Origin of the sequence: Pseudomonas sp. LRF_L74, from assembly GCF_965644255.1 — a bacterium.
Taxonomy (GTDB): Bacteria; Pseudomonadota; Gammaproteobacteria; order Pseudomonadales; family Pseudomonadaceae; genus Aquipseudomonas.
In genome coordinates, this window is sequence record NZ_CBFFRH010000004.1 from 403,148 (window position 1) to 460,173 (window position 57,026).

Sequence of the window (57,026 nt, forward strand, 5' to 3'; positions counted from 1 at the left end):
ACGCCTTGCCCAGGGTGCCGACCAGCACCTGCACCTCGTCGAGCCCCAGGCCGAAGTGCTCGACGATGCCGCTGCCGGTCGCGCCCAACGGGCCGAAACCATGCGCGTCATCGACCATCACCCAGGCGCCGCGTGCCCTGGCCTGCGTGCATAGCGCCGGCAGATCGGCCAGGTCGCCGTCCATGCTGAACACGCCGTCGGTCACCACCAGCGCATTGCCCTCGGCCTTCTCCAGGCGCTTGCCCAGGCTCTGTGCGTCGTTGTGCAGGTAGCGGGAAAAACGCGCCCCGCTGAGCAGCCCGGCATCCAGCAGCGAGGCATGGTTGAGACGATCCTCGAACACGCTGTCGCCCTGCCCGAGCAACGCCGTGACCACGGCCAGGTTGGCCATGTAGCCGGTGGAAAACAGCAAGGCACGCGGTCGTCCGGTGAAGGCGGCCAGCGCTTCCTCCAGCTCGTGGTGCGGTGCGCTGTGGCCGATCACCAGGTGCGAGGCTGCGCCGCCGACGCCCCAGCGCTCGGCCCCCGACTGCATGGCGGCAATCACTTGCGGGTGATTGGCCAGGCCCAGGTAATCGTTGGAACAGAACGCCAGCAGCTCGCGACCGTCGACCCGCACCAGCGGCCCTTGCGGGCCCTGCAGCAACGGGCGCTGACGGAACAGGTTGGCGGCGCGCCGATCAACGAGGCGCGCAGAAAGGTCGAATGTCATAAGCGCATCGATAAATACGCCGGAAAGCGGGGAGAACTGCTTCCACCCTATCTCCAGCGATCGGTTGTCAGGCCGAGGCGGCGTCGTAGAACAGTTGCGAGTCACGCTGCTCGATCAGCGCCTGCTCGATGGCGGCCTGATGCACTTCGTCGGCGTGCTCTTCGCGCTCTTCCGGCTTGATGCCGAGGCGCTTGAACAACTGCATGTCCTTGTCGGCCTGCGGGTTGGTGGTGGTCAGCAGCTTCTCGCCGTAGAAGATCGAGTTGGCGCCGGCCATGAAGGCCAAGGCCTGCATCTGCTCGTTCATCTGCTCGCGTCCGGCCGACAGGCGTACGTGGGACTTGGGCATGAGGATGCGCGCCACCGCCAGGGTGCGGATGAAGTCGAACGGATCGACGTCCTTTGCCTCGGCCAGCGGCGTGCCCTTGACCTTGACCAGCATGTTGATCGGCACCGACTCCGGGTGCTCGGGCAGGTTGGCCAGCTGGATCAGCAGGCCGGCGCGGTCGTCCACCGACTCGCCCATGCCGAGGATGCCGCCGGAGCAGATCTTCATCCCCGCCTCGCGGACATAAGCCAGCGTTTGCAGGCGCTCGCTGTAGGTGCGGGTGGTGATGATGTTGCCGTAGAACTCCGGCGAGGTATCCAGGTTGTGGTTGTAGTAGTCCAGGCCTGCGTCGGCCAGGGCCTGGGTCTGCTCCTGATCGAGGCGGCCGAGGGTCATGCAGGTTTCCAGGCCGAGCGCCTTCACGCCTTTGACCATCTGCAGCACGTAGGGCATGTCCTTGGCGGACGGGTGTTTCCAGGCGGCGCCCATGCAGAATCGGGTCGAACCGATGGCCTTGGCGTCGGCGGCGGCCCGCAGGACCTTCTGCACCTCCATCAGTTTTTCTTTCTCCAGGCCGGTGTTGTAGTGGCCGGATTGCGGGCAGTATTTGCAGTCTTCGGGGCAGGCGCCGGTCTTGATCGAGAGCAGGGTCGAGACCTGGACGCGGTTGGGGTCGAAATGCGCGCGGTGCATGCTTTGCGCCTGGAACAGCAAGTCACTGAAAGGCTGCTCGAACAGGGCCCGGACCTCGGCAAGGGTCCAGTCATGGCGTGTGGATGCGGTGGTGGTCGCGCTCATCGGTCCATCCTCTGGGTGCTCGGGCACCTTCGTTCTTGGAAAGCCCGCACGAAACAGCGGGTCAGGCAATAGCGCGCATCATATGTTTTGGCCACCTCATGTCAACCACAAAAAACACAATAGGTTTACATATGATCAAATTACGAACAGTTCAGTTACCGCTTCGTCAAGTCGAACCGTTATCGTCATTGGCGACTCAAATTACCATCGCATTCATGCCAGGACCGATTCATGAGCTCTGAAGGTATTTTCGATTGGCTGGGCAACGCCGTTGGCTCAGCGATCCGTTTCGTCGTCGACCTGCTCGGCGGGGCGCTGCATGCCGTCTGGCGCGCCATGGACCAGTTCCTCCACGCCATGGCCCGCGCCATCGGCATGGACACCTCGATCTTCAGCTTCATCCTGCTGATCATCGGCCTGCTTCTGCTGTACAGCGGTATCCGTGCCTTCTTCCGTCGCTCGATCATCAGCGGCATCATCTGGACCTTGCTCGGCCTGATCGTCATGAGCTGGCTGATCCAGTAACTGGCCACGGAGATGGACCTCCATGCTGACCCTTCTCGGCCGCCTGCGCGGTCATCCCAACTGCCTGCTCTGCGGCGCTCGCGGCGAAAACGCGGCGAGACTTCCTTTGTGCCCAGGCTGCGAGCGCGACCTGCCCTGGCTCGGCAACCAGTGCCAGACCTGCGCCCTGCCGCTGCCAGTCGCGGGCATGACCTGCGGTGAATGCCTCAAGCGATCACCAGGTTTCGCCCGCGTGGAAGCGCCCTGGCGCTATGCATTCCCAGTGGACAGCCTGATCAATCGCTTCAAGCACCAGGGCAAATGGCCGCTTGGCAGGCTGCTGGGCGATCTGCTGATAGGCCATCTCGAACAGGCCTTCAGCGCAGGCCAGCCACGCCCGGACCTGCTGCTGGCGGTGCCCTTGAGCAGCCGTCGGAGGCGGCAGCGCGGCTTCAACCAGGCCGAAATGCTCGCCGACTGGCTGGCCAACGGACTGCAACTGCGCCACGAAAAGCGCTGGCTGCTGCGCCCGCGAGACACCGCCCACCAGCAACAGCTGGACGCCGTGGCCAGGCAGCGCAACCTGCGCCAGGCCTTCGCCTTGCACCCCGCTGCGACACCGACCGGACTGCATATCGCATTGGTCGACGACGTGCTCACCACCGGCGCCACGGCGCGGACCATCAGCCGCTTGCTCATGCGGGCCGGCGCGCGGCGCGTGGATGTCTACTGCCTGGCCCGGACCGGCAAACCGGGCGACGACTGAAAGGATTGACCAGGCGCAGCGGATAAAGCATCGTGCATCGCTATATAAAAAAATATATCGCGCAAAACGCGAACCGAACGCAGGACGAAAGACCCGGCATGAGCACGCTGACCAACCTCGCCCACTACATCACGCGTCGTCCGCAACGCATCGCCCTGCTGCAACAGATTGCCGAACAAGGCGCGATCACCCGTGCCGCCAAGGCCGCCGGGCTGAGCTACAAGACCGCCTGGGACGCCATCGACGAGATGAACAACCTGGCTGGCCAGCCATTGGTTCAGCGCAGCATCGGTGGCAAGGGCGGCGGCGGTGCGCGCCTGACCGCCACGGGGGAGCGCCTGCTGCAGCTCTACAAGCGCCTGGAACAGTTGCAGAGCCAGTTGTTCGAAGCCGCCGAGCAGGATGGCGACATGCAACTGCTGGGGCGCCTGATGTTGCGCACCAGTGCGCGCAACCAGTTGAGCGGCACGGTGCACGCCATTCACGAGCAGGGCCGCAACGATCTGATCGAGGTGGACCTCGGCAACGGCAAGCGGCTGCGCGCGCAGATTACCCACGAAAGCACCGAATTACTGGAGCTGCGGGGTGGTGCGCCGGTCATCGCCCTGTTCAAGGCTGGAACCATCGAGTTGCTCGCGGTCGACGAGCAGGCCGACGGCACGTTCAACGAACTCACGGGCCAGGTCGGGCAGATACTCGAAGACCGCGACGGCCCCTGCGAAATCCGTATCGACCTGGGCCATGGACAAACGCTCTGCGCCCTGTTGCCACGTGATCGCCTGCACCGACTCGGCCTCGCAGAAGGCCAGCCTGTGCGTGCGTGTTTTGCTCCCACCCAGGTACTCCTGGGCATCCCAACCTGAACGACAAGGAAAACCCCATGCGCCTTTCGCTGCGTCCATTCGCCCTGCTCGCCCTCTGCCTCGGCGGCGCTCATTCCCAGGCTGCCGAGCCGGTGCGCATCGCCGTTGCCGCCAACCTGTTGCCAACCATGGAAGCCATCGCCAAGACCTATGAAAGCCAGAGCGGCAACAAGGTCGAAATCGTCGGGGGTTCCAGTGGCGCTTTCTTCGAGCAAATCCAGCGCGGCGCACCGTTCGACCTGTTCTATTCCGCCGACGCCGAGCGCCCGGAAAAACTGGAAAAGGCCGGCAGCGGCAGCGCAGCCAGGACCTACGCCTGCGGACGCCTGGCCCTGTGGGTGCCGGATGCCAAGGCCGATCTGAAGAACCTGCCAGCCGGCAAGATTTCGGTTGCCCAGCCGGACACCGCGCCCTACGGCAAAGCGGCGATCCAGGCCCTGACCAAGAGCGGCCAACTGGATGCCGTGAAAGACCGCATCGTCTACGGCCAGGATATCGGCCAGGCCTTCCAGTTCATCAAGAGCCACAACACGCCGAGCGGCTTCGTCGCCCTCAGCCAGTTGAAGGCGGCCAATGTCGCCGAGACCCAGTACAGCCAGGTCGATGCCGACCTGTACGAGCCGCTGGTGCAAAAACGCGTGGTGCTGGCCAAGGGCGAGCGCAAGGCAGCGGCCGACGCCTTCGTGAGCTACTTCGACGCGCAGCAAGACACCCTCAAAGCTGCTGGCTACGCGCTACCGGGCGAGGCCGGTTGTGCTGCTGAGTGACGGCGACTGGCTGGCCCTGGCGGTCACTCTCAAGCTGGCCGCCATCACCACCCTGATTCTGCTGATCATCGGCCTGCCGCTGGCGGCCTGGCGTGTGCGCAAGCAGACCCGCTTGCGCAAGGTTCTCGACGCGGTGCTGGCCTTGCCTCTGGTCCTGCCGCCGACAGTGCTGGGCTTCTACCTGCTGGTGCTGTTCGCGCCGAACACGGCGCTGGGTGCAAGCTGGCTGTGGGCGACCGGGCACGGCCTGGCCTTCAGCTTTCCCGGGCTGGTAGTGGGGTCGGTGATCTACTCGCTGCCGTTCGTGGTCCAGCCGCTGACAGTGGCCATGCGTGAGATCCCGCCCAGCCTGCTGGAAGCCGCGGCCTGCCTCGGCGCCAATCGCTGGGAGCGGCTGTGGCGCGTGACCTTGCCGCTGCTCAGGCGCGGCCTGCTGGTCGCCTGCACCCTGTGTTTCGCCCATACCCTGGGCGAGTTCGGTGTGGTGATGATGCTCGGCGGCAGCATTCCGGGGCAGACCCAGGTGGTATCCATCGCCCTGTTCCAGCACGTCGAAGCCCTGCGCTACGAGCAGGCCCATCACCTGGCCGCCTGCCTGCTGGCGCTGTCGTTCTTCCTGCTGCTGATGGTCTATGGCTTCGGCGATGCCCGTCGCACGACCCGTACAGCAGTCATCAACTGAAGGCTCCACGCAACAAGGCGCTACACTCGCGACCTGCCTTCAGGAGTCACGTCACATGTCACACCCCTTCGCCACCCTTACTCCCGACCTGGTGCTGGATGCCGTGGAAAGCATCGGCTATCTCAGCGATGCACGGGTTCTGGCGCTGAACAGCTATGAGAACCGCGTGTACCAGGTCGGCATCGAAGGCGAGCAACCGCTGATCGCCAAGTTCTATCGCCCCGAGCGCTGGAGCGATGCGGCAATCCGCGAGGAGCACAGTTTCAGCGCTGAGCTGGCGGAGTGCGACGTACCGGTGGTGGCGCCGCTGCAACGCGACGGCGAGACCCTGTTCGAACACGCCGGCTTTCGCTTCGCCCTGTTCCCGCGTCGCGGCGGCCGCGCACCGGAACCGGGCAATCTCGATGAACTGTACCGGCTGGGGCAACTGCTCGGGCGCCTGCATGCGGTCGGTGCCAGCCGCGCGTTCGAACACCGCGAAACGCTGACGGTGGACAACTTCGGCCACCAGGCACTGACCACGCTGCTGGATGGCGGTTTCATCCCCAAAAGCCTGCTGCCGGCCTACGAGTCCGTCGCCCGCGACCTGCTGGGGCGCCTCGACGAACTGTTCGCCAGGCGCCCCTACACGGCGATCCGCCTGCACGGTGACTGCCACCCCGGCAACCTGCTGTGCCGGGACGACAGCTATCACATCGTCGACCTCGATGACTGTCGCATGGGCCCGGCCGTGCAGGACCTGTGGATGATGCTCGCCGGCGACCGCCAGGAGCGCCTGGGGCAATTGTCGGAGTTGATCGACGGTTATCAGGAGTTCCATGACTTCAACGCCGCCCAATTGCCGTTGATCGAAGGGCTGCGCGCCCTGCGCCTGCTCAACTACAGCGCCTGGCTGGCCCGCCGCTGGGACGACCCGGCGTTCCCCATGAGCTTTTCCTGGTTCGGCAGCGAACGTTACTGGGGCGATCAGGTTCTGACCTTGCGCGAACAGATCGCCGCACTCGATGAAGAGCCGCTGCGATTGTTTTGAACGCGAGTTGCAAGCCTCAGGCGGCTTTAACGCTTGAGTCCCTTAAATTGAAACTGCCCAAGGACCCCAATGGCCACCGCCAATCCCCGCCTCGGCTACATACTGGGTATCTGCGCCTATGCGGCCTGGGGCTTGTTCCCGCTCTACTTCAAGGCCGTTTCGGCCGTGCCCTCGCTGGAAATCGTGGTTCACCGCGTACTCTGGTCCGCCCTGTTCGGCGGCCTGCTGCTGACGCTGTGGAAGCATCCCGGCTGGTGGCGTGAATTGCGGCAGCATCCGCAGCGGCTTGCCGTACTCACCGGCAGCGGCCTGCTGATCGCCAGCAACTGGTTGATCTACGTCTGGGCGGTCAACAACGGACGCATGCTCGAAACCAGCCTGGGCTACTACATCAATCCATTGGTCAACGTGCTGCTCGGCATGCTGTTGCTTGGCGAGCGCCTGCGCCGTCTGCAATGGCTCGCCGTGGCCCTGGCCAGCGCGGGGGTGCTGCAGCAGGTCTGGCAGGCCGGCAGCCTGCCCTGGGTCTCGCTGGCGCTCGCCCTGACTTTCGGCTTCTACGGCCTGATCCGCAAGCAGGCGCCGGTCGCCGCGCTTCCAGGGCTGGTGGTGGAAACCTGGCTACTGGTTCCAGTCGCACTGGGATGGCTGTTGTTGCATCCAGACATGCAGACCAGCCAGGTCGCGTTCTGGAGTAGCCCACAGGCCCTGTGGCTGATCGCAGCGGGCCCGGTGACCATCGTGCCGCTATTGTGCTTCAACGCGGCTGCACGCCACCTGCCCTATACCTCACTGGGTTTTCTGCAATACATCGCGCCGACGCTGGTTCTGCTGCTGGCGGTGCTGGTCTACGACGAGCACCTGGAGCCCAGCCGGCTGATCGCCTTTGCCTTCATCTGGCTCGGCTTGCTGGTCTATAGCGTCGACATCTGGCGCTTTCTGAGCCGCCGGGGACAAACGCCCCCCCCGCGGATAACTGAACGAAAAGTGCTCGACAGGCCACAGCCCCCGGCCGGCGTGGATTGCAGCCATTCATCCCGAGGTCGTCCACAGAACGATCCCCACGACATGTGCATAAACCATTGAATCTGCTGATTTTTCGAGCAAATAGCGGCGACCGCCATCGCACTAGCTAGCGAAGGATGGCTCCCCAGCTTATTCACAGCTTCATGCAACGTCTGCGGGGATAAGCCTGCCGCCTTTCGTCGACAATGCTTTCAGACAGGCGATCCAGCCCTTCAAAATGCCGTTTGTAGCAAACTGCCCACAGGCTACAAACAGACTTATCAACAGCTGGTTTTCGCTTCAGCGAATCAGAGAGGCAAAGCTCGATCCATGCCCATAGGCCGGGCACAGAAAATACCCAACCGGCCACAACCCACAGCCTGCCAGGCTCATAGCCAATCATCCCCGTACTGCTCACACACTTGCCCACAGGCTTTGTGAACAACTTCATGCACAGCGCCAGCTTTCCGACGGCGGCATGCAGCCCTTTACTCATGGGCATTTCGCCTGTTGCCCCCAGCTAGCCAACAGTTTTATCCACAAACTCGGTGGACAGCTCCCCGACGGCTGGACGGCATAGGGTTTTCGCTCAGAAAACCAACAACGGAGCCAATCCCTCGTCAGGCCTGGGCTGGCGCTAGCGCCTCACAGCTTTTCCACAGACTGATCCCCGATCCATGGAGACAACTTTCACACACTGGTCCTTTTTTCGTCATCGTACTCCAGCCCTTGCGCTGCATGGGATACAGCGACTACCTCCCAGGCTGTCCACAGAGTCATCCACGACTTTCGTGGATATCTGCCCGCGAATCACCTGCTATTGGTCGTCTGCGCGCAGGTTCAGCTCGACCATCAGGTCATCGGCCAGCGACTCCAGCCTTTCCTGCAGGGTATCCAGCGCCAGCGTCAGGGGCACGGCCAGGCGGGCCTCGGCGTGGAACAGCCATTCAGCGCTCATCGGCGCCGGCGTCACCTCGGTGTTGAAGCGTTCCAGGTTCACGCCTTGCGCGGACAACAGGCGGGTGATGTCGCGCACGATGCCGGGCCGGTCGTTACCCAGCAGATCGAGATAAACGGTGCGCCAGTTGATTGCCGGATCGTTTCCAGCCTCGGCCAATTGCACCCGCACGCCTTGGGCATCGAGCCCCTGCAGATCCTCGATCAAGGCCTGGCGCGACTCCGCAGGCACCGTCACCCGCAGGATGCCGGCGAACTGCCCGGCCATGCGCGACATACGGCTTTCCAACCAGTTGCCAGAGTGACTGGCGATGCAATGGGCTATGCGCTCGACGAGGCCAGGCCGGTCGGCGGCGATTACGGTCAGGACCAGATGCTCCACGGTGCACTCCTCGATTCACAGGCTCAGGCTGTAGGTATAGAACACCTCGTCGCGCACATAGCCGAGTTTCTCGTACAGCGCCTGCCCGGCCAGATTGGTTTTCGCGGTCTCCAGCATAATCGTGCGGGCCCCGCTCGCCCTTGCATGGTCGCTGGCCGCGTTCATCAATGCCTGCGCCACGCCCGAGCGCCTCGCCCGCTCAGCGACGAACAGGTCGCCAAGCAGCCAGGCGGGAGCCAGGTCAAGGGACGACTGCAGCGGATACAGGTGCACGAAACCGACGGCCTCTTCTGCCGAGAATGCTAACAGCGCGGTCGAGTCCCCCAGGCGCAACCGCTCGCCGAGGAAGCGCTCGACGTCCTCGCGTGAACGTGTCACTTCGTAGAAACGCAGATAACCGCAGAACAGCTCGGTCAGGGCAGGCAAGTGCTGTGAACGAGCTTCGACTATGGTCATGGATGCCTCCAGGTGAATGGTGGATGAGCCAACATTCTCCGACCAAGGTACGAGGGGAGGCCACTGGCTTTTTTTGCCTATTTATGTAGTATCCGCAAACTTGCACTACATGGCCGACAGGCCGCGGATTCAAAGCGTCTGGACACAAGTGAGGAAAGCAATGACTGAGCGCGTTCAAGTCGGTGGCCTGCAGGTCGCCAGGGTCCTTTACGACTTCATCAATAAAGAAGCCATTGCCGAAACCGATCTATCGGTCGACGCCTTCTGGGTGGGCGCCGAGAGCCTGATCAACGACCTGGCGCCCAAGAACCGTGGACTGCTGGCCAAGCGCGACGACCTCCAGGCCAGGATCGACACCTGGCACCAGGCGCGCGCGGGCCAGCCGCACGATGCCGTGGCCTACAAGGCGTTCCTTCAGGAAATCGGCTACCTGCTGCCGGAACCGGCGGACTTCCAGGCCACGACCGGCAACGTCGACATCGAGATCGCCGAGCTGGCCGGACCGCAGCTGGTGGTGCCGGTGATGAACGCACGCTTCGCCCTCAACGCCGCCAACGCCCGCTGGGGTTCGCTGTACGACGCGCTCTACGGCACCGACGCGATCAGTGAAGCCGGCGGCGCGGAAAAAGGCAGCGGCTATAACAAGGTGCGCGGCGACAAGGTCATCGCCTTCGCCCGCGCCTTCCTCGACCAGGCCGCGCCACTGGCGGCCGGCAGCCACGCCGACGCCACCGCCTACAAGGTCGTTGCCGGCAAGCTGGTGGTCAGCCTCAAGGGCGGCAGCAACAGCGGCCTGCGTGACGACAACCAACTGGTCGGCCTGCAAGGCAACGTCGATGCGCCCATCGCCCTGCTGCTCAAGCACAATGGCCTGCACTTCGAAATCCAGATCGATGCCAGGAGCCCGATCGGCCAGACCGATGCCGCCGGGGTCAAGGACGTGCTGCTGGAATCGGCACTGACCACCATCATGGACTGCGAGGACTCGGTCGCCGCCGTCGATGCCGACGACAAAGTGGTGGTCTATCGCAACTGGCTGGGCCTGATGAAGGGCAATCTCGCCGAACAGGTCAGCAAGGGCGGCACCACCTTCACCCGCACCATGAACCCGGACCGGGTCTACACCCGCCTGGACGGCAGCGAGCTGACCCTGCACGGGCGCAGCCTGCTGTTCATTCGCAACGTCGGCCACCTGATGACCAATCCGGCAATCCTCGACGCCCATGGCAACGAAGTGCCGGAAGGCATCCTGGACGCCCTGTTCACCAGCCTGATCGCCCTGCACGACCTGAATGGCGACACCACGCGCAAGAACAGCCGCACGGGATCGGTGTACATCGTCAAGCCGAAAATGCACGGTCCGGAGGAAGTCGCTTTCACCGGCGAAATCTTCTCGCGCGTCGAAGACCTGCTCGGGCTGGCGCGCAACACATTGAAAGTCGGCATCATGGACGAGGAACGACGCACCACCGTCAACCTCAAGGCCTGCATCCAGGCCGCCAAGGAGCGCGTGGTGTTCATCAACACCGGCTTCCTCGACCGTACCGGCGACGAAATCCACACCTCCATGGAAGCCGGCCCGGTAGTGCGCAAGGCCGCCATGAAGGCCGAGAAGTGGATCACCGCCTACGAGAACTGGAACGTCGACATCGGCCTTGCCACAGGCCTGCAAGGACGCGCGCAAATCGGCAAGGGCATGTGGGCCATGCCCGACCTGATGGCCGCCATGCTGGAGCAAAAGATCGCCCATCCGCTGGCCGGCGCCAATACCGCCTGGGTGCCCTCGCCCACCGCGGCAACCCTGCATGCCCTGCACTACCACAAGGTCAACGTGTTCGACCGCCAGGCCGAGTTGGCCACGCGTGCGCGGGCTGCTCTGGACGATATCCTGAGCATTCCGCTGGCAGCGAATACCAACTGGAGCGCCGAGGAAATCCAGAACGAACTGGACAACAACGCCCAGGGCATCCTCGGTTACGTGGTGCGCTGGATCGACCACGGCGTCGGTTGTTCGAAAGTGCCGGACATCAATGACGTGGGCCTGATGGAAGACCGCGCGACGTTGCGCATTTCCAGCCAGTTGCTGGCCAACTGGCTGCGTCATGGCGTGGTCAGCGAAGAGCAGATCGTCGCCAGCCTCAAGCGCATGGCGCCGGTGGTCGACCGGCAGAACGCGGGTGACGCCCAGTACCGGCCGCTGGCGGCGAACTTCGATGACAACATCGCCTTCCAGGCGGCCCTGGAACTGGTGCTCGAAGGCGCCCGCCAGCCCAACGGCTACACCGAGCCGGTGCTGCATCGCCGGCGTCGCGAGTACAAGGCGAAAAACGGACTTTAAGAACCTGTTCACGATCTCGCGAGCTAGCGCCATACAAGGCAAAAACAAGCGAGGAAGTGGAGTCTACGCGCTGTAAATGAGCATTCCGAGCTTGTTTTTAACGCAGTAGGGCCGACGCACAGCAGATCGTGAACAGGTTCTAAGCTCCGAGGCTGGATGACAGGTGGCTCACCTTCATCCAGCCCTCCCCCCTATCGAGCGGTCTTGCTCAAGTGAAACGGATGGCCGGAACAGCAAGCGGCGCTGCCTTCCTCGCCTCGTCGCTGTCGGCCCGCCCCAGATCATCGGCCACTGCGGTACAAGGCACGGTTGCCGCCACGCACAGTAAGGCTGCGACGAACCCAGAACACGTGCTTGCTGAAGCGTTGATACAGGTGAGTCGAAGAAATCACCTCGGTCATCCAGAGAAGCCCGAACGCAACAAATTAAAACAATTCTACGCAGTTGATTATTATTCTCATCAATTAAGCTTCAGCGCGCTTTTCGATCAGCGCCTGATTCGTCTGGGCCCTGGTCGTCTGCCTCGCGTCATCCAGGACGAAAGCCCCTCCCTCATGACAATCAGGAGCTCCACCATGAAACTGCAAACGCTGTTCGCCGCACTCGGACTCTGTGCCTTCGCTGGCATGGCCCAAGCCCATATGGTCTGGCTGGAACGCGATGGCCAGGGCGAGACCCGCGCCTACTTCGGCGAGTGGCCGGACGATCTGCGTGAAACACGCGATGGCTATCTGAAGATGCTCGACGGCAGCCAGGCCGTGCTGGCCGGCAAGAAACTCGATGGCAAGCAGAATCCGGACAACCTGTCCTTCGCCACCCAGGGCAAGGGTGACGTACGCCTGACCAAGGCCACCGTGTATGGCGACAGCCGCGCGGTATTCGTAGCCAAGGTCGGCCGTGAGGAAACCAAGGCCGCCAGCGACTTCGAACTGGTTCCGCAAAGCGCCGGCAGCAACACCTTCACCCTGCTGTTCGAAGGCAAGCCCCTGGCTGAAGCCGAAGTCACGGCCTTCTCCCCGCAGAAATGGGGCAAGGGCTTCCACACTGACGAGAAAGGCCAGGTGACCCTGGTCCTGCCGTGGAAAGGCCAGTATGTGCTGGAAGTCGCCCACAGCGTGGAAGGCAAAGGCGAACTCGACGGCAAGGCCTACGAGAAATCGCGTTTCGTACATACGCTGAACTTCACCGCCGAGTGATCTGAACGCGTAGCGACAAGCCGCCCTCCGGGGCGGTTTCTCTATCTGCCGGATTCTCTCCAGGCACAGCCACGCCGGGTCGTTCTCGCAGCTTCGTAGCACGTGCGACCTACGTCCTATTGGCGCATATCGCCAAACCAGCCCACCATGAGCAAAAACGCCCCGACAGAAGGGATCGCTCATGACCTCGAAGGACAGCGCCGCTGCCAGCAAGACCGCCGTGATGCAGAACATCCACGGTACCATGGAATTCCTGCGCAAGTACCCGCCGTTCAACCAGATGGAAAACAGCCACCTGGCCTACCTGGTCGAGCACTGCCAACTGCGTTTCTATGCCGCCGGGGAAAGCATCATCAAGCCGGCCGATGGCCCGGTGCAGCACTTCTATGTCGTCAAGCAGGGCCAGGTCGTCGGCGAGCGGCCGCATTCGGCCAGGCGTGGCACCGAGACCACCTTCGAGATCGCCAGCGGCGAGTGCTTCCCCATCGCCGCCCTGCTCGGCGAACGGGCGACCCGCACGGAACACCTGGCCGGTGAAGACACCTTCTGCCTGCTCCTCGGCAAGGAGGCCTTCGCCCGCCTGTTCGGCCAGTCCGCGGTGTTCCGCGACTTCGCTTTGCGCGGCGTGAGCAGCCTGCTCGACCAGGTCAACCAGCAGGTGCAGATGCGCGCCGCGGAAAACCTCGGCGCGCAGTATTCGCTGGACACCCGCCTGCGTGAACTGGCCATGCAACACCCCGTCAGTTGCAGCGCGACCACACCGACCCGCGAAGCCGTGCGCCGCATGCATGAGCAGCATGTCGGCAGCATCGTCATCGTCGACGACAGTGGCCGGCCGCTGGGTATCTTCACCCTGCGCGACCTGCGCCGCGTGGTCGCCGACGGCGGGGAGCTGGCGCAGCCGATCAGTGCGTTGATGACCCAGAAACCGTTCCACCTGCCCCCCGATGCCAGCGCCTTCGACGCCGCGCTGGCGATGACCGAGCGGCATATCGCCCACGTCTGCCTGGTCGAGCATGGGGGCTTGGTCGGCGTGGTCTCCGAACGCGACCTGTTCTCCCTGCAACGGGTCGATCTCGTCCACCTGGCGCGTACCATCCGCAACGCCGGCACCCTGGAGACCCTGATCGCCCTGCGTGGCGACATTCGCCAACTGGTCGAGCGCATGCTCGCCCACGGCGCCAGCTCAACGCAGATCACCCAGTTGATCACCCTGCTCAACGACCATACCGTCAGCCGGGTCATCGAACTGACGGTGGAGGAGCTGGGCGACCCCGGCGTACCGTTCACCTGGCTGTGCTTCGGCAGTGAAGGCCGCCGTGAGCAGACCCTGCACACCGACCAGGACAACGGCATCCTGTTCGAAGCGCGCGACGCCAGCGAGGCCGAGTCCATCCGCCAGCGCCTGCTGCCGCTGGCCCAGCGGATCAATCAACAACTGGCACGCTGCGGCTTTGCCCTGTGCCCCGGCAATATCATGGCCGGCAATCCCCAACTGTGCCTGTCGCGCCAGGAATGGGCGCGGCGCTTCAGCACCTTCGTGCGCGAAGCGACGCCGGAGAACCTGCTCGGCTCCAGCATCTATTTCGACCTGCGCACGGTCTGGGGCGACGATACCGGTTGCGAACAACTGCGCCAGCAACTGTTCCGCGAGGTGGCCGACAACAGCCTGTTCCAGCGCATGCTGGCGGCCAACGCCTTGCAACATCGCCCTCCGGTCGGGCGCTTCCGCGATTTCGTGGTGGCGCGCAAGGGCGCGGAAAAGGACACCCTGGACCTGAAGAAGGAAGGCCTCACGCCCTTCGTCGACGGTGCCCGCCTGCTCGCCCTGGTGCATGGCGTGAGAACCTGCAACACCCTGCAGCGCTTCGCCGAGCTGGTGCGCCTCGGTGCCATCGAACGACTCGACGGCGCCGCCTATGAAGAGGCCTATCACTTCATCCAGCAGACCCGCCTGCAACTGCATCAGTTGCAGGCGGTACAGGGCCAGCCATTCTCCAATCGCCTGGACCCCGATAGCCTCAACCACCTTGACCGGCGCATCCTGCGTGAGTCCTTCCGTCAGGCCCAGCGCCTGCAAACCAGCCTGAGCCTGCGTTACCAGCTATGAAACTGTTCGACTGGATGCACCGCGAAACACCACAACTGAGCACGCTTCAGCAGCAGCGCCGCGCCCGGCTTTCAAATGCGCCCCTACTCGATGAAACGCCTCTGCGCCAACAACGCATCGTCGTGCTCGACCTGGAAACCAGCGGCCTGAATCTACAGCGCGACCAGCTCCTGGCCATCGGTGCGGTGGTGATCGAGGAAGGCGCCATCGACTTCAGCCAGCAGTTCGAAGCGACCCTGCACCGCGCCGACCACCAGGCCAGCGCCAGTACCCTGATCCATGGCATCGCGCCCAGTGCCATCGCCGCCGGCATCGCGCCGGCCGAAGCGCTGCTCGACTTCATGGAATTCCTCGGCGACAGCCCATTGCTGGCCTTTCATGCTGCGTTCGACCAGCACATGCTGGCCCGTGCGCTCAAGGAAAGCCTCGGCATACGCTTGCGCCACCCGTTCCTCGATGTCGCCGAAATGGCGCCTTTGCTCCTGCCAGACGTCGAATTCCGCCGGGCTGGCCTGGACGACTGGCTCGGCCACTTCAACCTGCAAGCCAGCGAACGCCACAACGCCAGCGCCGACGCCCTGGCCACCGCCGAACTGGCGCTGATCCTGTTCAGCAAGGCGCGCCAGCAGGGCATCGACAACCTCGCCTACCTCGAACGCCGCCTGCAAAGCTGGCGCCGTCGACGGCAGGTGCCGATTCTTTGATCGGCAAGAAACGCCTGGTCGCTGGCCTTTGCTTCTGACTTGCAGCATGAAGCCCGTGGCTTGCAGCTCAAGGCGTACACCGCCCATCACATTCCGCGCGAAGACCGATTGCCGGCCAGGAAGGCTTTTTGGCATTATACCTGCGAATCATTCTCACTTTATTTCCTGTCCTCGCGGGGATCGCCGTGTCTTCCACTCACCATCACATGGTTGACCTGTTGTATCGCGATCACCGCGCCTGGCTGCTCGGCTGGCTGCGCAAGAGCCTGGCCTGCCCACACCGCGCCGAGGATATCAGCCAGGATACCTTCGTCCGACTGCTCGGCCGCGATGATCTGCAAACACCACGCGAGCCCCGCGCCCTGCTGACCACCATCGCCAAGGGGCTGTTGGTCGACCATTTCCGTCGCAGCGCCTTGGAACGCAGCTATCTGGACGAGCTCGCCGAGTTGCCTGAGCCGTTACAACCGAGTGTCGAAGAGCAGGCACTGATCCTGGAATCCCTGCGCGAAATCGACCGCCTGCTCGGTAAGCTGTCGAGCAAGGCCCGCGCGGCGTTCCTGCACAACCGCCTGGACGGCATGGGCCACACCGAGATCGCCGAACGCCTGGGCGTATCGGTATCGAGAGTGCGCCAGTACCTCGCTCAGGGGTTGCGCCAGTGCTATATCGCGCTATATGGCGAGCCGACATGAACGCGGTTTCCTCGCGGGTCCTCGATGAAGCTATCGCCTGGCAGCTATGCCTGGGTTCGGGTGAGGCAACCGCTCAGGATCGCCAGCACTTCAGCCACTGGCACGACGCCCAGCCCGAGCATGCCCAGGTCTGGCAACAGTTGGGCGGCCTCGATCAGCAACTGGCCGCCGCTACGCCCATGCCCGCACGCCGTGCCCTGCTACGTGGCGATCATGAAAGCAAGCGGCGCGTACGCCGCATCGGCGGGAGTCTGCTGGGCCTGGCGGTGGCGGTCGCGGTCAGCCTCGGCCTGATGAGCCAGCAACGGCCGCTGAGTGATTACCTGGCCGACCAGATGACTGGCAGCGGCGAGCAATTGAGCATGACCCTGCCGGACAACAGCCAGTTGCACCTGAACAGTCGCAGCGCAGTGGACATCGACTTCGCTGGCGCCGAACGGCGCCTGTTCCTGCGCAGCGGAGAAATCCTCGTGCAGACCGCCCATGGCGATCCCCGCCCGTTCGTGGTCGACACCGATCAGGGCCGCCTGCGTGCCCTCGGCACACGCTTCCTGGTACGTCGCGAGGGCAACGGCACGCGTCTGATCGTCTTGCAATCAGCTGTTGCCGCGCGCCCCGCACGACTGGACAACGAACAGGTGGTACCAGCCGGCAAGCAAGTGCTGATGAGTGCAAGCGGCCTGGGCGACACGCATGCCGCTCCAAGCGCCGCGGATGCCTGGAGCCACGGCATGCTGGTGGTGGAAAACGTCCGTCTCGCCGATCTGGTCGAACAACTTGGCGAGTATCGCCACGGCTACTTGGGCGTTGACCCAAGCCTCGCCGACCTGCGCATCAGCGGCAGCTTCCCCCTCAACGACAGCAACCTGGCCCTGGCGGCGCTACCGCCGAGCTTGCCGGTGCGCATCGAGAAACACACCGACTGGTGGGTACGCCTCGTACCCCTGAAGCAGTAACCGAAACGCGGCGCCTGACGTAGCGAGCCAACGGCTCGCGGGGTGCCGAAGCTAGGCCACGGCCCATGTCCGCGATGTCGGCAGGGCCTCTGCCCGTATGACCGTGTCATGCGCAGTGCTGTCGACGGCAGGGGCGGCGGAAAATATTTTTCGCCGCCCCTGTCACTTTTCGAATCTGCTTCGGCATTAGGGCATCGAGATCCGTTATCCACAGGAGATATGCCCAATGTCCCGCTCACTTCCACTGCTGCGCCCCAGCCTGCTGGCAGCCTCCATAGCTTTCGCCAGCCTGGCGTTGAACGCCCAGGCCGAGACCTACCAACTCCCCGCAGCGCCGCTGGCCAGCACGCTGAACAAGATCGCCAGCGAAGCCGGCATCGTTCTGAGCATCGACCCCGGCCTCACGGCCGGCAAGACGGCCCAGCCCGTCAGCGGCGAGCTCGCCCCCCTCGAAGCCCTGAGCCGCGCCCTGCAAGGCAGTGGCCTGCAGTTGGTACAGAGCAATGCCGGGACCTACAGCCTGGCGCCGGTCAAACAGGGCGCCGTGGCACTGCCGGAAACCGATGTGAACGCGACCAGTCAGACGGAGTCCGCCTGGGGGCCGACGACGGGCTATCTGGTCAAGCGCACCGCGGCAGGGACCAAGACCGATACCGCGCTGGCCGAAACGCCGCGCTCCATCTCCGTCGCCACCCGAGAACAGTTGCAGGACCGCAACGTGCACAGCCTCGATGATGCGGTGAAGTACATGCCGGGGATCGTCTCCAGCAGCTACGGCAGCGACACCCGCTACGACTGGATGCGTGTACGCGGCTTCGAACCAACCCATTTCCTCGATGGCCTGCCATTGCCCAGGGGGGTGTACGCCAATCCGAAGCCGGAAACCTGGAACCTCGATCGGCTGGCACTGCTGCGTGGCCCGGCCTCGTCGGTGTATGGCCAAACGCCGCCCGGCGGGCTACTGGATATGGTCAGCCGTCGCCCGAGCGCCGAGTCCAACCATGAAGTCGAACTTCAATACGGAAGCGACAACCATCGCCAGATCAACTTCGCCAGCACCGGCAAGATCGACGAGCAAGGCCAGTTCCTTTATGGCGTCAGCGGTGCCGTTCGCGACAGCGACACGCAGGTCGACCACATCGACAACAAGCGCTACAACATTGCCCCCAGCCTGACGTGGAACATCGATCCCGATACCCGCCTGACGTTCCTCTCGCAGTTCACCCGCGACGATACCGGTACCACCAGCCAGTTCCTGCCGATCCAGGGCACCAAGATCGACATGCCGTTCGGCAAGATTTCCCACCACAAGAACCTCGGCGATCCGGACTACGAGTTCTATGACCGCACCTATTACGCGCTGGGATATGCCTTCGAGCATCGCTTCAACGATACCTGGCAGTTCCGTCAGAACCTGCGCTACACCAAGTCCGACCTGTCGTTCCAGAGCATCACCGTCAACAGCTATATTCCGGCCTATGCCGCCTATGGGTACGTCGTCGATGACAATGGCAATACTGGCCGCAGCTCTACCAATGTTGATGAAGACATCAGCCAGTTTGCAGTCGACAACAACTTCCAGGGCGACTTCGTCACAGGCAATATTTCCCATACCTTGCTGATCGGTCTCGACCACCAGCGCAACAACACTAACTACCTGTCGATCTTCGGCCAAGTGCCTAACGTCAATGTCACCAACCCGGTATATGGCCAGCAGATATCCCGTCCTGCGCGATCCGCTGCGTACTACGACTATGATCAGAAGACGCTCCAGACCGGCCTCTACGTCCAAGATCAAATGGCCCTCGACAACTGGCGCCTGACCCTTGGCGGCCGCGAGGACTGGGTACACACCGGCACCAAATTCTTCAACAAGGACGATGCGACCAACACCGAGCGCGACAAGGCATTCAGCGGCAACGCCGCCATCAGCTATATCTTCGACTCCGGCTTCGCGCCGTACCTTTCCTATGCCGAGTCCTTCCAACCAGTCAGCAACGCCACCGCCTCGCCAACGGATTCCTTCAAGCCCACCGAAGGCAAGCAGTGGGAACTGGGGCTCAAATATCAGCCGCCGGGCAGCAACATCCTGTTCACTGCCGCCCTCTATGACCTCACGCAGAAAAACGTATCGGTTACCAACAACGTCGGTGGCATCAATGTCACCAGCCAGACCGGCGAAGTGAAGGTCAAGGGACTGGAACTGGAAGCGGTGGGCAATGTCACCGAAAACCTGAAGGTGATCGCCAACTACACCCAAGCTAAATCCGAAGTGCAGGATGGCGAGTACAAAGGCAATCGCCTGCAACTGATGCCCAATCGGCAAGCCTCGCTCTGGGCTGACTACACCTGGAACAACGGCGTGCTCGACGGTTTCGGCGTGGCCGCCGGTGCGCGCTACACCGGCAATACGTTCGGCGACCAGGCGAACTCCTGGCTCGGTCATGCCGACTCCTACACGGTGTTCGATGCGGCGCTGCACTACGATCTCGGACGCCTGAACAATACTCTGGACGGAGCATCGGTCGCGTTGAACGCAACCAACCTGCTCAACAAGGACTACATCTCAACCTGTGACGGCTACTACTGCTACTACGGCGACCAGCGCAGCGTCATCGCCAGCGTCAACTACAAGTGGTAAGCCCCCTCTGAACCAGTCGAAGGCCGCCGACCCAGGGCGGCCTTCGTCTTTTCCCCTGTTGCCCCCGCCAGCGAAATCTGGAAGTCTCGCGGACTCGCCTCGACTGGAGTTCGCCATGCCGTCCATGACCCTGTTCGCCAATACCGCTTCGCCCTTCGCCCGCAAGGTGGTGGTCATGCTGCACGAGACCGGCCTGGCCGGGCAGGTCGAGGTGGTCAACGTGCCGCACAGTCCGGTCACGCCCCACGGCGAGGTGCTGGGCAGCAACCCAGCCGGCAAGATTCCCGCGTTGCGCCTGGGCAATGGAGAAGTGCTGCACGACAGCCGGGTGATCCTCGAATACCTCGATCAATTGCATGACGGCGAATCGCTTTATCCCCAGGGGTCGCAACGCTGGCGACGCCTGACGCTCAGCTCCCTGGCCGACGCCATGCTCGATGCCGCCGTGTTGACTCGCTACGAAACCTTCCTGCGCCCCGAGGAAAAACGCTGGGACGATTGGGTCGCCGCACAGGCCGGCAAGATCGAACGGGGCCTGGCGCATTTCGAGCTGGCCAGCGACGAATTGGCCGAGCGCTTCGACAGCGTCGCCATCGGCCTGGCTTGCGCCCTCGGCTACCTGGATTTCCGTCAATTGGGCCAGGGCTGGCGCGAGCGCTATCCGCGATTGGCTACGTGGTACGCACAGGTCGGCCAGCGCCCGTCGCTCCTCGCAAGCGAGCCGGCCTGAACCCTGCAATCACTGCAACGTGCGAATCGCCTCCGGCACCTGGTATTCGCCATTGCTGGAGGTGAGGCGGTAGCGTTCACGATCGGTGCGCTTTGCCACGGTCCGGCAATTGCCGCCCTTGCCGGGTTCGTCGCGGCTGTAGGTGCGCACCTCTTTCACCAGCAGTTGGCGCAGGCCATCCTCGTTGCGCCGCGCCTCGACACCGACAGTCAGCGCCCGCGTCGTCCAGTCGCCCTCGCAACGGTCATCCCACTCGCCCTGGCGACGCTCGACCATCAGCGCGCGCAACACAGGCTTGAGCGTTTTGCCCTGCGGCAGGTAGAGGTTCAACGATGACTCGCTGAACGGGTTGACGCGGGAGTGGTTGGCCCGCGTGATACGAACGCCGAACGCCAGATCGTCGCCTTGCAGGCGATAGGGCGCGGTATCGAAGGCAACCTCGCTGACGGCGATGGCGTCCCAGTCGAGCAGGTTGTATTCGAGCCGCCGCTGCACGACCTTGCCACTGCGCACCTCGACCACCAGCAGTTGCAGGTCGGTCTCGCCGTAGTCGCCGAAATCGGCACGGGGCATCGGTACGGCCAGCAACGCCAGTTCCGGGCGTGCCGGCCAGACCTTGCAGACCACCTCGTCCAGCGCGGGCGCAGTGGCGCCGAAGGTTTCCTGCAACAGGCCCGCCAGCGAAGGGAAGCAGGCCGAAGCCTGTCCTGCCCAGAGGATGACGATCAATGACAGGCAGGCGGTTGCTTTTTTCACGACGAGGCATCCTGAGATGACGAAGGCGGGATTCTAATCCTTAGCGCGAGGTCGGCGGCGGTTTCCAACACCTTGTCCACGCCGACCACGTTGAAGAACACGTCCTGATCGCAGGTAGAGATGCCGCCATGGCGATACAGCACGACGAGCAACATGGACCAGGCGGGAGGATGCCCTGGTGATACGGCAACAGCATCGAGCAGCATGAACGACACGTTTCATGTTAAAAACAGGAATTTATACGGGTACAGGTTCTGCTCTGAACGCCACGCAACTCGGCAGCCCTTATGATTTTGTAGAAGACTCGTATATGACGGGAATATAACGCATGCTTTCACTCAACGCCCGGATCACCAAGCGACAAGATCAACTCACGTCAGAAATTGATGGCAAAGTCATTCTACTGGGGAACAACTGCGGGAAATACTTTGCCTTTGATGACATCAGTACGGATATCTGGAACCGACTCGACACTTACCCGCTGTTGGCTGATCTATGCAACGCCTTGTCCAACGCCTATGACGCGAACCTGGAAACCATACAGGCCGATGTATGCAAACTCATAACGGTGCTGGCAGAACATCAACTGATAGTAGTTGACGATTAAAGATCAACGTCTCGCCCGCAATGCACGCTGTCAAACACGATACTGGATTGAAAGACACATTATGCATGATTATTCATTATGCGGATGGCACCTACGCTCAGACAGACCTTTGCCATTGATAACCGCCCTTGACTCACCACACTCGACACCGGATATCCATGTCACACATGCCCCCATTCCCCCTGTCGACCAGCCAACCTTGTTCTCCAGCCCGTTTGTAACCCTCTATACCAATGAACAGGCCCTCATACGCATAGGCACCACATTATCCATTCTGGTATCGGCAGGGCGGCACATCACCATAGAAACGGCGGATGAAACCACACCAGGGGAAATCATGACTTTCCTGCTGGGCCCGGCATTAGGATTCATCTGCCACCAACGGCAAGTCTTACCCTTGCACGGAGCCTCTATAAAGATAGGTGATGCGGCTGTCACCCTGGTGGGCAAATCCGGCGCAGGAAAATCAACCAGCGCCGCAGCACTGATCAAGCGCGGCCATCAGTTGCTGTGCGACGACATCAGCGTTGTCGATGCAGTAAAAGCAGAGATACAGCCCAGCTTTCCCGCTCTAAAGCTGTGGCAGGACGCCGCTCATGCCATGGACATCCAGACAGATGATCTGAACAAAGTTAGAACCGGCCTGCAAAAGTTTCATTACCCAACTGGATCAAACTTCAACAGTACCCCCACACCGCTGCAAGCCATCATTATTCTAGCGCCCCGCAGCCATGTTGCCTCTAGCGCCCTGTCATCGCTGGATAAAATCAGCGCGCTGGCCCAGCTTCGTCCACATATTTACCGACGCAAGCTATCTCAACTAACGGGAGTGGAGCGCACATACTTCAAACAGCTGGGACAATTGGTCAGCACTGTCCCCGTGATGGTTATAAACCGCCCGGATGATCTCTCGCACCTGGACAGTGTTATCAACCTTATCGAGAAAACGGTCCTGTCATGAGCGCCTTCATCTGGTTGGCCTCTTATCCCAAGTCTGGCAATACCTGGGTCAGGGCGTTTCTGAGTAGCGTCAAACAAGACGGTCGCCCCATAGACATCAATCGACTGGACGTCGTCACGCAGCCGTCGTCACGCTATTTCCTGGATGATTTGCTCGGTATGGCCACAGCGGATCTCACGCCGGAAGAGATTATACTGGCGCGTCCAGCAGCGATGACAGCCTATAGCACCACCGTCAACCGCATAACACTCCACAAAGCCCATGATGCATGGTTACTTAACAGCAACGGGCAACCACTCTTCCCCCCGGAACTGACCCAGGCCAGTATCTATATTGTGCGCGACCCACGTGATGTCGCCATATCCTTTGCCCACCACATCGGAAAATCAATCGACTATGCCATCGACAAGATGGCCTCTGCCGATGCATGCCTTGGCTCCAGCCTCGTACGATTTACCCCCACGACTCGACAGCCGTTACGCACCTGGAGCCAGCACGTGGAAAGCTGGCTTGATCAAGCCACGCCCTCCCCGCTATTGGTGCGCTACGAGGACATGATGGCCAACCCCGTCCAACAAGGGGCGCTGATCGCCCGCCATGTCGGGCTTGAAAAAACCATGGACATCTATGAACAAGCGGCCCAAAACACCCGTTTCAGCGAACTGAACAAACAGGAAACACAAAGCGGCTTCAAAGAGGTTCTGGCACCAGATAGACGCTTTTTCCGTTCAGGCAAAGCAGGGGGCTGGAAAGACACCCTCACCCTAACCCAGATTGCCAAAATCGAACACGCTCATGGCCCTGTGATGCAACGCCTGGGATATCTCTGAGAAGGAGCGCAAGGACCAACGATGAGCACTATCTGCGGCATTATTCAGCTAGATCAGTTCCCCGATGCCAGCAGGCGCTGCTGTATCGTTCAGGCGGCTCTGGAACCCTATGGCCGCCACGCACAAGGATTGTGGAATGAACCGCGCGTGGCTCTGGGCAGCCGCCTGACCAGACTGCTACCGGAAGACCAGTACGACCATCAACCCCTGCATGGCGGCAATGGCAAGTTTGTACTGGTAGCCGATGTCCGTCTGGACAACCGCTCAGAACTCGCCCATAAGCTGGGGATTTCCCTTGTCCGCCTGGAGGTCATGGCTGACGCGGATGTGTTGCTGGCCGCCTATGAGAAATGGGAACAACAGCTGCTGGATCACCTGATAGGCGATTTTGCCTTTGCCGTGTGGGACAAACAGCAGCACAGCCTGTTTCTTGCCCGTGACCACATGGGCAGGCGCCCGCTGTTCTACCATCAAGGCAACAGCGCGTTTGCTTTTGCCAGCATGCCAGCCGGGCTCCTGGCCCTGCCTGATGTGCCAATGGCACCAGATCAAGAGCGGGTACGACATTCGTTATGTCTGCTGCCAGACAGCGCCGATAACAGCTATTTCTCCAGAATCAACCGCTTACTTCCGGGGCATTGTGCAACGCTTTGTGCAGACGGAAAGTTTCACACGCGAGAATATTGGCGCCCGCCAACAGAGGAGCGCATTCAATTCAAGTCCGATGACGCCTACGTAGAGGGTTTTCTGGACGTATTGAAAGAAGCCGTGCGCTGCCGTCTTCGCTCAAGCGGCAGCATTGCCACTCAACTAAGCGCAGGCTTTGACAGCTCAACAATCACCAGCATTGCCGCACACCAACTACAAGACGCAGGCCAAAGCGTCCATGCATTTACCTCGATACCCAATCCTTCAGGCTTGCCCCCTGAATACAACCGCGTCCTGGACGAAGGCCCACGAGCGGCCCAAATTTCGCGACTATTCCCCAACATCCAACATCATTTGGTCAGAACTGACGATCAAAGCATTATCAACATGCTGCAACAGATGTTTACGTCATGTAACCGCCCTGCAATAAACGTAATCAATCTCTTGTACTACACCACCATCGCTCAACTTGCTGCAAAACATGGCGCAACAACACTCCTGACGGGAGAACTTGGAAACTTCACCATCAGCTACCATGGAAGTCATATTTTAAATAGTTTGCTCAGAGACAAAAAAAATGAGGCACTGCTTCAGCAACTTTACTGGCGACTAAAAGACAAGAGCAGCCGACGCAAGCTTGCCATCATACGCGACATGCTCATGCCCTCCATGCCAGTATCTATTCAAGAGCTTCTAGAAAAATTCTTGTACAAGAAACCCGTACAAAACTCGCTTAGCGCTGGCATTAACCCGTCCATGCTAAATAGACACCCACACTTGCGCAGGCATCTTCAAAAACTAGACAAACACCAGAACATTCAATCCACCTATACGGAAAGCCGAATGTGGCGCGCGAACCTTCTCAGGAAAAATGATCCTGCTGAGTTGAACAAGGGCATACTCGCGCTTGCAGGGATTGATCTACGCGACCCGACCGCCGACATCCGGCTCATTCGCTACTGCCAGGCGATACCGGTAGAACAATACAGGCATAACGATACTGATCGCTGGCTGCTCCGCCGAGCGATGCAACGCTACTGGCCCCAGGAAATCATTTCCTCGCGGGTTAAGGGCGTGCAGGGAGCGGACTGGCAACTTTGCGTTGCAGCCGAACAGCGCCAACTTCTTCAAGAAATCCAGCAACAGAAAAACAGCCCTGAAATCGAACAGCTATTAGACGTTGAATGGATGGAAAAACAACTGTCCAACTTCTCGAAGAACCACAATGAGAATAACGCTTTCACCTACACCCGGTTATTGCGCTGCATTGCTGCCGGACACTTCTTGCGAAACGCGCTCGACAAAGAAAGACAAGCTATTCCCTGAAGACCAGCATCGGACCAGGACACGCATACGTCATTACCTCCCACCAGCAATACCCGCAGGAGGCAATACACTCAAGATTCTAGCTGTGGCTGCTAGATGGGCCATCGGCACCTGTTCCACCATTTGCCATGGTGAGGGTCTCTACATCATGCACCTCGACAACTGGCATCAGCCACGGCTTACGGACGCCAGCAACCTCCACATCATCTTCCACAGTAGATTTCGCGCTTGAAGTCATCACTCATTCCCTTTTATTGAAACACACTTGAATCGCAATACCCCACCTCGACGAAGACCCCATCACATCGACAAAGCAGCAATTACCTGAGCCCCATTCATCTGCCAATCTGTCTCCTGGACAGATTGGCGGAGTGAAACACTATAACCATTCACTGGCACAACCATTTAAGCAGCCATCGCCCACCTGTACCACTTAGATCGTACATAGACTTCAACATCAACATCAACGCCAAGGCAAGCGTCGCCTCCATGCCTCCACATCCAGCCGAGTCAATTCCAACTGTCACCTATCACAGAAAACGAAAAAATCAACAAAGAATCGGCAGAAAAAAACATTGACTTACCCAAAGAGGCATGACAAAGAAATGCTGCACGCTTATGAAAAATGGCGATGCACAGCAATTCTCAACAGTCACTACTGCCAGCAGGAAGCGGGCCGAATCGCCAAATGCAAGGTATATTTCCTGTCAAGAGACGATGCGCTATCGCTGGCGGTTCTATTCAAGGATGACAAGATGGATCCATTTGTTGGCGAAATAAGCCTTTTTGCATTCGACAGAACGCCACAAGGCTGGCTGCCTTGTAATGGTCAACTCCTCCCCATTACCCAATACGCAGCACTCTATTCGTTACTGACAATAACCTATGGTGGCGATGGCAAAACAACCTTTGGCCTCCCCGACTTGCGGGGCAGGGTTATTGTCGGCCAGGGCCACCAAGCAGCACCACCCTACGATTACACGATGGGGCTTGCTGCAGGCGAAGAGGGTGTTACGCTGACAGTCAGCGCAATTCCTCCGCACACCCACCCTCTTATGGCAGTAAATCTTGCGCCAGAAACCAATGCCCCGTCAGGTAATCTGCTCAGCCAGTCCATTAGCAATATTTACGCACCCGGCAGCGCAAACCTCCAGCCGCTTGCCTCTGGCAGTGTGAGTGTAACGGGCAGCAACAAGCCACATGAGAATCGACAACCCTCCATGGCACTGCAGTTCTGCATTGCCACTGTCGGGCTATACCCGCAACGATCCTGGTGAAACCACACCGATAACTCGACAATCATGAACATAAAGGAAGCAATATGGACGCTTACCTGGGTCAGATTCGCATATTTGCCGGGGACTTTGCTCCGAGTGGCTGGTCGCTATGCGATGGATCAACCCTCACCATCAGCGGTAATGAAGCCCTGTTCACACTGATCGGCATCACCTACGGTGGCGATGGCCGCACCAACTTCAAGCTTCCCGATCTTCGCGGTCGACTGCCCTTGCACATCGGCACAGGCCCTAGTGCCGCTACCCCCAGCACCTACACCATAGGGCAGAGCGTAGGTGCAGAAACGGTCACGCTCACCGTCGCCAATCTGCCTGCACATACCCACACCGTCAATGCAACCCAGACCGCAGCCAACCAGACTAGTCCGCTGGGGAACCCTCTTCTCGGGACTACCCTCAATCCGTTTTATCAGCTCTCTACTGCTACGGGATTCTCAACGATTGCATTAAACGACGCAGCTCTACAACCGGCACCTGGCGGCGGAGCAAGCCACGATAACAATATGCCAACACTGGTATTGAATTACATCATTTGTACAGTAGGCCTATTTCCCAACCTCCAATAGCAGACCGGACATTACAGATATAAGCGGAGAATGACATGGATGATGCATATATCGGCGAAATCCGAATCGTACCCTGGGCCTGGGCACCAGCCGGGTGGCTGTTATGTAATGGTCAGTCACTGTTGGTTTCACAGTATCAAGCACTGTTTGCCATCATCACCAACAAATTTGGGGGTGATGGAAGAACCAACTTCAATCTACCGGATCTGCGCGGCAAAACAGCCGCCTGTCAAGGCCAGGGCGCAGGACTGACACTCCGAGTGCTTGCACAAACCTATGGCACGCCCACCGTCACCTTGAATACCAACCAGATTCCGCCACATGACCACACCTTGCTTGCGGGCAGATCCACAGCAGGTGCAGCGGGCTATACCAGCACCCCGGGCAATAACACGTATATAGGCCGCAGCCCTGTAGCAACAGACAAAAGCTATACCACACAGACAACCCCCTTGGTCCCGATGAGTTCGACGGCAATATCCTCGGTAGGCACAGGAGGCGCCCATGAAAATCGGCAGCCATTTTTGGTCATGAACTACATCATCTGCTACGACGGAGAGTTTCCTATCAGGCCCTGATCACGTTCCAGGCCGTGCAGTGTGTGGCCGGCAAGCTATCTGGCCATGAGCGCCCTCATCACTAGGTAGGCAAGATCACTTGCCTACCTAGCCTCAGAGATGTCTACGTCAGTCGCGAGACGACTCATAACGCGATCCATGCCTACCCTGCTGGTCGGCCGAACCTGATCCTCTTTTGCGTCAAAGCAAGGCAACGCGCAGACCGGGCGTTGGCAGTGTGGAGCGGCGTATCGCCCATGACTTGTACCCTTCGCTGCGGCTCCCCCTGAGGCGGTCTTTGGCCATCGAACAATTGGCCTCGGAGCTCGCCGAACGCGGCGGCCTGATCGACGATCATACCCTGGTGCGCGACGGCGCCTCGGGCTCGCGCCGTCACGCGAGATGGTCTCGGCATCTGCGCGGTCTGAAAATTACCTGCCGCCATCTGCGCAGCCTATAACGCCCCTGCGTCGCTGTCGCTTCAATGGCGACCGTGCCGCCTCACGCGCCTCGACGAACAACCAGGCGATACGCTGCGCCAAACATTGGCCGATACGCGTGTCCTCACGCAACCCCACCCGGCCGCTCATGCCCGGTACCACAGGCGATGGAAGACGAAGCCAAGCACCAGCGCCGCCTGGGCCATCGCCACGCACAATTGCAGGAACGACTGCACACTGGCGTTGTTAGCCGCGTCATGCACCCCGGTCAGGCCGTGCCAGAAGCCATCTGGCAACGCCGCCAGCATCAGGCTCGCCAGCGGCTTGCCGCTGAGGTTGAGGCCGTGGATCACATCGAAATAGCCCAGGAACATCAGGCCGACCAGCACCAGCATCGCCACCACCACGCCCAGGGCGCAGCAGGCGCCGAACTGCATCAGTAAACGCATCATGGGTTGTCTCCCGGCGGGCCGGGCAAGCGCCCTGCCCGCTTTTGTCGAATCATTCAGGTTGCGGGGCGACGCTTGGTTTGCCGATGCCGTACCAATCGAGCTTGCGGGTCAGCACCATCACGCTGGCAAGCAGGCCGAAGACCAGCAACGAGCCCATCAGCAACGCGTAGTCCTCGGCGTTGAGCAGGGCGTAGAGCATCGCGTAGAGCGCGGCCAGGCCTGCGGTGAAGCCGGCACCGCGGGTCCAGCTGCGCAACACATGGCTGACATAGAAACCGATCAGGGTCACGCAGCCGCTGGCCGCCAAGGCATAGGCCAGGCCGAAGGCCATGTGTTCGGAAAGCGACAGCAGCAACAGGTAGAACAACGCCAGGGACAGGCCGACTAGACCGTACTGCACCGGGTGCACCGCCAGGCGCTTGAGCACTTCGAAGAGGAAGAAGCCGGCGAAGGTCAGGGCGATGAACAGCAGCGCATATTTGATCGCCCGGTCGCTCTTCAGGTATTGGTCCACCGGGTCGATGAAGCTGACGCCGAAGTGGCGATTCTGGAAGCTGGAGCAATCGTTCTGCGCCACGCAGGCATCCAGTGCCTCTTGCATGTTGGTGGCGAAGAAACTGGTCCGCCAGTGGGCGGTGAAACCGTCGTTGCGGATCTCGCGGGTGTTGGGCAGGTATTCGCCGATGAAGCTCGGATGCGGCCAGTCGGCTTTCAGGTCGACCACGCTTTCGCGGCCGACCGGCGTCACGTCGAGCTGGCCGGTGCCTTGCAGTTGCAGGTCGAAGGCGAAGTCCAGCGTCTGCTCGCTATCGGCCGGCAGCACCGGCAACGGCGCATGCACGCCATCGCCAAGCAGTTGCTCGCTGGTCCCTGGCTCGAAGCCATATTCCTTCTCGCCCAGGCGCAGCTTGAGGTCGTTGCGGATACCGCGTATGTCGCTGATGCCCACGGCCAGGAAGGCCTGTTCGAAACGGTAGTCGGCGACGTTCTCGGTGATGCCGTAATGCGCCGGCAACTGGAAGTGACCGCTGACCTGGTTGTTGCTCTCATACAGCCGTGCCTGGTAGATGCCACGGGCGCGCAACTCGGTGGTGGCATCGCCGCTCAGGGCAAAACGGTCCGGCAGGAAATACAGGCGGCCGCGATACTCGCGCTCTTCCTGATAACGCACACCGGTCTTGTCGTTGGTCTTCCATTCGCGCACGGTCTTGCGGTAGGGCACGACCAGCAGCGGCCCGGTGATTTTCTGCTGGTAGCTGGAACTGCGGGCGATGTCCTGCAGCACGTCATCGCGCAGCGACTGCCGCTCGCCGATCATGCCGTCGATCATCAGGATGGGAATCATCAACAGCATGATCAGCAGGGCGACCACCGCCAGCTTGATTGCCAGGTTGCGATGCATGGGAACTCTCCTCTGGTTTCGATGAGGAGAGCCTGGGCCGCGCGGATGGAGGCTGGATGCGGGTTGTATGGAGAGTGCGTGGAGGTTGTGTGGAGTGGCGAGCCTCAAGCCGCAAGTTTCGAGTTAAAAGCCCCGGCCGTACTGGCTCTGTCTTGCGCCTGCCCTATTCCCCACGGATGTACTGCTCCAGTTGCCTGATCAGCCCGGCCTGCTCGGCGATGGTGTGCTTGACCAGGTCGCCGATGGACAACATGCCGATCAACTCACCGTCGGCGAGCACCGGCAGGTGGCGCAAACGATGGTCGGTCATCAACTGCATGCAGTGCGCCACGCTGTCCGAAGGGCTGACGGTGATGACCTTGGCGGTCATGATCTCGGAGACGCGCGACTGAAAGTCCGAGCGCTCCAGCAAGGCGACTTTGCGCACGTAATCCCGCTCACTGACGATGCCCGCCAGGCGGCGGCCCTGGCTGAGTACCACCAGCGCACCGATGCCATGCTCCGCCAGCAGGCGAACGGCTTCGATCACGGAGGTATCGGGAGAAACGCTGAACACGGCAGCGGACGGCTTGGTGCGAAGGACTTCGGCGACGTTTTTCATTGTTATCGGGCTCGACGGGTGGACCTGTCATCGTTTTAGCAGAGCCGCCCTGGCCTGCCGAGCCCCCGTGGCGTCGCGGCGACGGACGTCGTCGTATCCAGATCAGCCGCTGGGCAGGCGCAGCCGTACCAGCACGCCACCGTCGACATTGCCGATACGCAACTCGCCGCCATGCAGGCCGGCCACCTCTTCGACGAAATTCAACCCCAGGCCGGTGCTTTTGCGCCCACTGGACGGGCGCGGCAACGAGTAGAAGCGCTCGCACAGGCGCGGCAGGGCAAATTCGGGAATGGGCTCGCCCTGGTTGAACAGTCGAAGCTCGGTGTAGGTTTCGTGACGCTCGGCAGAAAAGACCAAACGCCCGGCGGGCGGTGTGAAGTCCAGCGCATTCTCCAGCAGGTTGGCGAGCGCCTGGCCGAGCAGGAACGCCTCGCCACTGACCGTGCAGTCCGGCGCGATGTCGTTACCAACCTGCAGGCAGGCGGCCTGGATCCGCGCGGCCTGCCCCTGGAGCAGTTCCTCGACCAGGTCACGCAGGCCCACTTCGACACGCTCTTCCAGCCCCTGGCGCTGTTCGACCACGGCCAGGTTGAGCAGTCGCTCGATCAGTTGCTGCAAACGCTCGCTCTCCCTGGCGATGTTGCCGACGAAGCGTTGGCGCTGCTCGACCGGCATCTCGCCTTCGAGCAGCTCGGCGGCGCCACGAATGGCGGCCAGCGGGCTTTTCAGCTCATGGGTCAGGGTATGCACGTAGCGCTCGACGTAGGCCTTGCCCTCCAGCTCGGTGCGCATCTTCTGTACCGCCTCGGCCAGTTGGGTCAGCTCGCCGCCGCGCAATGCGGGCAGCTCCGCGCGTTCGCCAGCGCTGACGGCCCGTGCGTAGCGGGTCAGCTTGCGCAGCGAGCCGCTGAGCCACCACGACAGCGCCGCGCCAATCAGCAGGCCGAGGCCGATCAGGCCAGCGCCAAGCCAGGCCAGACGCCGCTGGGAACGCTCGATGTAGGGCTGCAGGGTCTTGTTCGGCTTGGCCACGGAAACCACACCGATGATCTTCCCGCCCTCCTTGATCGGGGCTGCCACGTACATCACCGAGCTGTCTTCATCGGCCGGATCTTCGCGGGTCGAACGGGCACCGTATTCACCGCGCAGGGTCAGGTGGACATCGTTCCAGCGCGAGTAATCCTGGCCGACCGCCTGGCCGCTGGAGTCGAGCAGGACGATGCCCTTGTCATCGGTGACGTAGATGCGGTGGTTGACCGCCTGTTTTTCCACGCCCCAGATCTGCGCCCGCGGCTGGCGCCGGCCATAGGCCTCGAGCAGGGTCGGCAGGCGGCTGTCGGCCAACTTGCCGTTCTTCACGTCGTCCTTGAGGATTTCCGCCAGCAGGTTGGCGGTATCGACCAGCGTCTCCTCGGTGGACTGGCGCACGCCGGGGCGGATTTCGTCCATCACCGTGCTGAGCACGAACCAGCCGGCCAGGCCGACGAACAGGAAATAGACCAGGAAAATGCGAATGCCCAATGGCATGGCGATCACGCGTCCCGAGGGCTGTAGCTGTAGCCGAGGCCACGATGGGTCTGGATCGGTTCGGCATCCGCCGCGACCAGCCGCAACTTGGCGCGCAGGCTCTTGATGTGGCTGTCGACGTTGCGCTCGTAGCCGGCATCGCTGGGCACACCCAGGGCGTCGAGCAACTGCTCGCGACTGAACACCCGCTCCGGCTGGCCGAGCAGCGCCTGCAACAGGCGGAACTCATGGCGGGTCAGGGCCAATGCCTGCTCGCGGTAATGGATCAGCACACGCTGCTCGTCGACCCGGAACGGTCCAACCGCACGGTTCGCCGGCTCAACCACGCGCGGCGCCATGCGCTTGAGGATGGCCCTGACCCGCGCGGCCACTTCACGCGGGCTGAAGGGCTTGACCACGTAATCGTCGGCGCCGATCTCCAGGCCGACCACGCGATCGATCTCGGCATTGCGCGCCGTGAGGAACAGCACCGGCACCTCGGAAAAGCGGCGCAGGCGCTTGCAGGCCTCGAAGCCGGTAATGTCCGGCAGGCCCACGTCGAGGATGATCAGGTCGGCAGGCGCCTGCTGCTGATGCGCCAAGGCGGCCTCGGCAAGGTTGAACCAGGCCGTGGTGAAGCCCTCGCCCTGCAGGGCGTAGATCAGGGTATCGGCAATCGCGGCTTCGTCTTCGACAATCAGAATGTGCGGCATGGCATCCGTGCATCGGCATACAGAAGCGGCAACGGTGCCCGATGCCGGGGCCGAGAGTCAATCAAGGCTCATGCCGTAGCGCCCTCGCCGACGCTCAATGCTTTTCCTTGATCCGAAACGAGTAACCACGGGTGACGTAAAGCCCGGAAACGAACAGCAACAGCAGAACACCCCATGCGACCAAGTCCTGCATGGCGATACTCCTCGCGAAGTGGGTAGGCCAGTCAATCGACTCGCCACGCTGCGCTTTCGTTCAAGCAATCGTATCGAAGCGCCGCACGCGTGCAGACGGCCGGCCCCGTCGCGGCCTTATCCGAACAGCGCCCCGCCTCGCGTATCGATTCCCAGCCACAGCTCCTCGACATGCTTGAAGCCCCACTCCTCCGCGGACTCGCGCCCGACGATGCGATCGCGCCCGACCAGCTTCGCCAGATCGATCACTTCCTGGGCGATGGGCACTTTCGAACGCGCCGAGAAGAACACCTTGACCCGCGGCGTCAGCAACGACTGGGCATGCTGTTCCAGCACCACGCCCAGGCGCCCGCTCTCCAGCCGCACCAAGGCGCCGACCGGGTAGATGCCGACGGATTTGACGAACGCCTGGAACACCCGCTCGTCGAAATGTCCCTTCCACTCGGCCATCTTGCGAATCGACTCGGCCGGGTCCCAGCCTTTCTTGTAGGGACGATCGGAGGTGATCGCATCGTACACATCGCAAACCGCGCCCATGCGCGCGAACAGGCTGATCTGCTCGCCCGCGAGGCGATGGGGATAACCGCTGCCGTCCATTTTTTCGTGGTGGTGCAGGCACACGTCCAGGACCAGCGCACTGACCTGCCGGCTCTCCAGCAACAGGCGGCCACCGGATTCGGGATGACTGCGCATGGTGCTGAACTCGGCATCCGACAGGCGTCCGGGCTTGTTGAGGATGGCATCCGGAATGGCCATCTTGCCCACATCGTGCAGCAGGCCGGCGATTCCGGCCTCGCGCACCTGCTCGTCGGGCAACTCCAACTGCCGGGCCAGGGCGATCATCAGCGCGCAGACGGCCACGGAATGCATGTAGGTGTATTCGTCGGAGGTTTTCAGGCGCGCCAGGCTGATCAAGGCGTTGGGATGACGCAGGATCGACTCGGAAATCTCCTCGACCAGCGAGCCGACCTGATCCAGGCGCACCGCCTGGCCCATGCGTGCGTCGCTGAACATCTCGACGATGGCGGCCTTGGAACGGGCACAAAGCTTCTGCGCCCTCTCCAGTTCCTGGTCCAGGGGCACGCGCGCAGGCGGCATCCGGCTCCCCGCCGCCAACAGGCGTGCCTCGGCCTCGGCACTGACTTCCTCGACCGACTGGCTGGCCTGGCCAGGGGCGATATCCACGCCTTTGTCGGCATCGATCCAGACTTCGCTGATATCGGAAGCATGGATGCGCTGCAAATCCCGTTCGGTCTTGAGCAGGAAACTGCCTTTCCAGAACGGATGATCCATCCATGAGCCACAGAACTCATGGATGTACATGCCGAGGCACAACTCGGACACCGCGATACGTTTGAGCACTATGGATGCGACCATTGCAGCATTGGTTGGAGCATCATAATCACGCATCACAGCACCGGCATAGTGCCAGTAGTCCAATGTCCGCTGCATGAAAGCCGATGACGCTTGGTTATGATGAGGGCCGTTTTCGTGTCGAGTGGACCTGCCATGCGTCGACTATTCAACGCTTGCCTCATCCTCCTGCTGATCCTGATCAACACGTTGCTGCTGATAGGCCCTTTGCTGCTGCTCGCCCTGCTCAAGCTGGCGATGCCCGGCAAACGGCTAAAGACAGCCTGCTCGCACGGCGTGATGTGGGTGGCGGAAACCTGGGCGGAGATCGATAAGCTGATCTTCGCGGCCCTCACGCCGACGCGCTGGGACATCCGCGGCGGTGAAAGCCTGCGACCGGACAGTTCCTACCTGGTCATCAGCAACCACCAGTCCTGGGTCGACATTCCCGCGCTGGTCCAGGCGTTCAATCGCAAGACGCCCTATTTCAAGTTCTTCCTCAAGCAGGAACTCATCTGGGTGCCGTTTCTCGGCCTGGCGTTCTGGGCCCTGGACTACCCCTTCATGAAACGCTACTCGAAGGCGTATCTGGCGAAGCATCCACACCTGCAAGGCAAGGACCTGGCCATCACCCGCGCGGCCTGCGAACGCTTCAAAGACCTGCACGTGACCATCGTCAACTTCCTCGAAGGCACCCGTTTCACGCCCGCCAAGCAGGCCGAGCAGAACGCGCCCTACCGCCATCTACTCAAGCCCAAGGCGGGAGGCGTGGCATTCGTACTGGCCGCCATGGGCCCGCAGCTGGACGCCCTGCTCGACGTTACCCTGGTCTACCCGGACGGCAAGGCGCCCGGCTTCTGGGCCCTGATCAGCGGCCAGGTGCCCTGGGTGATCATCGACATCCGCAGTCAGCCACTCGACCCAGCCCTGTGGGCCGGCGATTACCAGCACAATGCACATTTTCGCCAGCATCTGCAGGACTGGGTTGGCCAGCTATGGCGGGACAAGGACGAGCGAATAGAGCGACTTCGGGGCTAGCAGGCCCGTCCTCCTACGCTGTTCTCGAAAGGCATAACGATATAGCGCAATCGCCCAGCAAAGCGGCCCGGGCCAAGCGCCCAAAGCCGCCTCTTTCGGTTAATCTCGACGCTTCCCGGCTTGCGCCACAGGATCATAAATGACCGCTCTGGACCCGCTCCTCATCACCCGCGAATGGCCCGCGCCACACCCTGAACGCCTCCAGCCCTATTCGCGCTACGAGGCACACAAGGCCGGCTTCGACACCCAGGAGCCGTTCCCCCCGGCGTTCCTCGCCCGTCCGGCGCTGGAACGCGGTTTGAAAGTACCCAGCTGACAGACAGCGGGCATTCCACACGGCCATGCGCCACCACCGCCTGCCCGGCGCGGCACGTCGAATATGGCCGTCACCCTTGCCCAACCTTCCCCAAGGAAAAACCAGGAGCTTCAATGAGCACTCGTCACCCCGAACACCCAATCAACCCACTGTTCGCCGAGCGCTGGTCGCCCCGCGCCTTCAGCGGCGAGCCGATCACCCGCCAGCAACTCGACAACCTGCTGGAAGCAGCACGCTGGGCGCCCTCGGCGTACAACGCGCAACCCTGGCGCTTCCTCTACGCGCTGCGCGGCAGCGCCGAATGGGACACCTTCCTCGACCTGCTGCTGCCCTTCAACCAGCGCTGGGCCGCCAATGCCTCGGCGCTGCTGTTCGTGCTCTCCAAGCGCACCTTCGTCGCCCCCGGCAAAGAGCAGCCGGCGCCCTTCCCCAGCCACGCCTTCGACGCTGGCGCGGCCTGGGCCAACCTGGCCAACCAGGCAGCCCATGACGGCCTGGTCAGCCACGGCATGGGCGGCTTCGACGCGGCACGCGCGCGCATCGCCCTGGAAGTGCCTGAGGACTACGAGTTCCAGGCCGCCGTCGCCATCGGACACCTGGCCAGCCCGGACACCCTGCCGGAAGACCTGCGCAAGCGCGAACAGCCCAGCCAGCGTGAACCACTGCACAAGCTGGCCGCCGAAGGGCGGTTCCGTAGCGATATCCTCTGAAACGCGGCCGCCGCCGGTGCTTCCGGCGGCAGTTGCAATCCCGCGAGACGCACTGCGCACCTTGCCGGGGTCGACAGCGGCTTACAGCTCGCCGAACTTCTCCAGCCGCGCCCGCACGATATTGCGGCTGATACCAAGCAGGCGCCCGGTCTGCAACTGGTTGCCATGGCAGAAACGATAGGCCGTGCGGAACAGGACTTCCTCGATATGCTCGTAGAGGTCCGGCAGGTTCTTCTCGTACAACGCATGCAGCGCCGCCTCCAGGCTCACGTCCGGTACCGCGGCGCCGATGCCCTGGACGGACGCATCAAGCCGCTGGCCGGCAGCACCGGAGCGCATCTCCGCCAGGTGCAGGTCGGCCGGTTGCACCAATTGGTTGCGGCACACCAGCAGCGCGTGGTGGATGGCGTTCTCCAGTTCGCGGATATTGCCCGGCCAGTTGTGCATCAACAGCTTGCGCTCGGCCTCGGGACTGAGGCTGGCGCGCTGGTAGCCCAGGCGCTGGCAATGTTCGTTCACGAAGAACTCGGCCAGCGGCAGGATATCGCCAGGCCGCTCGCGCAGCGGCGGCAGACGGATGGTGGCGACGTGCAGGCGGTAGAACAGATCCTCGCGGAAATTCCCCGCCACCACCGCGTCGGCCAGGTTGACGTTGGTCGCCGCCACGACCCGCACGTCGATCGGAATCGGCGTACGCGAGCCCAGCCGCACCACCTCGCGCTCCTGCAGCACCCGTAGCAGCTTGACCTGCATGGACAGCGGCAGGTCGCCGATCTCATCGAGGAACAACGTGCCGCCATTGGCGGCCTCGAACCAGCCCGCCTTGTTGCTGGTGGCCCCGGTGAAGGAGCCTTTCTCGTGGCCGAACAGTTCGCTCTCCACCAGGCTTTCCGGGAAGGCGCCACAGTTCACCGCGACGAACGGCGCCTGGTATCGGCGACTCAGGTGGTGCACATGGCGCGCCACCAGTTCCTTGCCGGTCCCGGTCTCGCCCATGATCAGCGCATTCGCCTCGCTGGGCGCCAGCCGCTCGATACGGTTGAGCAATTCCTGGGAACGCGGGTCCTTGAACACCAACACGGTGGCGCGCACCGACTTGGTCAGTTCGCGGGCCTGGGGGTGGGTGATCAGAGACATATCGGCGAACCCGTGTGGAGCATGGAGAGCACCATGGTGCACGATCTATTTATATAAAAAAAATCTTAAATACTTATTTATATATTCAATATAAATATAAACAGTTCATTGCTTCCAGAGCAGCAAGCCAGCAGCAGCCATTGTTGCCAGAGCAGTAACCAGGGGACTTCCTGAATAACTTTCCGAGAAATGAAAGTTCATTGGTTTCAACCAGTTAAGTCTTTATATCGCGCGCCCTAACGACCCGGTACGGTTGTTGCGATAGTCCTCGTGCGACCTCACCAGCACGAGTCGCCCACGACACGACAGCCACGAGACAAGCTGGGTGGACCCGGCTTGGATCACGCCGCATTGAGGGCAATATGTTCAAACCTCACACCCTTTCCATCGCGATTGCCTGGTCTCTCGGCGGACTGGCCAGCATCGACCTGCCGGACGCGCATGCCAGCGAAACCACGGACACCCGCGCCAACGCGGAGGAAAACGCCAACCCGACCCTGGCCAAAGTCACGGTCACTGCGCAAAAACGGGAAGAGACCCTGCAAGAGGTGCCTTCCTCGATCTCCGTACTGAGTGGCGACAAGGTGCGTGACAGCGCGTTGCAGTCGGCCAATGAAGTGACCCAGTTCATCCCCAATGCCTCGGCGGGCACCAGCGAGGCCCATGGCCGCCCACGCTGGTGGATACGCGGCCTCGGCACCGGCGACCAGGGCGCCAATACGGTCAGTCCGGTGGGTATCTATGTCGATGACGTCTATATCGCCAACATCAGCGCCACTGGCTTCCCGCTGTTCGACCAGGAGCGTGTGGAAGTGTTGCGCGGCCCGCAGGGAACCCTGTGGGGCAAGAACACCACCGGAGGTGCGATCAACTTCATCTCGCGCAAGCCGACCTTCGACCGCTCGGGCTATTTCAAGGTGGGTTTCGGCAGCTATGCCGACCGGGTCGTCGAGGGCGCGGTGAGCGATGCGCTGGTCGACGAGCGCCTGGCCGCACGCCTGTCGTTCCGCCACCAGGGCCGGGATGGCTACAACGAGAACCTGGCCGACAACGACAGCCAGGGCGCCCTCGAAGACAGTGCCGCGCGCCTGCAATTGCTGGCACGGATCAACGACGAACTGGAGGCCAACCTCAACCTTCACGCACGCCGCTACCACGACACCGCCGGCTACAGCACGGTCAACTACGGACTGCGAGCGGATGGCGGCAATCAGTTCGGCTACCAGGTCGATCCCAAGCAGGGCGAGGTCAACTACAACGCCACGTATAAGGCGAACGTCGAGCAGACCGGCGGCAACCTCAACCTGGACTGGCAGCTTGGCGAGCTGGAGCTGACCTCGATCACGGCCTTCGAGCATTTCGAACGCGACGGTCTCAGCGACGGCGACAACACCCCGCTGGAACTGCAGCGTAGCTACAGTTACGCCGACAGCCAGCAGTGGTCGCAGGAACTGCGCCTGGCCTCGCCACGCGAGAACCGTCTCAACTGGGTGCTCGGTTTCCACTACTTCTACGAAGACCTGGCGTCCCGCAACGCCAACGCCACCCTGGACAACACCTACGTCTCGCGCAGCTACAACAACGTCAGGTATGACCAGCAGAGCGAAAGCTACGCCCTGTTCGGCAGCGCCACCTATCACTTCACCGACGACTTCAACCTCACCGCCGGCCTGCGCTGGACCCGCGAACGCAAGGACATCGACCTGATCCGCCACGCCAACCAGGGCGAAGCCAGTTTCACCGGCGGCGACTGGTGGAAGATCGGCAGCATCGGCACGCCGCTGGTGGTCACCGCGACCCAGGATGACAGCAATACCTGGAGCGACTGGACCTACGACCTGACCCCGGAATACCGCCTTTCCGACAACGCCCGGGTGTATTTCCGCTATGCCTACGGCTTCCGTTCCGGCGGCTATAACGCCGGGGTCACCAGCCAGGAGACAGTGGCCACGGTGAACCCGGAATACCTGACCTCCTACGAGTTGGGCCTCAAGTCCGAATGGTTCAATGGCCGGCTGAACGCCAATGCCGCCGTTTTCTACTACGACTACGAGGACATCCAGCTCAACATCGTCACCGCCGTGAACAACCAGACCGTCTCGCGCCTGGCCAACGGTGCCCAGGGCGAAGCCTACGGCGCCGAATTCGAACTGGAGGCCATCCCCCTGGAGAACCTGCGCCTGAACTTCGCCGTCGGCCTGCTACATACCGAGTTCACCGACTACACCTCGGGCAGCGACGACTTCTCCGGCAACAAGTTCGTCCGTGCGCCGAACGTCTCGGCGGTGCTCGGCGCCGACTACCGAATCCCGCTGGACATCGGCGGTGCGCTGATCTTCGGCACCGACTGGAACAGCCGCAGCCGCCAGTACTTTTTCTCCAACAACCAGACCCAGAGCATGCGCAGCGGCGGCTATACCCTCGGCAATGCCCGGGTCACGTGGGAACTACCGGGGGAAACCACGCGCATCACCGCCTATGCCAACAACCTGACCGACAAGGCGTACCGCAACCACACCCTGCCCGGCGGCTACCAGAGCGCCGGGGTGATGTTCGGCGACCCGCGCACCCTGGGCCTGTCCGTCACCACCGAATTCTGATGCCACGGCGGTGGCCCTCAGGCCGACCGCCTCGACGAGGTCATGTCCATGCCTGCACCCCTTTTCCCATCGCTATGGCGCCGGCTGGCGTGGCTGGCGCTCGCCCTGGCCAGCGGCCAGGCGCTCGGCGAAACGCCCAAGAGTCTGCGCATCGCGACCGTGGCCTATGTCAACGCCGGCCAGACCACCTTCAACGGCCCGGCCGAAGTGATCGCCCGCGACCAGTGGCTGGAGCGACAACTCGCCGAACGCGGTATCCAACTGCAGTGGGTGCCAGCCGCCACTGCATCGGTCGGCACCTTCGTCAACGAGGAATTCGCCAACAGGCGCATCGACTTCGCCTTCTACGGCGACCTGCCGTCGATCATCGCCAATGCGTCCGGCGTATCGACCCGCCTGGTCGCCCCCGGCGGCAGCGGCAACCATGTCTACCTGGTGGTTCCACCAGACTCGCCGGCACACTCGATAGAGGACCTCAAGGGCAAGCGCATCGCCCTGCACCGCGGACGCCCGTGGGAGTTGTCGTTCGCCAAGTTGCTCGACGCGCACGGCCTGGACTTCAAGGACTTCCGTATCTTCAATCTGAATCCCCAGGCGGGCAGCGCGGCCCTCAGCGCCGGTCGCGTCGATGCCTTCTTCACCCTCAGCGACGCCTTCCTGCTGGAAGACAAGCAGGTCGGCAGGATCATCTGGTCAAGCAAACAGGCACCCCGTGACTGGAAGATGCGCGCCGAACTGTGGGGCGCCAGCGACTTCATCGAGCAGCAACCCGAGCTGACCCAACTGGTGGTCACCGCGTACCTGAAGGCTGCGCACTGGAGCGCCCAGGAAAGCAACCGGGATGCCTACCAGGGCTACCTGTCCAAGTCCGGCCAGCCACTCAGCGTGCTGCAGCGCGAAGCGCAAGGCGAAGCCTGGTCCAGCCATTTCAGCCCCCTCTACGACCAGCCGCTGCGGCAACACTATGCCGATGCCATCGCCTACAGCCACAAGGCCGGGCTGATCCGTGGCGAGGTGGATGCCGAACGGCTGCTCGAACCGAAGTTCGTCGAACAGGCCTTGCGCCAACTGCAATTGCAGGACTATTGGCAAACCGACTGATCCCCCTGCAACACCCCTCGCAACGCCCCTCGACCAGGGGCGTTTTGCATCGTGCGGCGCTCTTCCCGGGCAGTCATCGATTGACGACACAACGCGCATTGCTGCTCCAGCACCACACGACAAGCAGCCGTTGCCGACGGAGCAGCAAGCGCCCCTCCAAACGATCGCCACGAACGTCTGCAAGCCAGTAAATACGGGGCCTTTGGCCAATGGCACAGGCCTTGCTCTGGCTATTGCGTCAACGCTTTCAACACCCTGGGAACCACCATGAAACATCAAAGAGAATTCAACAAGACGCACCTGGCCATCGCACTGTCCAGCACACTGGCGCTGCCCGCCGGGACACTCCAGGCAGCCGAGCAGGACACGGCCCTCGACACTGTCGTGATCCAGGGCAAGAACGCCACCGAGGACACCTATATCGGCGACAGCAAGAAGGAAGTCGTCGCCGAGTCGCGGGGCACCTTGAGCAAGGCGCAATTGGAAAAGTTCGTCGGTCTCGACAGTGCGGTCACCGGCGCACTCAAGTACCTGCCCGGCGTCCACTCCAGCGGTGGCGATTCATCCGGCATCACCGAGGGTGGCCTGAGCATCCGCGGCTTCGCCCAGGACCAGATCGGCTTCACCCGCGACGGCGTGCCGATCAACGACCCGCAATACCTCACGCCCCACGCCGACTTCTTCGGCGATCCGGAAAACTACGATTCGGTCAGCGTCTCCTACGGTTCCGCGTCGATCAACGCGCCGACCCTGACCGCCAGCGGCGGCAGCGTGCAGATCAAGAGCGTCGCGCCGACCAAGGAAAGCGGCCTGCTGCTCAAGCAGAGCATCGGCAGCGACAGCCTGCTGCGCACCTTCGCCCGGGTCAACACCGGCGAGTACAAGGGCTTTTCCGCCTGGTTTTCCGCTTCGCGGACCACGGGCGAGCTGTGGGACGACAGCGATGGCGAGCTGTCATCCAACCGCTACGAGGGCAACCTGCAATACGAGTGGGGCAACGGCAACCGCCTCAATGCGATCTTTTCCAGCTTCCTGATGCGCACCAACAGCTACAAGAACCCGACCCTCGCCGAGTACCGCGCCAACGACTACGACAGCGGCCATGCCAGGGACATCTTCCCCACCAGTGGTGGCACCAATGGCGTCGCCGACATCACCATCCCTGGCGACAGCGCGGCCGCCTCGCGCTCCGACTTCAAGATCCAGACCTACGCCCTCAACGGCCTGTTCAACCTCAGCGACCGCGTCCAGTTGCACATCGACCCCTACTTCGTACGCGTCACCGACGGCACCGCCGCGGTCGCCATGGTGCCGGTCTCCGAGAGTGGGCTGAGCAACGACCTGAACGGCGACGGCGACAGCCTCGACACGGTCAGCGGGGCCTTGTCGGTCTACCCGACCCAGTACCGCATCGGCTCGACCAACAGCCTGGACATCACCCTCAACGACACGAACACCCTGCAGCTCGGCCTGTGGAGCGACTACACCCATGGCCGCAACCAGATGCGCGTGGTCGGGATCAAGGACAACGGTAAACCGACCAGCATCGACGGTAGCACGCCGTTGCGCTACGGCAATGGCAGCCCGCTGGACTACACCGACCAGAGCAACAAGATCACCACCCAGAAACTGTGGGTCCAGGACACCTGGAACATCCGCCAGGACCTGACACTGATCGCCGGCCTGGCCTGGCAACACACCGAAAACGACGGCGACGACCACCTGACCGGCTTCCGCGACAGCGTCGATTACCAGCGCTTCCTGCCCAGCCTGAGCCTCAGTTGGCAGCGCGACGAGCACAACCAGTTCTACTACAACACCACCTCCAACATGCGCGTGCCGGCGGTGGCCTCGGTCTACGGGCGGATCGACGGCAGCGCCAAGCAAAAGCCGGAAGTCACCTGGAACCAGGAGCTCGGCTGGCGCTACGCCAGCGATGCGCTGCTCCTCAACGCCGCACTGTTCTACGACAAATTCAAGGACCGCCAGGCCTCCTATGAGCAGGTCAGCGGGGTTACCTCCTACTTCAACGCCGGCGACGCCACCATCACCGGCCTGGAGCTGGCAGCCAACGGCCAGTTGCCCGCCAACTTCAACTACTTCGCCTCCTGGACCTGGCTGCACGCGATCCAGGACGACGACTACAGCGCCGACGGAGCGACCATCGACACCTCCGGCAAGCAACTCTACGACACCCCGCGCCACCTGCTCTCGGCGGGCATCGGCTACGACGACAAGACCTTCTACGCCAACTTCCTCGGCCGCTACACCGGCAGCTTCTACGGCGACCTGGCCAACAAGGAAAAGATCGGCGGCTACACGGTATTCGACCTCAACCTCGGCTATCGCCTGAACAACCTCGGCGCGGCCCTGAAGAACGCCACGCTGACCCTCAATCTCAACAACGTCTTCGACAAGCAGTACCTGTCCGGGGTGAATTCCGGCTCGGTGTCCGCAGACCCGGCCGACGCCGCTTTCTACGACGCACCGCAGTACTACAAGGGCGCGCCGCGCTCGCTGGTCGCCGGCATCTCGATCGAGATCTGATCATCCGAATCACCGCCTGGGCACGCCCCGGGCAGGGAGCAGAACATGAGCTACGACTACCTGATCGTCGGCGGCGGGACCGCCGGCAGCGTACTCGCCAGCCGGCTGTCCGCCGACCCCACGCGGCGGGTGCTGCTGATCGAGGCGGGAGCGGATACACCGCCCGACGACACCCCGGCGGAAATCCTCGACGGCCTCGACCCATTCCGCCTGCGCCTGGAACGGCGCGACCGCTACTTCTGGCCGGACCTGAAGGTATTCCACGGCGCCCAGCCCGAAGGAACGCCGCGCCAGGAGCGCTTCCTGGAACAGGCGCGGGTACTCGGCGGCGGCTCCAGCGTCAACGTGCTGGTGGCCAACCGCGGCCTGCCCCGCGACTATGACCAGTGGGCCGCCCTGGGCGCCACCGGCTGGGACTGGAACGGCGTGCTGCCGTTCTTTCGCAAGGTCGAGCGCGACACCGACTACGACAACGAACTGCACGGCCAGGACGGGCCGATCCCCATCAGCCGGGCCAAGCGCTCGCAATGGACGCCTTTCACCCGTTCGGTGATCGCCGCGCTGGAAGCCGAAGGGCTGCGCGATATCGGCGACCAGAACGGCGTATTCGAAGACGGCTACTTCACGCCGACGGTCAACCTCGAACACGGCCAGCGTGTCTCCGCCGCGCGCGGCTACCTGGACGCCACGGTACGCGCCCGTGGCAACCTGACGGTCTGGAGCGACACCCCTGTCCTCGGCCTGCGCCGCGACGGCAGCCGCATCACCGGCGTCGAGGTGTTGCGCGACGGCCAGCGCCTGGCGCTGGAGGCCGGCGAGACACTGCTCAGCGCCGGCGCGCTGCAATCGCCCGCGCTGCTGCTACGGGCCGGCATCGGCCCGGCCGCACACCTGCGCGACCTGGGTATCGAGGTGGTGGCCGACCGCCCCGGCGTCGGCGAGAACCTCTGGGAGCACACCTCTATCGGCACCCTGGCGGCACTGAGCCAGGAAGCCAGCGAGGATGCCCGCCTGGATGAACCGGGCAGTTCCCACCAGTTGGGCATCCGCCTGTCCTCGGGGGTCGACGCACAGACACCTTCCGATCTTTACCTGGCCATCGGCGCCGATGCCGGCCGCGGTGTCGCCCATGCCCTGTTCTGGCTGAACAAGCCCAGTTCCCATGGCCGCCTGCGCCTGCGCGACAGCGACCCGGGCAGCCTGCCCCTGGTGGATTTCAACCTGCTCTCGGACCGGCGCGACATCCAGCGCATCCAGGCCGCCCTGCGCACCATCGACCGGTTGTTCCAGCACCCGGACCTGGCACGCTATCGCCTCGAACTGCACCTGACGCCGTTCGCCGTGCCGCAACCCGGAGGCCCGGCACTGGCCGAACTGCTGGCCGACGAAGCGGCGCTGGAGCGCTACCTGCGCGAACAGGTGGGCGGCGTCTGGCACCCCAGCGGCACGTGCCGTATCGGCCGCGCCGACGATCCGCTGGCGGTGGTCGACCCAGTGGGCCGGGTGTACGGCGTCGAGGGCCTGCGGATCGCCGATGCCTCGATCATGCCGGTGATTCCCACCGCCAACACCAACCTGCCGACCCTGATGCTCGCCGAGAAAATCGCCGACGCCATCCTGGCCAATGCCTGAGGAACCCAGCATGTCCCGCTACCCACTGTTGATCGACGGCGCCCTGCACGACGCCGAACACTACGATGACGTGCACGACCCAGCCAACGGAGAGGTGGTCGGTGCCGCCGCCCGCGCCAGCCAGGCCCAGGTCGACCAAGCCGTGCAGGCCGCCGTCCGCGCCCAGCCGGCCTGGGCTGCCGCCGCCGACTCGCGCCACGCGGCGCTGCGCCAGGCCGCAGCCGTGGTACGCGAGCATGCCGCCGAACTGGCCGAGCTGATCACCCGCGAACAAGGCCGTCCGCTGCCTTTCACCCAGGGTGAAGTCGCCGGCGTCGCCGCCACCTTCGAGCACTATGCCGGCCTGCCGGAGGCGCCCGCGCAGGTCTTGCGCGACGATGGCGAACGCCTGGTGCGCATCGTCCAGCGGCCCCTGGGCGTGGTCGCGGCGATCACGCCGTGGAACGTACCGCTGATCCTCCTGGCGCTGAAACTGGCTCCGGCGCTGCACGCCGGTAATACACTGGTGGCCAAGCCGTCGGAACACACCCCGCTGTCGACCCTGTTGCTGGCGCGCCTGCTCAAGGATGTCTTCCCCGCCGGTGTGCTCAACGTGGTCGCGGGGGCCGGCGAAGTCGGCGAGCGACTGGCCCGCCATCCCCGCGTGCGCCACATCACCTTCACCGGCAGCGTAGCCACCGGCAAGCGCCTGTATGCCGGCAGCGCCGACGACGTCAAGCGGCTGACCCTGGAACTGGGCGGCAACGACGCCGCACTGGTGCTGGAAGACGCCGACCTCGACGCCATCGTCGAGCCGCTGTTCTGGGGCGCCTTCTGGAACAGCGGCCAGGTGTGCTTCGCGATCAAGCGCCTGTACGTGCACGAAAGCCTGTTCGAGCGACTGGTCGCCGCACTCGCCGAGCGGGCCGGGCGCACCCGCCTCGGCCATGGCCTCGACGCACAGAGCGAACTCGGCCCACTGACCAACCGCCAGCAACTGGAACGGGTCGAGGCACTGGTCGCCGATGCACGCGCACAGGGTGCGCACGTCCACAGCGGCGGCCAGCGCCTGGAAGGCCCCGGCTACTTCTATCCGCCGACCATCGTCAGCGGCATCGGCGCCGGCGTGGCGCTGGTCGACGAGGAGCAGTTCGGCCCGGTGCTGCCGGTCATTGCGTTCAGCGACGTCGAGGATGCCATCGCCCAGGCCAATGCCAGCCACTACGGCCTCGGCGCGTCGGTCTGGACGCGCGACGAAGCACGCGGCGAAGCCATCGCCGCCCGCCTGGAAGCCGGCCTGGCATGGGTCAACCAGCACCTCGACATCCACCCCGGCGCGCCCAAGGGCGGGCACAAGTGGAGTGGCCTCGGCTACGAAGGCGGCCAGCGCGGCTACGAGGCCTTCAGCGAACTGCAAGTGATCAATGTGGCGCGGCGCTGAACGCGTCGCCCCTGACAACCCACAAGAGGATTTCCCCATGCGTGCCGGAAGCTGGCCATCCGTGCTACTCACCCTGGCCTTCGCCGTGATCATCGCGGCCTGCCATGGCAAGACCATTCTGCTGGTCGCCGATATCGCCGCCGCCTTCGACGTCACCCCGGCCCAGGCCAGTTGGGTGGTCTCGGCGGTGGCCATCGTCGCCGCCCTCGCCTCGCCGCTGGTCAACTGGGCGGTGGCGCGGGTCGGCGAACGCCGTGCCATCGTCTTCGGCCTGCTGCTGGCTGCCACCTGCAGCTACCTCGCCAGCCACAGCCAGAGTTTCGCCGGCCTGCTGGTACTGCGGGTGATCGAGGGCGCCGGCTATATCAGCGTGGTGCTGGCGGCCCTGGCCCTGCTGATCCACACCACCGAAGGCAAGCGCCGTACCAGCGCCCTGGCGTTCTGGTCGGTTGCCTCGCCACTGGGTGGCGCCATCGCCGTCTTCGCCGTCGCCCCTTATATCGGCAACGGCCAGTGGCGCACCGCCTTCAGCGGCCATGCCCTGGTCTTGCTGGCACTCTTGCTGGCCACGCCGCTGCTGCCCTCGGTGAACCTGACCAGCCGCAGCGAACGCAAGCCGCTGTCGCGGGTCTTCGCTATCTACGCCGACCCGTCGGCGCTGCGCCTGGCCCTGGCAGTCGGCGCACCACTGACCGTGGCCCTCGGCCTGGTGGCGATCGTCCCCGACTACCTGATCCGCCAGCTCGGCGTGGCGCCGGCGACCATCGGCGTGATATCGACCCTGGGCATCCTCTCCAGTGTGCTGGCCGGGCTGTTCGCCGGCGTCATTCTCAACCTGCCGCGCATCGGCACACTTAGCGTGGTCGCGGGAGCCGTGGTCGGCGTCATCCTGGAAATCATCTTCTTCCTGCCGGGTATCGGCAGCACCGCCGCCGTGGTAATCAAGATCGTCCAAGGCTTCTTCAGCAGCTTCGTGGTCGCCTGGGTGTTCACCAGCATTCCCAAGATGAGCCGCCATGGCGATGTGATGGGCGCCGGAGGCATCGCCGAGCAGGCGCTCTACCTGTCGATGTTCCTCGGCCCGGTGCTGTTGTTCCCGCTGTTCACCCTGCCGTCGAAACTGCCGTTCTTCGCCGCACTGGTAGTGGCCAACCTGCTGCCGCTATTCCTGCTGCCACTCAGCTTGCGTCGGAACACCGAGCCAGAAGCCGCAAAAGCCAGACTGGCCTGAGCACACACCGCCGCCAACTAAAAACCCCAGCGGAAATGCCTCTGCCGCTGGGGTTTTTAGACCTGTTCAACGTCTCGCGCGCCTGTTTCTAACGCAGCAGGGCCGACGCGCAGCAGACTTTGCACATGTTCACGATCTCAGATCGGCTCCTTGAGTAGCGTTGAGGCAGGAGCAGTCGTCCTCACTCGGTGTGTTTAGTCGTCATTCCCGCGAAGGCGGGAACCCAGAAGACACAGCACATGTGGATGATTCCCCTTCGGGCCAGCGCAAGCGCTGTTCAGCGATGGAGCCGCTGTCCCGCCTGCGCGGGAATAACGGAAGAACGAATGTCCGCCCCTCGAAGCAGCCTTCGAACGAGCCCGAAAAGATCGTGAACAGGTTCTCAGCCAACACCTTACCGCTGGCACCAGACGACACCGTGGTGCCAGCGACAAGGGTTCAGGCCGCGACTTCCAGCAGCTTCTGCCCCTGCTCCCACAGCCCCGTCATCTTCCATTGTTGCTCCAGTACGCCGGGGCCGAACTCCTTGGAACCACCGAACTGTTCAGCCAGCCCCTGGAAGTAGGCGCCTTCCTCGATCAGCAGGATCAGCTTGGCGACCTGGATGATCCCCTTGCCCCAGAAGGTCGCCCCGCCATTGGCCTCGAGAATGGCCGGGGTGTGCGGGTTCTCCTCGATCTTCTCCACGATGAAATCGGACTCCTGCTGGCGGCGATCGATGTAGATCGGCAACTCGCGGGCCAGGGTCACCCGTTGCGAGGCGGCATAGCGGATCGGCAATACCCGGTGGGCGCTGGCCCAGCCACCCAGGTAGGGCGTATGCACATGGGTCACCACATTGACTTCGGGGCGCTGGCGGAACACTTGTGCATAACGCTGGCCATTGCCACCCGCCTTGCTGCCGCTGAGGGGCGAGCCGTTGTCGGTGGTTTCGTCCAGTACCACCTGGCCATCGTAGCTGGCGACCACGGCGCGGATCTCCTGGTCGTCGCTCCAGGGGCCGGGCGCATGCAGGGCGATCACCAGGTCGGTATCCGGCACCCGCAGGTAGGCCTGGAAGGTATTGGTGGCGGTCAACGTGCGGGTGTCCTTGAGCACCCGGGTGGCCTTGGCGAAGTCGCGCTTGGCCTGGTCGAGGTGATCGAGCTGCTGGCGGGTAAGGCTGGCGGTCATGGCATGTCTCCTGTCTGGAAAGGGTATGGCCAGGCTCCTGGCTTGGCACTGGAGACACCTCAGCAAGACTTGAGCCATCGGATAAAATCATTTTATTTCAGTGACTTATAAAAAAATAAAACGGATAGCCCGCCCCGAAGCGCTCGTCCTGCTGCCGCCCCAGCAGGCATTGCTGGCCGAGTGTTGCTGAGCCAGCAAAGACCGCCCGGCAATCACCGCCCTACAGGCTGCAAGCCTTGCCATGCCTGGCTTTGCGCCTTTCGGCACAGGGCTTGCTCCAATGCTGCAAACCGGCAACGGCACACCCATGCAGCCACTGGAGCATTGACCCATGAGCACCGAATTCTTCTGGCGCCTCCCCCTTGGGAGCGACGGCCCCTACCTCGCCACCGACAAGAACAATCGCGGTGCCCCACGGCATCGTCCCGGCAATATCGCCCCCGGCCGCCTGGCCAATGGCGAGCCCGATGGCTTCACCTATATCGACTACATCGCCCAGGTGGCCAAGGCCGCCGAACTGGCCGGTTTCCAGGGCGCCCTGCTGCCCACCGGCCCCGAGCCCTGGATCGCCGCCGCCGCCCTGGCCCGGGAGACCCGGCGCATCCGCTTCCTCGTCGCGTTCCAGGCCACCTGGACCCTGCCGGCCTATGTCGCGCAGCAGGCGGCCATCCTGCAACACCTGAGCCATGGCCGCCTGGACTGGAACATCATTACCGGCGGCAACCCGGCGAGCCAGCGCGCCAACGGCGACTTCCTCGACCACGACAAACGCTACCAGCGCACCGGCGAATTCCTCGACATCATCGATGGCCTGTGGAACAACGAGCAGTTCAGCTACCAGGGCGATATCTACCAGCTGGAAAACGGTTCGCTGCCGCCAGGCCTGAGCCACGAGCGCAAGCCCGGCGTGTACTTCTCCGGCTTCTCCGATGCCGCGCTGGACGTCGCCGCGCGACATGCCGACGTCTACCTGAACTGGGCCGAGCCGGTCGACAAGCTGCGTCCGCACATCGAGCGCGTACGCGAGCTGGCCGACAAGCAGGGTCGCACGATTCGCTTCGGTATCCGCATCGACCTGTTCGCCCGGGAAACCGAGGAGGCCGCCTGGAGCGAACTGCGCCGCCAGTACGAACGCATCGACGCCAGCACCAGCGCCGCCATCCGCCACTTCGCCAGCGGCTCCGACTCGGTCGGCGCAGCGCGCCAGAACGCCTACCACCAGAACAGCGAGCGCTTCGACGACCTGATCATCGGCGCCAACCTCTGGGCCGGTTTCGGCAAGGCCAAGCCGGGGCCGACCATCGGCCTGGTGGGCAGCCACCAGAACGTCGCCGAACGCCTGGCCGAATACCGCGACGCCGGTTTCTCCACCTTCATCCTGGCCGGCAACCCGCACCTCGAAGAAGCCCTGCGCATCGGCCAGGACGTCCTGCCGCTGATCCAGTCCCATGCCGATCAACGCCCCGCCGCGCTGCAAGCCAGCGCCTGAGATAGGAATGTTCCCATGACACAACCGCTCGATACCCTCTGGTACACCCGCTGCCCGGTCCCCACCGGCCTCGGCATCGCCGTGCAGAAAGGCTGGCTGGAGGAAACCCTGGCGAGCCAGGGCACCACCATCAAATCGCTGCGCGAGTCGGCGAGCCAGGCGGTGCGCGAGTCGCACTTCGACCACAGCCTGCGCAACTCGGTGCGCCACGGCGGCAATATCCCGGCCATCTGGGCCCGCGCCAGCGGTCGCGAGACCCGGGTTATCGGCCTGTCCTGGGCGGACGAGGCGCAATTGATCCTCAGCCTGCCGGACAGCGGCATCAAGACCGTCAAGGACCTCAAGGATCGTCGCTTCGGCCTGCCCGACTGGAGCGACGCGCAGATCGACTTCACCCGCGCCCAGGCCATTCGCGGCCTGGAAAACGCACTACGCCTGGAAGGCCTGGAAGTGAAGGATGTCGAATTGGTCGACTATCACCAGGGCGGGACCTTCAGCGACGAGATCGTGCATGCCAGCAATGGCCTGGCCGGCTTCGGCGGCCGCCGCCATGGCGGCCAGAACCCGGAGCTGACCGGCCTGCTGCGCGGCGAGGTGGATGCGGTGTTCCTCAAGGGTGCCCATGCGGTGCAGTTGGCGCAGCAGTTCGGTCTGCACACGGTGATCGACACCGGCGCCCACCCGGAGCCGCTGGTGCGCTCGAACAACGGTACGCCCCGCACCCTGAGCGTCGACCAGCACCTGCTCGACCACCACCCCGACACCGCGGTGGCGATCCTCGGGGCGGTCCTGCGCGCCGAGGAGTGGGCCTGGACCCACCCGGACGACACGCGCCGCTACCTTGCACGGGAAACCAACAGCAGCGAATACTGGGTGACCGAAGCCTATGGCGAGGATGCCCACCAGCGCTTGCGCACCAACCTCGACGAACGCTCGATCCATGCCTTGCAGGATTTCACCGACTTCCTGCGCCGCTGGAATTTCATCCCGCACCGTTTCGACGTGCGCGCCTGGATCGACCCGCGTCCTCTGGAAACCCTGCGCAGTGCCGTGGCCCAGCGTGCCGGTTGAAACGCTGCATTCCCCTTCCACCTGCGGAGCGGCCCGCCGGGCCGCCTCCGCCTCTCCGCCCTACCGGGAGCGGAGAGCAGCCTTGCGTGAATCAGGACGCCCATGAGCACCACCCTCGACACCCTCTGGTACACCCACAGTCCGGTACCCACAGGGCTCGGCATCGCTGTCGAATCCGGCCGTCTGGCAGAAGCCTTCCGGCCCTTCGGGACCCGGATCCAGGCACTGCGCGAATCGTCCGACCGCGAAGTGCGCGAAGCCCACTTCGACCACCACCTGCCCAACTCGGTACGCCATGGTGGCAATATCCCGGCCATCTGGGCCCGCGCCAGTGGTCGCTCGACCCGCGTCATCGGCCTGTCGTGGAGCGACGAGGTGCAACTGATCGTCACCACCGCCGACAGCCCGCTGAAGGATATCCGCGACCTGAAGAACCGGAGCTTCGGCCTGCCCAAGTGGGCCAACGTACAGATCGACTTCACCCGCGCCCAGGCCGTTCGCGGCCTGGAGAACGCCCTCCGCCTGGAAGGCCTGGAGGTCGCCGACGTCGAACTGGTCGACTACCCCTACGGCGGCACCTACAGCGACGAACAGGTACGGCACATCCACGGCGCCCAGGTGACCTTCAACGGCAACCGTGTGCGCCGGCGCAACAACGAACTGATCGGCCTGCTGCGCGGCGATATCGACGCGATTTTCCTCAAGGGTGCCCACGGCCTGCACCTGGCCGACGAATTCGGCCTGCGCGTGATCACCGACGTCGGCTCCCATCCCGACCCGCTGATTCGCTCCAACATCGGCACGCCGCGCACCCTGACCGTCGACCAGCACCTGCTCGACGAGCACTTCGAGGCCTCCGTGCTGATCCTCGAAACCGTGCTGCGCGCCGAACAATGGGCCTGGGCGCACCCCGAGGAAACCCGGCGTTTCCTCGCCCGCGAACTGAACACCAGCGAGTACTGGGTGGCCAACGCCTATGGCGAGGATGCCCACCTGCGCCTGCACACCAACCTGGCCGAACGCTCCATCGGCGCCCTGCAGGACCTGACCGACTTCCTCGAACGCTGGGACTTCATCCCGCACCGCTTCGACGTACACGACTGGATCGAGACCCGTCCGCTGGAACAGTTGCTGGAGAAGGTCAATGTCGCCATCTAGGCCGGCGTTCCTGGCCAACTTCATGCTGCTGGCCGCCTTCAGTGGCGCCACCATCGGCATGGCGAAGATCGTCACCACGCTGTACGCCATCGAGATCGGCGCCAACGCCCTGCAGATCGGCATCATCTCGGCGATGGAGTCGCTGGGCATGATCCTGCTGACCCTGCCGGCCGGCTTCGTCATCGCCCGCTACGGCGCGCGCCGCGTGTACTTCCTCGCCAGCCTCGGGCCGATGCTGCTCAACCTGGCCATTCCGCTGTTCGGCGGCTGGCTGTGGCTGGCCAGCGCCCGCCTGCTGATCGGCCTGTGCATCCCCTTTCGCATCGTCGCCATGAACAGTGCCTTCCTGCAGCAGTTGCGCCACATCGGCCACGCCAGGGCCGGCTGGTATCGCGGCGCGCTGCCCCTCGGCATGGGCCTGATCGGGCCGTTGCTGGGCAACTGGCTGAGTGGCGGCGCCGGTTTCACCCTCGGCTTCGTGGTGATCGGCCTGTGCTTCGGCACGATGGCGTTCTACAGCCTCGGTTTCTGGGAGACAGGGCAGGTCGAACCAGGCGTGCCCGATGACGCGGGCGGCAGCATGCTGGCACAGACCCTGGCCATGCTCGGCCACGTGGAAATCGCCGAGAGCTGCCTGGTCGAAATGCTCTCCGGCGCCACCACCGCACTGTTCGGCACCTTCATCCTGCTGCTGGCAATGGACATCGCCGGGCTGTCGCAGACCCAGGCGGTCAGCCTGGTGATGATCCAGGGCCTGGCCACGGTACTCGGCCTGTTCGGCTTCGGGCACCTGGTCGAGCGTCGGCAGCGGCGCTTCATCTACCTGCTCGGCCTGCTCGCCACGCTGCTCGGCCTGGCGCTGCTGGGCCGCAGCCACCACTACTGGCTGCTGGCCGGCGGCGGCACGCTGCTCAGCGCGGCGGCGGCCCTGACGCACCTGATCAACATGGCCCAGCTCAGCGAGCACGGCGGCGACAAGAGCAAGGTCTCCGGCCTGTTCAACCTGGCCAGCATGCTCGGTGGATTCGCCGGAGCCCTGCTCGGCGGCGCAATCAGCCAATGGCTCGGCCTGCACAACCTGTTCCTCGCCTGGATTCCGCTGGTCCTGCTGGTCGCGGCCTATTGCTGGTGGCGCAAGCGGCGGCGGGTGCCCGGCGATTGCATGGTGGAAGGCTGAACATGGCCGCCGCCCTTGTGGAGCGCCTGAGCTGGTTCGTCTCCCCCCTCCTAGTACTGCTGGCCTGGGCACTGGTGGCCGCTGCCGGCTGGTTCCCTCCGCAATTGCTGGTGCCGCCGTCCCACGTCTACCAGGCGTTCAGCGAACTGCTCGGCAGCGGCGAGCTGCGCGAGCACCTGGCTGTCAGCCTGTCGCGGCTGGGCAGCGGCTTTACCCTGGGCGCCCTCGGCGGCCTGCTGTTCGGCACGGCCCTGGCGCTGTCGAGGCAGGTCGAAGCCTATTGCGCGCCGCTGTTCCATACCCTGCGGCAGATTCCCTCGATCGCCCTGATCCCGATGTTCATCCTGTTTTTCGGCGTCGAGGAAACCTTCAAGGTCCTGATCGTGTTCAAGGCCGCCTTCTTCCCGGTGGCGCTGGCCACCTGCGAGGGTATACGAGGCATTCCACGCAGCCATTTCGAAGTGGCCGACGTCTACCGCCTGCCCCTGTCGACCCTGATCAAGGACGTCGCCTTCCCCGCCGCCGCGCCACCGATCCTGACCGGCCTGCGCATCGGCCTCAGCCGTGCCTGGATGGTGCTGATCGCCGCGGAATTGCTGGCCGCCGACAGCGGCCTCGGGCAGATGATCGAGATGAGCCGGCAGATGATGCGCATCGATGTGGTGATGGTCGGCGTGGTGGTGGCCGGGGCGGTCGGCTTCGTGCTCGATCATGGCCTGCGTCTGCTGGAAAAGCGCCTGTTCCGCTGGAAAACGCAATGATGAAGAAATACCTCTTGCCCCTGCGCGGCCTGCTCCTGCCACTGCTGCTGATCGCCGCCTGGGAATACCTGTCGCGGCAGGGCGCCAGCCACGCCTACGCCTTCGTCCCGCTGGCACGCATCGGTTCGGCGATCGGCGAATTGCTGGCCAGCGGCGAACTCTGGTTGAGCGTATCCGCCAGCCTGCTGCGCACTTGCCTCGGCCTGCTCTACGGCGTGCTCGCCGGCTTTGCCGTGGGCCTGGCGATGGCCCGCTCGCGCATCGCCGAGCGCCTGCTGGCACCGCTCTACCACACGCTGCGCCAGGTCCCGATCCTCGGGCTGATCCCGTTGATCGCCCTGTGGTTCGGCAGTGGCGAGTTTTCTAAGGTGCTGCTGGTCTCGCTGGCGGCCTTCTACCCGATGGCGCTCAACACCTTCGAGGGCTTCTCCCACGTCGAACGACGCCACCTGGAAGTCGGGCGCATCTATGCCCTGACGCCGTTGCAGCGGCTCGTCCATGTGGAGCTGCCCAGCGCTCTGCCCAGCCTGTCCAACGGCGTACTGCATGCGCTGGCCTTCGCCTGGGTCAGCTCGGTGGGCTGCGAGTTGTTCCTCGCCACGGGAATGGGCCTGGGCAACCTGATGATGAACGCCGAGACCGGCTCGCGCATGGAGATCGTGGTGATCGCCGTGCTCTGCGTCGGCCTGCTCGGCTATGCCATGAACCAGCTCTTTTCACGCCTCAGCCGGCACCTGTTGCGCTGGCGCAATCTTCGTCGCTAGGTGAACCCGATGACCGCCATTCTCGCGCCACGACTGCTCGACCACGAACAGCGCCAGCCCGGCGCCCTGGAGATACGTGGCCTGAATAAACGCTACCGGATCGACGGCCAGTCGCTGCCGGTATTGCAGAACATCGACCTGCAGGTGCGTCCCGGCGAGTTCGTCAGCATCGTCGGCGCCAGTGGCTGTGGCAAATCCACCCTGCTGCGCCTGATCGTCGGCCTGGAGGACGACTTCGACGGGCAGATCCGCCTGGATGGCGAGCCCATTTCCGGCACCAGCCTGGAGCGCGGCATCGTGTTCCAGGACCACCGCCTGTTCCCCTGGAAGACCGTCGAGCAGAACATCCTGCTGGCACTGAAGAACAGCCGCCTGAGCCGCCAGGAGAAAGCCGGGCGGGTCGCCGAGCACCTGGCACTGGTCGGCCTGAGCGGTTTCGAGCAGGCCTACCCGCACCAGTTGTCTGGCGGCATGGCGCAGCGCGCGGCCATCGCCCGGGCGCTGATCACGCGACCGAAGGTACTGTTGCTCGACGAACCCTTCGGCGCCCTCGACGCCCTCACCCGGATTCGCCTGCAACACGAATTGCAGCGCATCTGGGTGCAGCAGCGCAGCACCATGATCATGGTCACCCACGATGTCGAGGAGGCGCTGTACCTGGGCGACCGGGTGATCGTCATGGACCCCAGACCGGGCCGTATCCGCCATGAGGTCAGGGTCGAGCAACCACACCCGCGGGACCGCCAGTCCTCTCACCTGCACAGGCTCAGGGACGAGTTGCTACTGGAGCTGACGGGGCAGGACGCCCTTTGAATGCCCGCGAATCGGACGTCGAGATGGACGCTTCAACGCGAAATGCCCATATCCCAGTAGCCC

General features: G+C 63.1%; 52 protein-coding genes and 3 pseudogenes (1 of these 55 cut by a window edge). 40 read left to right on the top strand and 15 right to left on the bottom strand.

The window, feature by feature from the left end:
• Both bioF and bioB read right to left on the bottom strand, forming a co-directional pair.
• On the bottom strand, positions 1-712 hold the 5' portion of the coding sequence (gene bioF / locus ACSZPK_RS13190) for an 8-amino-7-oxononanoate synthase (protein ID WP_437881923.1). The gene continues 458 nt to the left of window position 1, outside the view; only the first 712 of its 1,170 coding nucleotides appear in the window; the start codon lies at positions 710-712; its stop codon lies off the left edge, out of view.
• A 67-nt stretch (positions 713-779) separates the two neighbouring features.
• Positions 780-1,838, bottom strand: a complete 1,059-nt coding sequence (gene bioB / locus ACSZPK_RS13195; RefSeq protein ID WP_437881924.1) for a biotin synthase BioB — start codon at positions 1,836-1,838, stop codon at positions 780-782.
• 231 nt (positions 1,839-2,069) lie between these two features.
• On the opposite strand from bioB, the gene ACSZPK_RS13200 reads away from it, so the two are divergent.
• The 7 genes and pseudogenes from ACSZPK_RS13200 to rarD form a co-directional block, all read left to right on the top strand.
• A complete protein-coding gene (locus ACSZPK_RS13200) occupies positions 2,070-2,363 on the top strand; it encodes a hypothetical protein (RefSeq protein WP_437881925.1) in 294 nt (97 codons plus the stop codon).
• A gap of 22 nt (positions 2,364-2,385) precedes the next feature.
• On the top strand, positions 2,386-3,108 hold the full coding sequence (locus tag ACSZPK_RS13205) for a double zinc ribbon domain-containing protein (RefSeq protein ID WP_437881926.1): 723 nt from the start codon (positions 2,386-2,388) through the stop codon (positions 3,106-3,108).
• A 98-nt stretch (positions 3,109-3,206) separates the two neighbouring features.
• Positions 3,207-3,971 carry a TOBE domain-containing protein gene (locus ACSZPK_RS13210; protein ID WP_437881927.1) on the top strand — a complete coding sequence of 255 codons (765 nt, stop codon included), beginning with the start codon at positions 3,207-3,209 and terminating at the stop codon, positions 3,969-3,971.
• Positions 3,972-3,988: 17 nt separating this feature from the next.
• On the top strand, positions 3,989-4,738 hold the full coding sequence (modA, locus tag ACSZPK_RS13215; RefSeq protein ID WP_437881928.1) for a molybdate ABC transporter substrate-binding protein: 750 nt from the start codon (positions 3,989-3,991) through the stop codon (positions 4,736-4,738).
• The gene (gene modB, locus ACSZPK_RS13220) at positions 4,725-5,420 is read left to right on the top strand and encodes a molybdate ABC transporter permease subunit (protein ID WP_437881929.1); all 696 of its coding nucleotides are present in this window, start codon (positions 4,725-4,727) and stop codon (positions 5,418-5,420) included. Before modA ends, modB begins: the two co-directional genes overlap by 14 nt.
• Before the next feature lie 55 nt (positions 5,421-5,475).
• Complete coding sequence (locus ACSZPK_RS13225; protein WP_437881930.1) at positions 5,476-6,450, top strand: serine/threonine protein kinase; 975 nt, start codon at positions 5,476-5,478, stop codon at positions 6,448-6,450.
• 69 nt (positions 6,451-6,519) lie between these two features.
• Positions 6,520-7,401 (top strand): annotated as a pseudogene (rarD, locus tag ACSZPK_RS13230) (EamA family transporter RarD); the annotation flags it as partial.
• Positions 7,402-7,609: 208 nt separating this feature from the next.
• Here rarD and ACSZPK_RS13235 read toward each other — a convergent pair.
• The 3 genes from ACSZPK_RS13235 to ACSZPK_RS13245 all read right to left on the bottom strand — a co-directional run bounded on the left by ACSZPK_RS13235 (position 7,610) and on the right by ACSZPK_RS13245 (position 9,250).
• Positions 7,610-7,951, bottom strand: a complete 342-nt coding sequence (locus ACSZPK_RS13235) for a hypothetical protein (protein WP_437881931.1) — start codon at positions 7,949-7,951, stop codon at positions 7,610-7,612.
• Positions 7,952-8,272: 321 nt separating this feature from the next.
• Positions 8,273-8,794 carry a glycine cleavage system protein R gene (locus ACSZPK_RS13240; protein WP_437881932.1) on the bottom strand — a complete coding sequence of 174 codons (522 nt, stop codon included), beginning with the start codon at positions 8,792-8,794 and terminating at the stop codon, positions 8,273-8,275.
• A gap of 15 nt (positions 8,795-8,809) precedes the next feature.
• Positions 8,810-9,250: an N-acetyltransferase family protein gene (locus ACSZPK_RS13245; protein ID WP_437881933.1), complete on the bottom strand. Its 441-nt coding sequence runs from the start codon at positions 9,248-9,250 to the stop codon at positions 8,810-8,812.
• Positions 9,251-9,410: 160 nt separating this feature from the next.
• On the opposite strand from ACSZPK_RS13245, the gene ACSZPK_RS13250 reads away from it, so the two are divergent.
• The 8 genes from ACSZPK_RS13250 (at position 9,411) to ACSZPK_RS13285 (ending at position 20,620) form a co-directional block, all read left to right on the top strand.
• Positions 9,411-11,588, top strand: a complete 2,178-nt coding sequence (locus ACSZPK_RS13250; protein ID WP_437881934.1) for a malate synthase G — start codon at positions 9,411-9,413, stop codon at positions 11,586-11,588.
• 575 nt (positions 11,589-12,163) lie between these two features.
• Positions 12,164-12,784 carry a DUF4198 domain-containing protein gene (locus tag ACSZPK_RS13255; protein WP_437881935.1) on the top strand — a complete coding sequence of 207 codons (621 nt, stop codon included), beginning with the start codon at positions 12,164-12,166 and terminating at the stop codon, positions 12,782-12,784.
• A 181-nt stretch (positions 12,785-12,965) separates the two neighbouring features.
• The gene (locus tag ACSZPK_RS13260; RefSeq protein WP_437881936.1) at positions 12,966-14,894 is read left to right on the top strand and encodes a DUF294 nucleotidyltransferase-like domain-containing protein; all 1,929 of its coding nucleotides are present in this window, start codon (positions 12,966-12,968) and stop codon (positions 14,892-14,894) included.
• The gene (locus ACSZPK_RS13265; protein WP_437881937.1) at positions 14,891-15,598 is read left to right on the top strand and encodes a 3'-5' exonuclease; all 708 of its coding nucleotides are present in this window, start codon (positions 14,891-14,893) and stop codon (positions 15,596-15,598) included. The genes ACSZPK_RS13260 and ACSZPK_RS13265 overlap by 4 nt, the downstream gene beginning before the upstream one ends.
• Before the next feature lie 206 nt (positions 15,599-15,804).
• Positions 15,805-16,293 carry an RNA polymerase sigma factor gene (locus ACSZPK_RS13270; RefSeq protein ID WP_437882013.1) on the top strand — a complete coding sequence of 163 codons (489 nt, stop codon included), beginning with the start codon at positions 15,805-15,807 and terminating at the stop codon, positions 16,291-16,293.
• Complete coding sequence (locus ACSZPK_RS13275; RefSeq protein ID WP_437881938.1) at positions 16,290-17,249, top strand: FecR family protein; 960 nt, start codon at positions 16,290-16,292, stop codon at positions 17,247-17,249. The genes ACSZPK_RS13270 and ACSZPK_RS13275 overlap by 4 nt, the downstream gene beginning before the upstream one ends.
• A gap of 226 nt (positions 17,250-17,475) precedes the next feature.
• Positions 17,476-19,890, top strand: coding sequence for a TonB-dependent siderophore receptor (locus ACSZPK_RS13280; protein WP_437881939.1), 2,415 nt, complete (start codon positions 17,476-17,478; stop codon positions 19,888-19,890).
• 115 nt (positions 19,891-20,005) lie between these two features.
• Positions 20,006-20,620, top strand: a complete 615-nt coding sequence (locus ACSZPK_RS13285; RefSeq protein WP_437881940.1) for a glutathione S-transferase family protein — start codon at positions 20,006-20,008, stop codon at positions 20,618-20,620.
• A gap of 9 nt (positions 20,621-20,629) precedes the next feature.
• On the opposite strand, the gene ACSZPK_RS13290 is transcribed toward ACSZPK_RS13285, so the two are convergent.
• Both ACSZPK_RS13290 and ACSZPK_RS13295 read right to left on the bottom strand, forming a co-directional pair.
• Entirely contained in the window at positions 20,630-21,376 is a 747-nt protein-coding gene (locus tag ACSZPK_RS13290; protein WP_437881941.1) for a hypothetical protein, read from the bottom strand.
• 20 nt (positions 21,377-21,396) lie between these two features.
• Positions 21,397-21,534, bottom strand: a pseudogene (locus ACSZPK_RS13295) (DNA repair protein RadA); the annotation flags it as partial.
• 170 nt (positions 21,535-21,704) lie between these two features.
• On the opposite strand from ACSZPK_RS13295, the gene ACSZPK_RS13300 reads away from it, so the two are divergent.
• The 9 genes and pseudogenes from ACSZPK_RS13300 to ACSZPK_RS13340 all read left to right on the top strand — a co-directional run bounded on the left by ACSZPK_RS13300 (position 21,705) and on the right by ACSZPK_RS13340 (position 28,626).
• Positions 21,705-21,983, top strand: a complete 279-nt coding sequence (locus tag ACSZPK_RS13300) for a PqqD family protein (protein WP_437881942.1) — start codon at positions 21,705-21,707, stop codon at positions 21,981-21,983.
• Between the two features lie 337 nt (positions 21,984-22,320).
• Positions 22,321-22,944: a hypothetical protein gene (locus tag ACSZPK_RS13305; protein WP_437881943.1), complete on the top strand. Its 624-nt coding sequence runs from the start codon at positions 22,321-22,323 to the stop codon at positions 22,942-22,944.
• On the top strand, positions 22,941-23,774 hold the full coding sequence (locus ACSZPK_RS13310; RefSeq protein ID WP_437881944.1) for a sulfotransferase domain-containing protein: 834 nt from the start codon (positions 22,941-22,943) through the stop codon (positions 23,772-23,774). The genes ACSZPK_RS13305 and ACSZPK_RS13310 overlap by 4 nt, the downstream gene beginning before the upstream one ends.
• A gap of 21 nt (positions 23,775-23,795) precedes the next feature.
• The gene (locus ACSZPK_RS13315) at positions 23,796-25,748 is read left to right on the top strand and encodes an asparagine synthetase B family protein (protein ID WP_437881945.1); all 1,953 of its coding nucleotides are present in this window, start codon (positions 23,796-23,798) and stop codon (positions 25,746-25,748) included.
• A gap of 605 nt (positions 25,749-26,353) precedes the next feature.
• Positions 26,354-27,025, top strand: coding sequence for a phage tail protein (locus ACSZPK_RS13320; RefSeq protein ID WP_437881946.1), 672 nt, complete (start codon positions 26,354-26,356; stop codon positions 27,023-27,025).
• 44 nt (positions 27,026-27,069) lie between these two features.
• Positions 27,070-27,609, top strand: a complete 540-nt coding sequence (locus tag ACSZPK_RS13325) for a phage tail protein (protein ID WP_437881947.1) — start codon at positions 27,070-27,072, stop codon at positions 27,607-27,609.
• A gap of 35 nt (positions 27,610-27,644) precedes the next feature.
• Positions 27,645-28,187, top strand: a complete 543-nt coding sequence (locus tag ACSZPK_RS13330; protein WP_437881948.1) for a phage tail protein — start codon at positions 27,645-27,647, stop codon at positions 28,185-28,187.
• A gap of 83 nt (positions 28,188-28,270) precedes the next feature.
• Positions 28,271-28,416: pseudogene (locus ACSZPK_RS13335) on the top strand (IS30 family transposase); the annotation flags it as partial.
• Between the two features lie 48 nt (positions 28,417-28,464).
• Complete coding sequence (locus ACSZPK_RS13340; RefSeq protein WP_437881949.1) at positions 28,465-28,626, top strand: hypothetical protein; 162 nt, start codon at positions 28,465-28,467, stop codon at positions 28,624-28,626.
• A gap of 126 nt (positions 28,627-28,752) precedes the next feature.
• Here the strand turns inward: ACSZPK_RS13340 and ACSZPK_RS13345 are convergent, their stop codons facing one another.
• From ACSZPK_RS13345 to ACSZPK_RS13370, 6 genes are all read right to left on the bottom strand, one after another.
• Positions 28,753-29,058 (bottom strand): hypothetical protein, encoded by a 306-nt coding sequence (locus ACSZPK_RS13345; protein ID WP_437881950.1) that lies wholly within the window; start codon positions 29,056-29,058, stop codon positions 28,753-28,755.
• Between the two features lie 49 nt (positions 29,059-29,107).
• Positions 29,108-30,460, bottom strand: a complete 1,353-nt coding sequence (creD, locus tag ACSZPK_RS13350; RefSeq protein ID WP_437881951.1) for a cell envelope integrity protein CreD — start codon at positions 30,458-30,460, stop codon at positions 29,108-29,110.
• 163 nt (positions 30,461-30,623) lie between these two features.
• Entirely contained in the window at positions 30,624-31,061 is a 438-nt protein-coding gene (locus ACSZPK_RS13355; protein ID WP_437881952.1) for a CBS domain-containing protein, read from the bottom strand.
• A gap of 102 nt (positions 31,062-31,163) precedes the next feature.
• Positions 31,164-32,588: a two-component system sensor histidine kinase CreC gene (gene creC / locus ACSZPK_RS13360; RefSeq protein ID WP_437881953.1), complete on the bottom strand. Its 1,425-nt coding sequence runs from the start codon at positions 32,586-32,588 to the stop codon at positions 31,164-31,166.
• Positions 32,589-32,593: 5 nt separating this feature from the next.
• Positions 32,594-33,280 (bottom strand): two-component system response regulator CreB, encoded by a 687-nt coding sequence (gene creB / locus ACSZPK_RS13365; RefSeq protein ID WP_437881954.1) that lies wholly within the window; start codon positions 33,278-33,280, stop codon positions 32,594-32,596.
• Between the two features lie 309 nt (positions 33,281-33,589).
• Positions 33,590-34,834 (bottom strand): HD-GYP domain-containing protein, encoded by a 1,245-nt coding sequence (locus ACSZPK_RS13370; RefSeq protein WP_437882014.1) that lies wholly within the window; start codon positions 34,832-34,834, stop codon positions 33,590-33,592.
• A gap of 147 nt (positions 34,835-34,981) precedes the next feature.
• On the opposite strand from ACSZPK_RS13370, the gene ACSZPK_RS13375 reads away from it, so the two are divergent.
• From ACSZPK_RS13375 to ACSZPK_RS13385, 3 genes are all read left to right on the top strand, one after another.
• Positions 34,982-35,863 carry an acyltransferase gene (locus ACSZPK_RS13375; RefSeq protein WP_437881955.1) on the top strand — a complete coding sequence of 294 codons (882 nt, stop codon included), beginning with the start codon at positions 34,982-34,984 and terminating at the stop codon, positions 35,861-35,863.
• A 139-nt stretch (positions 35,864-36,002) separates the two neighbouring features.
• Positions 36,003-36,179, top strand: coding sequence for a hypothetical protein (locus ACSZPK_RS13380; RefSeq protein WP_437881956.1), 177 nt, complete (start codon positions 36,003-36,005; stop codon positions 36,177-36,179).
• A 113-nt stretch (positions 36,180-36,292) separates the two neighbouring features.
• Entirely contained in the window at positions 36,293-36,889 is a 597-nt protein-coding gene (locus tag ACSZPK_RS13385; protein WP_437881957.1) for a nitroreductase family protein, read from the top strand.
• Between the two features lie 81 nt (positions 36,890-36,970).
• On the opposite strand, the gene ACSZPK_RS13390 is transcribed toward ACSZPK_RS13385, so the two are convergent.
• The gene (locus ACSZPK_RS13390; protein ID WP_437881958.1) at positions 36,971-38,026 is read right to left on the bottom strand and encodes a sigma-54 interaction domain-containing protein; all 1,056 of its coding nucleotides are present in this window, start codon (positions 38,024-38,026) and stop codon (positions 36,971-36,973) included.
• 362 nt (positions 38,027-38,388) lie between these two features.
• Between ACSZPK_RS13390 and ACSZPK_RS13395 the strand changes: the two genes are divergently transcribed.
• The 6 genes from ACSZPK_RS13395 to ACSZPK_RS13420 all read left to right on the top strand — a co-directional run bounded on the left by ACSZPK_RS13395 (position 38,389) and on the right by ACSZPK_RS13420 (position 48,557).
• Positions 38,389-40,626: a TonB-dependent receptor gene (locus ACSZPK_RS13395; protein WP_437881959.1), complete on the top strand. Its 2,238-nt coding sequence runs from the start codon at positions 38,389-38,391 to the stop codon at positions 40,624-40,626.
• Positions 40,627-40,674: 48 nt separating this feature from the next.
• Positions 40,675-41,727: an ABC transporter substrate-binding protein gene (locus ACSZPK_RS13400; RefSeq protein ID WP_437881960.1), complete on the top strand. Its 1,053-nt coding sequence runs from the start codon at positions 40,675-40,677 to the stop codon at positions 41,725-41,727.
• Positions 41,728-41,994: 267 nt separating this feature from the next.
• Positions 41,995-44,274, top strand: a complete 2,280-nt coding sequence (locus ACSZPK_RS13405; RefSeq protein ID WP_437881961.1) for a TonB-dependent receptor family protein — start codon at positions 41,995-41,997, stop codon at positions 44,272-44,274.
• Between the two features lie 45 nt (positions 44,275-44,319).
• Entirely contained in the window at positions 44,320-45,906 is a 1,587-nt protein-coding gene (locus ACSZPK_RS13410) for a GMC family oxidoreductase (protein ID WP_437881962.1), read from the top strand.
• A gap of 10 nt (positions 45,907-45,916) precedes the next feature.
• Positions 45,917-47,326 carry an aldehyde dehydrogenase family protein gene (locus ACSZPK_RS13415; RefSeq protein ID WP_437881963.1) on the top strand — a complete coding sequence of 470 codons (1,410 nt, stop codon included), beginning with the start codon at positions 45,917-45,919 and terminating at the stop codon, positions 47,324-47,326.
• Between the two features lie 37 nt (positions 47,327-47,363).
• Complete coding sequence (locus ACSZPK_RS13420) at positions 47,364-48,557, top strand: MFS transporter (protein WP_437881964.1); 1,194 nt, start codon at positions 47,364-47,366, stop codon at positions 48,555-48,557.
• Between the two features lie 438 nt (positions 48,558-48,995).
• On the opposite strand, the gene ACSZPK_RS13425 is transcribed toward ACSZPK_RS13420, so the two are convergent.
• Positions 48,996-49,730, bottom strand: a complete 735-nt coding sequence (locus ACSZPK_RS13425) for a class II aldolase/adducin family protein (protein ID WP_437881965.1) — start codon at positions 49,728-49,730, stop codon at positions 48,996-48,998.
• Between the two features lie 331 nt (positions 49,731-50,061).
• Between ACSZPK_RS13425 and ACSZPK_RS13430 the strand changes: the two genes are divergently transcribed.
• The 7 genes from ACSZPK_RS13430 (at position 50,062) to ACSZPK_RS13460 (ending at position 56,963) form a co-directional block, all read left to right on the top strand.
• Positions 50,062-51,219, top strand: a complete 1,158-nt coding sequence (locus tag ACSZPK_RS13430; RefSeq protein WP_437881966.1) for an LLM class flavin-dependent oxidoreductase — start codon at positions 50,062-50,064, stop codon at positions 51,217-51,219.
• A 15-nt stretch (positions 51,220-51,234) separates the two neighbouring features.
• Positions 51,235-52,290, top strand: a complete 1,056-nt coding sequence (locus ACSZPK_RS13435; RefSeq protein WP_437881967.1) for an ABC transporter substrate-binding protein — start codon at positions 51,235-51,237, stop codon at positions 52,288-52,290.
• A gap of 102 nt (positions 52,291-52,392) precedes the next feature.
• On the top strand, positions 52,393-53,448 hold the full coding sequence (locus ACSZPK_RS13440) for an ABC transporter substrate-binding protein (protein WP_437881968.1): 1,056 nt from the start codon (positions 52,393-52,395) through the stop codon (positions 53,446-53,448).
• Positions 53,435-54,625, top strand: coding sequence for an MFS transporter (locus ACSZPK_RS13445; RefSeq protein WP_437881969.1), 1,191 nt, complete (start codon positions 53,435-53,437; stop codon positions 54,623-54,625). The genes ACSZPK_RS13440 and ACSZPK_RS13445 overlap by 14 nt, the downstream gene beginning before the upstream one ends.
• A gap of 2 nt (positions 54,626-54,627) precedes the next feature.
• Complete coding sequence (locus ACSZPK_RS13450) at positions 54,628-55,386, top strand: ABC transporter permease (RefSeq protein ID WP_437881970.1); 759 nt, start codon at positions 54,628-54,630, stop codon at positions 55,384-55,386.
• Entirely contained in the window at positions 55,386-56,150 is a 765-nt protein-coding gene (locus ACSZPK_RS13455; protein ID WP_437882015.1) for an ABC transporter permease, read from the top strand. The genes ACSZPK_RS13450 and ACSZPK_RS13455 overlap by 1 nt, the downstream gene beginning before the upstream one ends.
• A gap of 9 nt (positions 56,151-56,159) precedes the next feature.
• A complete protein-coding gene (locus tag ACSZPK_RS13460; RefSeq protein WP_437881971.1) occupies positions 56,160-56,963 on the top strand; it encodes an ABC transporter ATP-binding protein in 804 nt (267 codons plus the stop codon).
• Positions 56,964-57,026 lie beyond the last annotated feature (63 nt).

Excerpts from the sequence above, each read along its gene's own strand:
- bioB (WP_437881924.1), bottom strand. The coding sequence starts at position 1,838 with ATGAGCGCGACCACCACCGCATCCACACGCCATGACTGGACCCTTGCC.
- ACSZPK_RS13200 (WP_437881925.1), top strand. The coding sequence starts at position 2,070 with ATGAGCTCTGAAGGTATTTTCGATTGGCTGGGCAACGCCGTTGGCTCA.
- ACSZPK_RS13205 (WP_437881926.1), top strand. The coding sequence starts at position 2,386 with ATGCTGACCCTTCTCGGCCGCCTGCGCGGTCATCCCAACTGCCTGCTC.
- ACSZPK_RS13210 (WP_437881927.1), top strand. The coding sequence starts at position 3,207 with ATGAGCACGCTGACCAACCTCGCCCACTACATCACGCGTCGTCCGCAA.
- modA (WP_437881928.1), top strand. The coding sequence starts at position 3,989 with ATGCGCCTTTCGCTGCGTCCATTCGCCCTGCTCGCCCTCTGCCTCGGC.
- ACSZPK_RS13225 (WP_437881930.1), top strand. The coding sequence starts at position 5,476 with ATGTCACACCCCTTCGCCACCCTTACTCCCGACCTGGTGCTGGATGCC.
- ACSZPK_RS13235 (WP_437881931.1), bottom strand. The coding sequence starts at position 7,951 with ATGAGTAAAGGGCTGCATGCCGCCGTCGGAAAGCTGGCGCTGTGCATG.
- ACSZPK_RS13245 (WP_437881933.1), bottom strand. The coding sequence starts at position 9,250 with ATGACCATAGTCGAAGCTCGTTCACAGCACTTGCCTGCCCTGACCGAG.
- ACSZPK_RS13250 (WP_437881934.1), top strand. The coding sequence starts at position 9,411 with ATGACTGAGCGCGTTCAAGTCGGTGGCCTGCAGGTCGCCAGGGTCCTT.
- ACSZPK_RS13255 (WP_437881935.1), top strand. The coding sequence starts at position 12,164 with ATGAAACTGCAAACGCTGTTCGCCGCACTCGGACTCTGTGCCTTCGCT.
- ACSZPK_RS13260 (WP_437881936.1), top strand. The coding sequence starts at position 12,966 with ATGACCTCGAAGGACAGCGCCGCTGCCAGCAAGACCGCCGTGATGCAG.
- ACSZPK_RS13265 (WP_437881937.1), top strand. The coding sequence starts at position 14,891 with ATGAAACTGTTCGACTGGATGCACCGCGAAACACCACAACTGAGCACG.
- ACSZPK_RS13270 (WP_437882013.1), top strand. The coding sequence starts at position 15,805 with ATGGTTGACCTGTTGTATCGCGATCACCGCGCCTGGCTGCTCGGCTGG.
- ACSZPK_RS13275 (WP_437881938.1), top strand. The coding sequence starts at position 16,290 with ATGAACGCGGTTTCCTCGCGGGTCCTCGATGAAGCTATCGCCTGGCAG.
- ACSZPK_RS13280 (WP_437881939.1), top strand. The coding sequence starts at position 17,476 with ATGTCCCGCTCACTTCCACTGCTGCGCCCCAGCCTGCTGGCAGCCTCC.
- ACSZPK_RS13285 (WP_437881940.1), top strand. The coding sequence starts at position 20,006 with ATGCCGTCCATGACCCTGTTCGCCAATACCGCTTCGCCCTTCGCCCGC.
- ACSZPK_RS13300 (WP_437881942.1), top strand. The coding sequence starts at position 21,705 with ATGCTTTCACTCAACGCCCGGATCACCAAGCGACAAGATCAACTCACG.
- ACSZPK_RS13305 (WP_437881943.1), top strand. The coding sequence starts at position 22,321 with ATGACTTTCCTGCTGGGCCCGGCATTAGGATTCATCTGCCACCAACGG.
- ACSZPK_RS13310 (WP_437881944.1), top strand. The coding sequence starts at position 22,941 with ATGAGCGCCTTCATCTGGTTGGCCTCTTATCCCAAGTCTGGCAATACC.
- ACSZPK_RS13315 (WP_437881945.1), top strand. The coding sequence starts at position 23,796 with ATGAGCACTATCTGCGGCATTATTCAGCTAGATCAGTTCCCCGATGCC.
- ACSZPK_RS13320 (WP_437881946.1), top strand. The coding sequence starts at position 26,354 with ATGCTGCACGCTTATGAAAAATGGCGATGCACAGCAATTCTCAACAGT.
- ACSZPK_RS13325 (WP_437881947.1), top strand. The coding sequence starts at position 27,070 with ATGGACGCTTACCTGGGTCAGATTCGCATATTTGCCGGGGACTTTGCT.
- ACSZPK_RS13330 (WP_437881948.1), top strand. The coding sequence starts at position 27,645 with ATGGATGATGCATATATCGGCGAAATCCGAATCGTACCCTGGGCCTGG.
- ACSZPK_RS13345 (WP_437881950.1), bottom strand. The coding sequence starts at position 29,058 with ATGATGCGTTTACTGATGCAGTTCGGCGCCTGCTGCGCCCTGGGCGTG.
- creD (WP_437881951.1), bottom strand. The coding sequence starts at position 30,460 with ATGCATCGCAACCTGGCAATCAAGCTGGCGGTGGTCGCCCTGCTGATC.
- ACSZPK_RS13355 (WP_437881952.1), bottom strand. The coding sequence starts at position 31,061 with ATGAAAAACGTCGCCGAAGTCCTTCGCACCAAGCCGTCCGCTGCCGTG.
- creC (WP_437881953.1), bottom strand. The coding sequence starts at position 32,588 with ATGCCATTGGGCATTCGCATTTTCCTGGTCTATTTCCTGTTCGTCGGC.
- creB (WP_437881954.1), bottom strand. The coding sequence starts at position 33,280 with ATGCCGCACATTCTGATTGTCGAAGACGAAGCCGCGATTGCCGATACC.
- ACSZPK_RS13375 (WP_437881955.1), top strand. The coding sequence starts at position 34,982 with ATGCGTCGACTATTCAACGCTTGCCTCATCCTCCTGCTGATCCTGATC.
- ACSZPK_RS13380 (WP_437881956.1), top strand. The coding sequence starts at position 36,003 with ATGACCGCTCTGGACCCGCTCCTCATCACCCGCGAATGGCCCGCGCCA.
- ACSZPK_RS13385 (WP_437881957.1), top strand. The coding sequence starts at position 36,293 with ATGAGCACTCGTCACCCCGAACACCCAATCAACCCACTGTTCGCCGAG.
- ACSZPK_RS13390 (WP_437881958.1), bottom strand. The coding sequence starts at position 38,026 with ATGTCTCTGATCACCCACCCCCAGGCCCGCGAACTGACCAAGTCGGTG.
- ACSZPK_RS13395 (WP_437881959.1), top strand. The coding sequence starts at position 38,389 with ATGTTCAAACCTCACACCCTTTCCATCGCGATTGCCTGGTCTCTCGGC.
- ACSZPK_RS13400 (WP_437881960.1), top strand. The coding sequence starts at position 40,675 with ATGCCTGCACCCCTTTTCCCATCGCTATGGCGCCGGCTGGCGTGGCTG.
- ACSZPK_RS13405 (WP_437881961.1), top strand. The coding sequence starts at position 41,995 with ATGAAACATCAAAGAGAATTCAACAAGACGCACCTGGCCATCGCACTG.
- ACSZPK_RS13410 (WP_437881962.1), top strand. The coding sequence starts at position 44,320 with ATGAGCTACGACTACCTGATCGTCGGCGGCGGGACCGCCGGCAGCGTA.
- ACSZPK_RS13415 (WP_437881963.1), top strand. The coding sequence starts at position 45,917 with ATGTCCCGCTACCCACTGTTGATCGACGGCGCCCTGCACGACGCCGAA.
- ACSZPK_RS13420 (WP_437881964.1), top strand. The coding sequence starts at position 47,364 with ATGCGTGCCGGAAGCTGGCCATCCGTGCTACTCACCCTGGCCTTCGCC.
- ACSZPK_RS13425 (WP_437881965.1), bottom strand. The coding sequence starts at position 49,730 with ATGACCGCCAGCCTTACCCGCCAGCAGCTCGATCACCTCGACCAGGCC.
- ACSZPK_RS13430 (WP_437881966.1), top strand. The coding sequence starts at position 50,062 with ATGAGCACCGAATTCTTCTGGCGCCTCCCCCTTGGGAGCGACGGCCCC.
- ACSZPK_RS13435 (WP_437881967.1), top strand. The coding sequence starts at position 51,235 with ATGACACAACCGCTCGATACCCTCTGGTACACCCGCTGCCCGGTCCCC.
- ACSZPK_RS13440 (WP_437881968.1), top strand. The coding sequence starts at position 52,393 with ATGAGCACCACCCTCGACACCCTCTGGTACACCCACAGTCCGGTACCC.
- ACSZPK_RS13445 (WP_437881969.1), top strand. The coding sequence starts at position 53,435 with ATGTCGCCATCTAGGCCGGCGTTCCTGGCCAACTTCATGCTGCTGGCC.
- ACSZPK_RS13450 (WP_437881970.1), top strand. The coding sequence starts at position 54,628 with ATGGCCGCCGCCCTTGTGGAGCGCCTGAGCTGGTTCGTCTCCCCCCTC.
- ACSZPK_RS13455 (WP_437882015.1), top strand. The coding sequence starts at position 55,386 with ATGAAGAAATACCTCTTGCCCCTGCGCGGCCTGCTCCTGCCACTGCTG.
- ACSZPK_RS13460 (WP_437881971.1), top strand. The coding sequence starts at position 56,160 with ATGACCGCCATTCTCGCGCCACGACTGCTCGACCACGAACAGCGCCAG.